Source organism: Saccharothrix xinjiangensis (assembly GCF_039527585.1).
Taxonomy (GTDB): Bacteria; Actinomycetota; Actinomycetes; order Mycobacteriales; family Pseudonocardiaceae; genus Actinosynnema; species Actinosynnema xinjiangensis.
Window position 1 is genome coordinate 57,672 of sequence record NZ_BAAAKE010000029.1, and the last position, 57,671, is coordinate 115,342.

The 57,671-nt window shown below is 70.0% G+C and carries 38 protein-coding genes, 3 pseudogenes and 3 CRISPR repeat arrays (2 of these 44 cut by a window edge); of the genes and pseudogenes, 7 read left to right on the forward strand and 34 right to left on the reverse strand.

Features of this window, described 5'->3' with window-relative positions:
• The 3 genes from ABD223_RS36560 to ABD223_RS36570 form a co-directional block, all read right to left on the reverse strand.
• Positions 1-483, reverse strand: partial view of a Crp/Fnr family transcriptional regulator gene (locus tag ABD223_RS36560; RefSeq protein WP_380646199.1) — the 5' portion only. 177 nt of this gene lie to the left of the window's left edge; the window shows 483 of its 660 coding nt (coding positions 1-483); the start codon lies at positions 481-483; its stop codon lies off the left edge, out of view.
• 206 nt (positions 484-689) lie between these two features.
• Positions 690-1,541 (reverse strand): hypothetical protein, encoded by an 852-nt coding sequence (locus tag ABD223_RS36565; protein WP_344041574.1) that lies wholly within the window; start codon positions 1,539-1,541, stop codon positions 690-692.
• 908 nt (positions 1,542-2,449) lie between these two features.
• Positions 2,450-3,493 (reverse strand): hypothetical protein, encoded by a 1,044-nt coding sequence (locus ABD223_RS36570; protein ID WP_344041576.1) that lies wholly within the window; start codon positions 3,491-3,493, stop codon positions 2,450-2,452.
• A gap of 289 nt (positions 3,494-3,782) precedes the next feature.
• Between ABD223_RS36570 and ABD223_RS36575 the strand changes: the two genes are divergently transcribed.
• Positions 3,783-3,983, forward strand: coding sequence for a hypothetical protein (locus ABD223_RS36575; protein WP_344041578.1), 201 nt, complete (start codon positions 3,783-3,785; stop codon positions 3,981-3,983).
• A gap of 100 nt (positions 3,984-4,083) precedes the next feature.
• Here ABD223_RS36575 and ABD223_RS36580 read toward each other — a convergent pair whose 3' ends face one another.
• The 6 genes from ABD223_RS36580 to ABD223_RS36605 all read right to left on the reverse strand — a co-directional run bounded on the left by ABD223_RS36580 (position 4,084) and on the right by ABD223_RS36605 (position 9,019).
• Positions 4,084-4,278 (reverse strand): recombinase, encoded by a 195-nt coding sequence (locus tag ABD223_RS36580; protein ID WP_344041580.1) that lies wholly within the window; start codon positions 4,276-4,278, stop codon positions 4,084-4,086.
• A gap of 8 nt (positions 4,279-4,286) precedes the next feature.
• A complete protein-coding gene (locus ABD223_RS36585; RefSeq protein WP_344041582.1) occupies positions 4,287-4,688 on the reverse strand; it encodes a tyrosine-type recombinase/integrase in 402 nt (133 codons plus the stop codon).
• Positions 4,689-4,856: 168 nt separating this feature from the next.
• The gene (locus tag ABD223_RS36590; protein WP_344041584.1) at positions 4,857-5,840 is read right to left on the reverse strand and encodes a DUF4192 domain-containing protein; all 984 of its coding nucleotides are present in this window, start codon (positions 5,838-5,840) and stop codon (positions 4,857-4,859) included.
• A gap of 44 nt (positions 5,841-5,884) precedes the next feature.
• On the reverse strand, positions 5,885-6,274 hold the full coding sequence (locus ABD223_RS36595) for a hypothetical protein (RefSeq protein ID WP_344041586.1): 390 nt from the start codon (positions 6,272-6,274) through the stop codon (positions 5,885-5,887).
• A 118-nt stretch (positions 6,275-6,392) separates the two neighbouring features.
• Complete coding sequence (locus tag ABD223_RS36600) at positions 6,393-8,240, reverse strand: ParB/RepB/Spo0J family partition protein (RefSeq protein WP_344041588.1); 1,848 nt, start codon at positions 8,238-8,240, stop codon at positions 6,393-6,395.
• 284 nt (positions 8,241-8,524) lie between these two features.
• A complete protein-coding gene (locus tag ABD223_RS36605; protein ID WP_344041590.1) occupies positions 8,525-9,019 on the reverse strand; it encodes a hypothetical protein in 495 nt (164 codons plus the stop codon).
• Positions 9,020-10,223: 1,204 nt separating this feature from the next.
• Here ABD223_RS36605 and ABD223_RS36610 point away from each other — a divergent pair.
• The 3 genes from ABD223_RS36610 to ABD223_RS36620 all read left to right on the forward strand — a co-directional run bounded on the left by ABD223_RS36610 (position 10,224) and on the right by ABD223_RS36620 (position 20,299).
• Positions 10,224-18,758 (forward strand): RHS repeat-associated core domain-containing protein, encoded by an 8,535-nt coding sequence (locus ABD223_RS36610; RefSeq protein ID WP_344041592.1) that lies wholly within the window; start codon positions 10,224-10,226, stop codon positions 18,756-18,758.
• Entirely contained in the window at positions 18,755-19,099 is a 345-nt protein-coding gene (locus ABD223_RS36615) for a DUF7668 domain-containing protein (protein ID WP_344041594.1), read from the forward strand. Before ABD223_RS36610 ends, ABD223_RS36615 begins: the two co-directional genes overlap by 4 nt.
• 183 nt (positions 19,100-19,282) lie before the next feature.
• Positions 19,283-20,299, forward strand: coding sequence for a Dyp-type peroxidase (locus tag ABD223_RS36620; protein ID WP_344041596.1), 1,017 nt, complete (start codon positions 19,283-19,285; stop codon positions 20,297-20,299).
• A gap of 1,370 nt (positions 20,300-21,669) precedes the next feature.
• Here ABD223_RS36620 and ABD223_RS36625 read toward each other — a convergent pair.
• From ABD223_RS36625 to ABD223_RS36665, 9 genes are all read right to left on the reverse strand, one after another.
• Complete coding sequence (locus tag ABD223_RS36625; RefSeq protein ID WP_344041598.1) at positions 21,670-22,032, reverse strand: hypothetical protein; 363 nt, start codon at positions 22,030-22,032, stop codon at positions 21,670-21,672.
• A gap of 1,352 nt (positions 22,033-23,384) precedes the next feature.
• A CRISPR array of direct repeats spans positions 23,385-25,243; the repeat unit is 28 nt; unit sequence GGACCATCCCCGCTCGCGCGGGGAGCAC.
• Positions 25,244-25,707: 464 nt separating this feature from the next.
• Entirely contained in the window at positions 25,708-27,102 is a 1,395-nt protein-coding gene (locus ABD223_RS36630; protein WP_344041600.1) for an NsdA family TPR-like regulatory protein, read from the reverse strand.
• A 257-nt stretch (positions 27,103-27,359) separates the two neighbouring features.
• A complete protein-coding gene (locus ABD223_RS43725; RefSeq protein WP_380646223.1) occupies positions 27,360-27,749 on the reverse strand; it encodes a lanthionine synthetase LanC family protein in 390 nt (129 codons plus the stop codon).
• 389 nt (positions 27,750-28,138) lie between these two features.
• Positions 28,139-28,975, reverse strand: coding sequence for an Imm1 family immunity protein (locus ABD223_RS36640; protein ID WP_344041604.1), 837 nt, complete (start codon positions 28,973-28,975; stop codon positions 28,139-28,141).
• A 32-nt stretch (positions 28,976-29,007) separates the two neighbouring features.
• Positions 29,008-29,808, reverse strand: a complete 801-nt coding sequence (locus tag ABD223_RS36645; RefSeq protein WP_344041606.1) for a DddA-like double-stranded DNA deaminase toxin — start codon at positions 29,806-29,808, stop codon at positions 29,008-29,010.
• 213 nt (positions 29,809-30,021) lie between these two features.
• The gene (gene fxlM / locus ABD223_RS36650) at positions 30,022-31,278 is read right to left on the reverse strand and encodes a methyltransferase, FxLD system (RefSeq protein ID WP_344041608.1); all 1,257 of its coding nucleotides are present in this window, start codon (positions 31,276-31,278) and stop codon (positions 30,022-30,024) included.
• Between the two features lie 322 nt (positions 31,279-31,600).
• A complete protein-coding gene (locus ABD223_RS36655) occupies positions 31,601-31,945 on the reverse strand; it encodes a hypothetical protein (RefSeq protein ID WP_344041610.1) in 345 nt (114 codons plus the stop codon).
• Positions 31,938-32,249: a hypothetical protein gene (locus ABD223_RS36660; RefSeq protein ID WP_344041612.1), complete on the reverse strand. Its 312-nt coding sequence runs from the start codon at positions 32,247-32,249 to the stop codon at positions 31,938-31,940. Before ABD223_RS36660 ends, ABD223_RS36655 begins: the two co-directional genes overlap by 8 nt.
• A 5-nt stretch (positions 32,250-32,254) precedes the next feature.
• Positions 32,255-32,794: a DUF4254 domain-containing protein gene (locus tag ABD223_RS36665; RefSeq protein WP_344041614.1), complete on the reverse strand. Its 540-nt coding sequence runs from the start codon at positions 32,792-32,794 to the stop codon at positions 32,255-32,257.
• 207 nt (positions 32,795-33,001) lie between these two features.
• On the opposite strand from ABD223_RS36665, the gene ABD223_RS43730 reads away from it, so the two are divergent.
• On the forward strand, positions 33,002-34,360 hold the full coding sequence (locus tag ABD223_RS43730; RefSeq protein ID WP_417750546.1) for an NsdA family TPR-like regulatory protein: 1,359 nt from the start codon (positions 33,002-33,004) through the stop codon (positions 34,358-34,360).
• Between the two features lie 55 nt (positions 34,361-34,415).
• Positions 34,416-35,300: a CRISPR direct-repeat array (repeat unit 28 nt; unit sequence GGACCACCCCCGCTCGCGCGGGGAGCAC).
• A gap of 635 nt (positions 35,301-35,935) precedes the next feature.
• Here ABD223_RS43730 and ABD223_RS36675 read toward each other — a convergent pair.
• The 9 genes and pseudogenes from ABD223_RS36675 to ABD223_RS36715 all read right to left on the reverse strand — a co-directional run bounded on the left by ABD223_RS36675 (position 35,936) and on the right by ABD223_RS36715 (position 45,033).
• On the reverse strand, positions 35,936-37,132 hold the full coding sequence (locus ABD223_RS36675; protein ID WP_344041618.1) for a winged helix-turn-helix domain-containing protein: 1,197 nt from the start codon (positions 37,130-37,132) through the stop codon (positions 35,936-35,938).
• An 18-nt stretch (positions 37,133-37,150) separates the two neighbouring features.
• Complete coding sequence (locus tag ABD223_RS36680) at positions 37,151-38,464, reverse strand: MFS transporter (protein ID WP_344041620.1); 1,314 nt, start codon at positions 38,462-38,464, stop codon at positions 37,151-37,153.
• A 54-nt stretch (positions 38,465-38,518) separates the two neighbouring features.
• Entirely contained in the window at positions 38,519-39,337 is an 819-nt protein-coding gene (locus ABD223_RS36685) for a hypothetical protein (RefSeq protein ID WP_344041622.1), read from the reverse strand.
• A 132-nt stretch (positions 39,338-39,469) separates the two neighbouring features.
• Positions 39,470-40,519, reverse strand: a complete 1,050-nt coding sequence (locus ABD223_RS36690) for a YncE family protein (RefSeq protein WP_344041624.1) — start codon at positions 40,517-40,519, stop codon at positions 39,470-39,472.
• A gap of 268 nt (positions 40,520-40,787) precedes the next feature.
• Positions 40,788-41,510, reverse strand: a complete 723-nt coding sequence (locus ABD223_RS36695; RefSeq protein WP_344041626.1) for a putative 2OG-Fe(II) oxygenase — start codon at positions 41,508-41,510, stop codon at positions 40,788-40,790.
• Positions 41,511-41,840: 330 nt separating this feature from the next.
• Positions 41,841-42,786: pseudogene (locus ABD223_RS43735) on the reverse strand (IS30 family transposase).
• A gap of 70 nt (positions 42,787-42,856) precedes the next feature.
• Positions 42,857-43,197: pseudogene (locus tag ABD223_RS36705) on the reverse strand (IS110 family transposase); the annotation flags it as partial.
• A gap of 48 nt (positions 43,198-43,245) precedes the next feature.
• Positions 43,246-43,791, reverse strand: a complete 546-nt coding sequence (locus ABD223_RS36710; protein WP_344041628.1) for a hypothetical protein — start codon at positions 43,789-43,791, stop codon at positions 43,246-43,248.
• A 174-nt stretch (positions 43,792-43,965) separates the two neighbouring features.
• On the reverse strand, positions 43,966-45,033 hold the full coding sequence (locus ABD223_RS36715) for a terpene synthase family protein (protein WP_344041630.1): 1,068 nt from the start codon (positions 45,031-45,033) through the stop codon (positions 43,966-43,968).
• Positions 45,034-45,139: 106 nt separating this feature from the next.
• Here ABD223_RS36715 and ABD223_RS36720 point away from each other — a divergent pair.
• Positions 45,140-45,472, forward strand: a pseudogene (locus ABD223_RS36720) (transposase); the annotation flags it as partial.
• Between the two features lie 207 nt (positions 45,473-45,679).
• Here ABD223_RS36720 and ABD223_RS36725 read toward each other — a convergent pair.
• On the reverse strand, positions 45,680-46,885 hold the full coding sequence (locus ABD223_RS36725) for a tetratricopeptide repeat protein (protein ID WP_344041634.1): 1,206 nt from the start codon (positions 46,883-46,885) through the stop codon (positions 45,680-45,682).
• A 151-nt stretch (positions 46,886-47,036) separates the two neighbouring features.
• Between ABD223_RS36725 and ABD223_RS36730 the strand changes: the two genes are divergently transcribed.
• Positions 47,037-48,365, forward strand: coding sequence for an autotransporter outer membrane beta-barrel domain-containing protein (locus ABD223_RS36730; RefSeq protein ID WP_344041636.1), 1,329 nt, complete (start codon positions 47,037-47,039; stop codon positions 48,363-48,365).
• Between the two features lie 1,026 nt (positions 48,366-49,391).
• On the opposite strand, the gene ABD223_RS36735 is transcribed toward ABD223_RS36730, so the two are convergent.
• From ABD223_RS36735 to ABD223_RS36760, 6 genes are all read right to left on the reverse strand, one after another.
• Complete coding sequence (locus ABD223_RS36735) at positions 49,392-50,360, reverse strand: hypothetical protein (RefSeq protein WP_344041638.1); 969 nt, start codon at positions 50,358-50,360, stop codon at positions 49,392-49,394.
• A 510-nt stretch (positions 50,361-50,870) separates the two neighbouring features.
• Entirely contained in the window at positions 50,871-52,106 is a 1,236-nt protein-coding gene (locus ABD223_RS36740) for a TniQ family protein (RefSeq protein WP_344041640.1), read from the reverse strand.
• Positions 52,106-53,206: an AAA family ATPase gene (locus tag ABD223_RS36745; protein ID WP_344041642.1), complete on the reverse strand. Its 1,101-nt coding sequence runs from the start codon at positions 53,204-53,206 to the stop codon at positions 52,106-52,108. The genes ABD223_RS36740 and ABD223_RS36745 overlap by 1 nt, the downstream gene beginning before the upstream one ends.
• Positions 53,203-55,233, reverse strand: a complete 2,031-nt coding sequence (locus ABD223_RS36750) for a Mu transposase C-terminal domain-containing protein (protein ID WP_344041644.1) — start codon at positions 55,231-55,233, stop codon at positions 53,203-53,205. The genes ABD223_RS36745 and ABD223_RS36750 overlap by 4 nt, the downstream gene beginning before the upstream one ends.
• Positions 55,230-55,970: a TnsA-like heteromeric transposase endonuclease subunit gene (locus ABD223_RS36755; protein WP_344041646.1), complete on the reverse strand. Its 741-nt coding sequence runs from the start codon at positions 55,968-55,970 to the stop codon at positions 55,230-55,232. Before ABD223_RS36755 ends, ABD223_RS36750 begins: the two co-directional genes overlap by 4 nt.
• A 21-nt stretch (positions 55,971-55,991) precedes the next feature.
• Positions 55,992-57,275, reverse strand: a complete 1,284-nt coding sequence (locus tag ABD223_RS36760) for an NB-ARC domain-containing protein (protein ID WP_344041648.1) — start codon at positions 57,273-57,275, stop codon at positions 55,992-55,994.
• 259 nt (positions 57,276-57,534) lie between these two features.
• A CRISPR array of direct repeats spans positions 57,535-57,671; the repeat unit is 28 nt; unit sequence GGACCACCCCCGCTCGCGCGGGGAGCAC; it runs 1,479 nt beyond the window's last position.

Below are 57,671 nucleotides of genomic sequence, written 5' to 3' on the forward strand. Positions count from 1 at the left end.
GCCTTCCTGGCTGCCGAACCGCAGTGCGAACTGCAACAGCGCCTGGGCCAGCCGGCCGGGTACGTCGTTGAGGGTCACCTCGGTCAGCATCGAGTTGGTCCGGCGCAGTCTGCGCGCCAGCAGGCGCAGCAACTCGTCGGCCAACTCCGGCCGCCGGCCGATCCACTCTCGGAGCGCGGTGCGGTCGACGCTCAGCGCGTGCACCTGGGTCACCGTGGTGGCGGTGGAGGCGCGCGGGCCCTGGTCGTAGAGCGAGACCTCGCCGAACAGGTCCGACGGGCCGAGCAGGGCCAGCAGGTGTTCCCGGCCGTCGGACGTGGCGCGGCTGATCTTGACCTTGCCGGACCGGATGACGTAGAGCCGGTCGCCCGGCTCGCCTTGGGTGAAGATCACGTGGTTGCGGGGGAATTCCAAGGTCTCGCCGACGGCATCGAGGGCGGACAGGATCGGGCCGTCGCCCGACTGGCGGCTGGCGGACATCATCGTGCGACTCCTGGTACTCGGTCGGATGTGGGTGGGGGCCTGGGAGAGCGGCACGGCCGTGGAGTTCGGCGGTGCCACCCGCCCACGGCGTGATCGGTTGGAGGTGGTGCGTTTGCTCGGGGTCGAAGGTCGTGTGCGGAGCCCTGATAGGCGGTGATCCGGCGCCGGATTCGAGGGGGCTGTTGCGGCGAAGCCTCACCTGGTGCTCAGCTGGTCGTCGTCGTGGGGAAGGCCAGGTCGAAGGCTTGGTCGGCGCGCCGGGACGCCGTGCGGACCCGTGCGGCCAGCGCCCGGTGCTCCAGGCTCGCGGCGTCGGCGGGCAGGATTGCCCAGCGGTCCACCGCCGTGTCGGACACCGAGAGGGTGTGGCTCGACGGGGTGTTGTCGAGCGTGTGCAGCTGCAAGGGCTTGCGGGGCCGGACCAGCAGAAGGGCCGGTGTCGGGTGACGCGTGGTGAGGTCGGCGATCGGGATGGCGAACTGCTCGTCGCTGTTGCCCAGGCCGAGCTCGAGGTATTGCACCGGGCCGGTCACCTGCACCACGCGCTCGACGGGGTGGTCGAGGACCGCGGAGTGCGGGTAGCAGAAGGCGATGACCTGCCCAGTGGTGACGTGGCGCAGCAGCTGGCGTTCGGTGGCGGCGGGGGAGAACAGCTCGGCGATCAGCAGCGCGCCGTGCAGCAGCGACGTCACCCGCTCGACCGGCGTGTAGAGGCCCTGTTCCCGGTGCAGCAGCGCGGCGTGTGTGCGCAGCGCGTCCACTGCCCGGCGCGGCCGGCCGCCGAAGGCGGCCAGCGCGGCAAGGATCACCACTTCGGCGGTGCGGACATCGCTGTGGCGGATCTCCGGTGGGCGAGGGTCGGTGCGGTGTCGGCGGCGGCCGCCGTTGAGTTGGAGCAGCAACAGGTGTAGGTGCTCGGCGGCCGGGGACGGGTTGCGGTCGTGCACCGGTGGCAGCGGCCCGTCCAGCAGACCGACCACCACCTCCTGCACGACTGCGCTCGTGGCCTCGTGCACCGGGTCGGCGGCCATGGCGTGCAGCACCGCTGCGCGGTGCAACTCCCGCAACCCTTCCCCGTGTCGGTGACGGGCCTGTCCCGGGTCATCGGCGCCGCTATCGGTGTTGTGGGTGAGTGAGTCGCTCGATGGCGTCGACGTAGTCCAGGATCGCGTTCCGGGACAGGTCCAACTCGGCTCCCTTCGGTGCCGTGCTGTCCTCCAGGCGGAAGACGTCCAGCCGGGTCAGGTGCGCCCCCGGTCGCCACATGCACCACGTACCAGCGCAGCGGACGGTTGCGGTGCACGCGGGAGCGGAAGACGACGAAGTGCCCGGCAGGGGACAGCAGCACCACCTCGGCGGAACGGACCAGGCCGAGGGGTGGCGGTGATGCCGTCGCGCCACGTCCGCTCGCTCAGACCGGTGACCGGCGCGGTGGCCTGACCCAGGGCGTGCACAGCATCGTCGACGGTGCGCCAGTCGGCGGCGGGTAAGCAGCGGCCTCAGCCCGCCGCGGCGGGAGTGTGCGACTGCGACGTGCAGTTCGCCGGGACCGCTGTACTTCGGGTCGACCTCGCGCAGACAGCGGCGGCACACCACCCCGGTGCTCGATCCGGCGCCTTTGCCGTCGGCGTGGCAGCAGGAGGTCAGGGCCATGCTGACTGAACTAAAGGATGTGTTCTTGCAGCTCAGAAGAGGTTTCTGTTAGTTTCCGCCGCCATGCGTGATTCCGATGATCGGCAGAACCTGGCCGCCTTGGTACTGCCTGTGGTGGGGCGATTGGTCGAGACCGCTGAGGAGTGGGAGCCGTACCGGTTGCTCGACGCCGAGGGCGTGGCGGTTAGGCTGGTGATGGAGTACTTCGCCGAGTTGCAGGCTGGTAGAGCGTCGGAGTTGATGTTGCGCTCATACGGCAACGAGCTGTTGCGGTGGTGGCGGTTCCTTCTCTGCACTTGTCAAGCCAGATGGCTTATCTGTGATGCTGTTCGGACAACTTCAGTAGTTCCGCTGCGTGCACGGTGCCATCAAGCGCAAGGAGCAACTCCACTCCACCGTCCGATCGCAGCAGGCGTCCACGTCGCATAGCCTCGCTCATGGCACGCGCGACAAAGGCTGGGATCGAGGCGTGCACGTTGGCATCGGACAGGCGCAATAGCGCTATCTGGGTCAGCAAGGCAGCTCCCGACCGGAGCCACCGACAGTCATGCAGGAAGAACAAAGTCGACGGGACGATGGATTCTGGCCGGCTGGGAGCTACCTTCCTTGGTTCCCTGAGTAAGAAGCGTAATGCGGTGTTCGAACAAATATTCACGATGGATTGAAGGAACTGGTCGTCTGGGTTCTGGAGCACCAAATCACGCACGTTGGCAATTAGCATGCTGACAGCGCCGCCAATAGCGCGCGCCCTGTTGAGTTGACAGAAGCATGCAGAGTTCAGGATCTCGCGCTGCCCGACTCGGGAAGTAGGCATGCTCGTAGTTCGCGATGCACAAGTGTCGCATGGCCGCTGGGCGAAGATCCGTGCGTCGAGTGGGACGTGACCGTTATGCCAAATTTCCTCGAAGTCGCGCTCTCCATCCGAGCGATCCCATTCGGGCGGCCTGAGTCCGACAGCGCTTAGCAGGGCCTGCTCGTGCTCACTCCGCAGTTCGTCACGGTTGCGTGGCTTGAATCCCCCTAGATGGGCGGTCAGGTGCTCCAGGTGGACCCTGTTTCGGGAGAGACGGTGCTTGACGGCCGCAGCGGCCTGCGCAAAGGCGTCGTCCGCTGCATCCTCCGGATTGTTAGTGGGGTTTTCGACAATCGAAGAAATCTGGTCCCTTGCTTGGTCGCCTTCGTCGATCTCCTTCTGAAAGGCAGCACGGACGGCAGCTTTGTATGTCTTCATCAGGGGATCGTTGACTGGGTAGTCCGTCGGTTGGAGTGCGCCCGCCATGAATAAGGCCAGTATCGCCCGATGCATGGAGCGACCTCGGCTTGTCTGAGACTCCAGTGCCTCCACATAGTCGATCAAGCCTGGAGCGGTCTCGGATCGCGAGCCAGCGCCGCGCCCGAGTCCGTGTCGGCTGTTGCGCGGCAAGTAGCCGCCTGCGCGCCATCGCTCCAGTTGGGTCGGAGTGACCAACACCCCTCGAGTGGCCAGCGCTGCAACAAGCGCCTGATCAGCGTGGCTCGGCCCAGTCCGTGGCATGTACTCAGGTTAGAACCCCGCGATGTTGTCGGGACTTGCAGGGTAGTAGATGAGGATCCTGAGGTCAGGCGCCAGTCACGGCGCCTGACCTCAGGACAAGGAAGCTGAGAGAATGATGGACAACCATACGGTCGTTAAAGTCCTCCTGATTGCCCTGGCTATGCTGATCGGTGTAGTTGTCGGAGTATTCTCCGGCATCTTGTCCCGAGTCAGCGGTGCCCACCTGGCCGTCGCGATCCGGCATGGTGGTATCGCCTTCGGCGGAACTGTAACGCTGGCCATCGTGATCATCACTGCCCTGGAGTTGGGCTAGCGATTGGAGATGCGCCTCAAGGCAAATTCGTGGCTTTCTTTACAAGACGGCAGGCTCAGCCACCGCAGGGAAGGCTGGGCCTGCTGTCTTGTGCGTCCGATCACCGGTTCTTGAAAGAGGGCAGGTCGATGTCGACCAGGGCAATGCGGGTAAGGCGTTGGGTCTCTATGCGCTTGGTGCGGAGGATCTGGAGCGTAAGGTCGATGCCCTCGCCCTTGCCAAGCCAATTCTTGCGGTCGGCCCGAGCGCGGCGAGCTAGTAGGTCGTCCTCGATCTCGTTGAGGAATGGCGGCATTTTCGGGTTTACGGCGAGGTCGGGTAGTCAAACAAGAATGCTCGTGCTGGCAAGGGGGTTTCGTAGGGTCGCGTGCAGCCATCCAATTCAACCTTGCACTTGTCGAAGTGCTTCTCAAACTCGACCCATTCTTGTTCGGTGACGTCCCGGTGCTCGTCATCAGGGCGGCCGCTGCGGAATCGACCAAGGAAATCTTGGTAGTGGCGGACGACATCCTCGTCGAACACTGCGATGTAGCCCCGTGTGGTCTGAAGATGCGAATGGTCGAGCAGGGCTGCGTCGATGTGGATCGGCAGTCCGTTGTTCACAGGCTCCGTCGCGAACAATCTCCGAAAATCATGCGAAGTGAAACGGGTCGTGCGGAAGCCGGGGTGGCACTCGGCAAGCTCCTCGCACCGACGTCGCAGCATGTTCACCACGGTCGTGGGACGAGCAGATCACCGTCGGTGTCGATGCCGCGGACCCGGTCCGTGATCGTCGCGGGCGCGCGGACGTGGCGGCCGTTGGCCAGGACGAGGTCGGCGGGGTCGAGGGGGTGGGAGGGGGCGACGGCCGTGCAGGAGGTGGTGGTGCCGGGGTCAGGCCAGGAAGGCCGCTTCGACGACGCGGCGGAGCCGGTCGGGATGCATGCCCGTCTGCAGGGCATTGAGGATCAGGACGGCGAGGTTGTGTCCCGGGTAGGCGCGCAAGGCATCGGCGGCGGCGAGACGGGCGAGCACACCGTCGCCGCGCAGGTAGACCGCGAAGGCGTAGACGGATTCGGCATGCGCCCGCCACCGGCCCGGCAGTCCGCGGACCAGGGCCAGAGCCAGGCGTTCGACCGCGGCAGGGTGGTCGCCGACGCACCGCTTGAGCCACCGGTCGCGTGTCGCTGGCGTGGCCAGCGTGGTGGCGAGCAGGACGACTTCCTCGTCCGTCGCGGGCAGCACGCCGGTCTCCGCGTTGCGGATGACCGAGTCGATCGCGTCCGGGTTCGGCGGGGCGGTGGGAGCGGCCGCGAGCATCCCGGCCCGCCGATCGAGAACCTCGGACGGCACGTCGGGTCCGAGGATCTCGGCGATCTGTTCCCGGCTGCCGTGGGTCACCGCGCCGAGCAGGACCCGCTCGACCGCAAGCACGCTGGAGGCCGGGTCGGGCATGGTGCCGTGGTCGTCGGCGTCGTCGTAGGAGCACCACCGCGCACCGGGTGACAGCTCGGCCACCCACATCCGGTACTTGACCGGGATCCCGTGGCCGGTCGGGGTCGTGGTCAGCAGAGTGAGCAGCCTCCTGGCGGGGAGCGGTCGCGGCGGCTGCCCGGTGTCGGGCCGGTCGACGACGACCAGGAACGCGGCTGCGGCCCGGTTGTCGGTTGCGATACCGAGCAAGTGGTCCACCAGCATCGCCTGGTCGTCGTCGGCGGGCAGGTCGGCTCGTACGACCACGCCGATCCTGGTGGGTGTCCGGCTCGTCATGGTGATCATGACGAGGGAGCCCGTGGAGGGGTAGTAGCCGAGCAGGTGCGGGATGGTGGCCGCCAACTCGCTCGGAGTGGTGATCAGCGCACGCGAGTAGCTGGACATGACTTCCTCTGGAGAACAACGTTGTGGTGCACAGGGGCGGTGGATCAGGACGGACCGGTCGGCCCGTGGCCGGTGTCCGCGCTGGCGGCGTGGTCCCGCAGGGCGGCGCGGGCCTGGTGGAGCTGGTGGGTCAGGCGGCGGACGCGGTCGTCGAGGCGGGTTATCACCGCGAGGTGGGCGTCCTCGCCGTGGTCGGCGATCCACGCGCGTGCGGTGAGGCTGTCGAGGCGGTCGAGCAGCCGTTGGGCGCCCACGACGTAGCCACCGCGGGCCATGCTGTCCAACACCAGCGGGGTGACCTGGTCGACCGGGTCGTCGAGGGTCCAACCCAGGCGCTGGGCGACGAACGCGGCGATCACGACATCGACACGCGGGTCGGTGCTGCGGATCGAGGTGATGATGTCGGGCCCGGTCATGGACTGGTCATCGGGCACGGCTTCCTCCTTCGTCGTCTGCGCCGTGGTCGCGACCGCCACGGTGGAGGCATGGGCGAACAGGTCCTGGGTCGCGCCGATTTCCGGCGCGACCCAGGCCTGGCATCGGCAGCGGCGGTCACGCCGGAGGCTGGTCGGCCGCCGGCTCGTCGCTCGTCTGTTCGTCGGCGGGGGTGAGGTGGGGCCACTTCTCGTGGTCGAGGGCGGGGTTGTTGACCAGCTGCTCGACGTGGGAGAGCGGGTAGCCCAGGGCCTGGAGCAGTTCGAGGTAGAAGCGGGTGTCGTCGCTGGGGGAGCGCCAGCTGGCGTCGGCGTTGTCGGTGTACTTGGCGTTCCAGTGCGCCTCGCAGGCGCCGATGACCTGGGCCAGGCGGATGAGGATGGCCTGGGTGTCGGTGGTGGTCTTGCGTCGCAGGAGCACCGCGATCGGGTTGTTGGTGCGGTGGTGGTCCTGGGGTTCGGCGAGCTTGAGCAGGGCGCAGGCGTGGGCGTGTGCGTGCGCGGCCTCGGCGAGGTGGTCGTAGGCCAGGACCGGGGCGAGCGCGAGCCAGTGCTGCAGGCGTGTCGGCAGTTCGGAGGCCTTGCGCTTGCGCCAGCCGGTGAAGTACTGGGTCAGCCACTTGCGGCGGTCGATCTTGGCGTTGCGCCACAGCTTGTTGTTCGTGCTCGCGCGCTTGCGTTCACCGGCTTGGTAGGCGGCGTCGCGCTCGGGCTCGGGCTGCGCCGTCGACGCGAAGCGCCGGACGTGGCCGTGTGCGCGGTAGTCGGTGCAGACGTAGCCGATGTCCGTGGTCGACCGGAACGGGACGTCGATGACGTAGGCGGCGTGGCCGGGGCAGCCGGCGTGGTCCTCGGCGGTGAGGGGGTCCCTGGCCTGCTCGTGGGCGAGCAGCTGGGACAGGTGGATCACGCCCTCGGTGTCCGGGTCGACGATCGGCACGCCCTCGGCGCGCAGCCGCTCCTGGGTCTGGGCGATGCGCACCGAGGCCAGGGTGCGGTGGCCGTGTGCGGTGTAGTCGCGGCAGAAGTGGAGGACTTCGACCTCCAGGTCGCGGTCGACCCATACCGAGACCGCGCGTCCCGGGCAGTCGGCGTGCCCGGCGGGGTCCAGCGGGACGTCGTCGTCGACGGCGCACAGCCCGTCCAGGCGTTCGGCCCCGTCGGGCAGGTCGTCCTCGTCGTCGACGAGTGCGTAGCCCAGGTCGGTGAACCGCTGCGTCTCCCGGGCCAGCAGATCCTGTTGTTTCCGCTCGTCGCGTAGCCGGTCGAGCGTCCACTGGAACTGGTGGGGGCGGTGGGCCAGGACGTCGACCAGCGTCCGGTGGGCGTCCTCGTCGTCACCGAACTCGGCCAACTGGGACAGCAGGAACAGGTCGGCGGTGGGCAGGGTCTTGCCGGCGGCCCGGGTGCGGGCACTGGCGGCGACGGTCAGACCTGCCTGGACGTGCTCGTCGGGCACGACCAACTTCTGGGCGATCGTCTCCACGTCCAGCCCTTCGAGGGCGAGCTGTTCGAACAGGCCCGCCTCCTCGACCGTGGTGTAGCCCACGCGCTGCATGTTCTCCAGGCCCTGGGCCACCAGCACGTCCAGGCGGGTGCCGGGCGCGTGCACCAGCACGTCGACGGTGAGGTCGGGGTTCTCCTGTTCCTTGACCGCGACCGCGGCGGCGGTGCGGTGGTGTCCCACGAGCACCCGCAGGACACCGTCGGGGTCCGGTGCGACGTTGATGATCGAGATTTTCGGGTCCATGCCGTGTTCGGCGATCGAGGCCACCAGCTCGGGTCGGGTCTGGCGGATGTCGCCGACCTCGCGGCTGTTGCCCTGCGCCCGCAGCGTCCGCGGGTCGACACCGGGCAGGATGTAGGGGTAGGCGGTCCGGCTGTCGGTGCCGTCCTGGTCGGACACCGTGTCCGAGCCGGGGGCGTCGGTGTCGGCGGTGTCGGCGGTGTCGGGGGTGGTGGTCATCGTGATGGCCTCGTTCCGGGTGTTGCGGGCATGGCGCTGCCCTGAGGTGACTACGGAAATCTGTTGGCGTGAAAAGGAAAACGGTGTCATGGTCGGGCGGCCGTGGCGCCGGTCCGGTGGTGCGCCCGCCGCGAGGCTCTGCCGGAGGTGGGGGGCGTCCGGCGCTTTTTGCTGGACGCGCCCACCCCCGGCAGAGCACGCTGGGCGGCGCACACCGGGCCGGCGGCGCGCTCCACCCACCTTCCACTCAGGCGGGGAGGTGGCACCAGGGGCGAGCGCAGGGGCTATCCCGTGTCCGTGTCCACGACGCCAGGGCCGGCGAGGTCGACGGGGCGGTCGAGATCGGCGGTGGCGACGGCGTATGTCGGTGCCCACCGGTGGTCGTCCTGGTTGCGGTAGACGCGCAGCATCCCGGCGTTGAAGAGGTAGAGCCACCGGTGGCGCGGGTCGGGGCGGTCGGACAGACGGCCGGTGACCGGGTGGAGGGCCGACTCGGCGAGGTGGTAGCCGACGCCGCGGTGGGGCTCGACGTCCTCGGCGGTGCCCAGCGTGCGCAGTCCGGTGTCCAGACAGTGGCCCGCCGACCACGGGTTGATCGACTCCCAGTCGTGGCGCAGGATCGCCGCCACCAGGAGCTCGACGTCCCCGTGGTGGTAGCCGTGTAGGGCCTTGCCCAACTCGGGCACCTGGACCACGGGGTCGCCGGCCCTGTTGCACGGTCGGGCGGTGTAGGTCTCGCCGTCGGCGTCGAGTGCACCGATCAGGGATGGAGGTGACATGGTCGTTTCTTTCGCTCGGTCTCGGTGTGACACAGGTGGCGTGTTCGACTTCGCTCATGCCTCCGGTGAGCACGGCTCCAGACGGGTCGGTACCTGAACCGTGCCGGTGACGCGACGTCGCGCAGCAGGACGTCGTGGCTGTGCCGTCGATCAGATCGTCGGCGCAGACTGGACGAGCCAAGTAGGGCCAGGGCAGGACGGCGACGGTCTCGGTGACGGGTTTGGTATTGCGTCCAGGGGTGTGGAGGTCCGGCCTGGCGCGGTGATGCGTTCGCCTGGGGCTGTGTCGGGGGTGGGGTGTCCAGCGTTTTCTGCTGGACACCCCACCCCCGACAGAGCACGCTGGACGACGCACACCGAGGTTCGGGCGGTATACACACTGGTCGGGTCCGGCAGCGGACACCCTTTCCCGGCGTGTGGTCAGACAGAGATGGTCGCCGTGGGACCGGCATGTTGTCTTCGGGTTGTCTCGCCGACTGGTTACATCCCAAGCGGGGAGTGACCAGGCGTTCGCACATCTGTGCTGACACAGTCCCGGAGAGCGTCAGATCCTGGCACTCGTGAGTGCAGCTCCGCCGTGTGCGACTCCTCGTCGCGCGGAGTTTCCGAACACTCTCATGGCGGCTTCGGTGCAACCCGAGGCGTACCTGTCCGCAATTTGGCGGCTACCGTAGGGGTTCCTTTGTTCAAGCAGGCCGCGCAGCGGCCTCCGGTCGGATGCGCCCATGAGCCTGCTGGTGGGGAGTGCCGGGTGTCTGAACTGTGCATATCCCGTTCACCCGGAATAGCGTCGTGATCAAGAAACGCCGTCGGTTCGGTCCGGTCGCCGCCTTATTTTGCATTGGAAGTTCGTGGCAGCCGCCACTGTGGTGGCCGATTGACGCAGTACGAGGCGGGTGCTACCCGGATCCGGCGGGTTGTGCAATGGTCATGTCCGGTTCATGTCAATCGCGATATCTATGAGCGGTGTGCCCTTTTGCGTCTTGACCGCACCCGAACGCCGTGGCCATACTCGGCGATGGCAAGGTCGCATCGACCCGGTGCGCTGGTAGGTGAACTATTCCGGCCGACTCCGCTTGGCTTTCGATTCTCCGGAAAGGCAACGCCGATGCGTCCTTGGTTTGCCCGTCGTGCTCAAAGACGTGCAATCGTATTCGTCCTCTGCGGTGCGCTCGTCGCGGCGTTGCTGTGGGCGCTGCAGGGTGTGAAGACCGCTTCGCCGCCCCAGGCCAGGTCATGGCCCGAGGTCGTCGCCGATCTCGTCGAGGCTCGGGCGACCGCGGCCTTGGCGGGCAAGCGGGTGGAGGCGTCGGCCGAACGGACGGAATCGACTACGACGTTCGCCAATCCCGACGGCAGTTACACCACCGAGGTGAACACCGCGCCGGTGAGGGTGCGTCGGGACGGCCAGTGGTTGCCGGTGGAGCTGACCCTCGAACAGGGCGCCGACGGCGGGGTGCGGGCCAAGAACCATCCCCGTGACCTGGTGCTGGCCGGAAAGACGGATACGGGTGGTGTGCACGATGTCGCCGTCGTGCACCACGGTGAGGCGATCGTGGCGTTGCGCTGGGAGGGGACGTTGCCCCAGCCGCGGTTGGACGGCGCGGACGCGACCTATTCCGATGTCCGGCCGGGTGTGGACCTGGTCGTGCGCGCGACTCGCACCGGTTTCGAGTCGTTCTTCGTCCTGCGTGAACGCCCGCGGGAGGCCGAGCGTTTCGAGATGCGATTGAGGTTGTCCAACGTGGTGCTGCGCCACGGCGAACACGGCAATGCCGAGTTGGTCGACGGCAACGGGTCCGTGGTCGGTGCGATCCCCGCGGCGGACATGTGGGATGCGCGCGGGTCGCAGAACCGGGTTCGGGTGGAGAACCAGTCGTGGACGGTGGGAGCCGACGGCGAGGCCCGGTTGGGGCTGGAACCGGCCCCTGGGTTCTTCGCCGATCCTTCCGTGCGCTACCCCGTCACGATCGATCCTGCGGTGTCCCTGGATACCTCCTTCGACACCTTCACCCGCAGTGACATCACCTCTGTGGACCAGTCCGCCCGGACGGAGCTGAGGATCGGCAGCCCCGATGCCGGTGTGACGAAGGCGCGTTCGTACCTGAACTTCGACGTGGCGCGCTTCCAAGGCAAGCGGATCATCGATGCCAAGCTCTCCCTGTACGCGATCCATTCGGCCGGTTGTACCGAGCGGAACTGGGAGGTGTGGGACTCGCCGCCGGTCAGCACCTCCACCCGCTGGTCCAACCAGCCCAATCCGACCTGGCGGGTCGCGACGTCGAGCAGTACCAAGGGCGGCGGCGCGGGATGTCCGGCCGCCTGGGTGGACGCCGGAGTGAAGTCGCTGGTGCAGGAGTGGGCCGCCGACCGGCTTTCCACCGGAGCCGTCATGCTGAAGGCGGCGTCGGAGACGGACTCTGCGGGGTACAAGGAGTTCAGTTCCGCCGAAGGCGCCCACGTGCCGCACTTGGACGTCACGTACAACACCACCCCCGGTGCGACCAGTGATCACGCCATCTCCGACCGCTCCGACATCGGCGGCACCGTGGTCACCCGCAGTCTGACGCCGACGTTGGCGGTGAGGCCCAACGACGTCGACGGTGACGAACAGGCGGCGGTGTTCTACGTGTACGAGGGGAACACGATCATCGCCTCCAAGGTCGTCGACGACGTGCCGGCGGGTGAGATGGCCCGGTGGACGGTTCCCAGCGGGGTCCTAATCGACGGGCGCAGCTACCGGTTCCGCGCCACCAGTTACGACGGCTTTGACATCGCGGACGACAGCTGGATGGTCGTCCGCTCGCAGCACAGTCCCGACATGGTGGCCCAGGCCGAGGACTGCGGTTACGACAACAACATCCAGATGGAGGTGGCGCAGGCCAACGGCAGCCGCTGCCAACAGTACTTCCCGTGGCCCACAGGTGACGGCCACCACCTGCTGAGAGCCAGGCACTCCCACAGGGTGATCCACAACGTCCGCTGCGGCACCGCCGAGGGCAACGACGTGCACCAGTACGACATCGAGCACACCGACTGCCAGAAGTGGCGAATGGACCGCCAGTCCGACGGTGTGTACGAATTCACCGTCAAGAACGTCGACAAGGTGATGAGCCACGAGTGCGACCTCGACGAGGGCTCCGAACTCGCCATCCGGCAACGAGGGGAGGACACCTGTGGCCGGTGGCTGTTGGACCCGACCCCGGCCAACGGAGCCGAGGTCCGGTGGTTTCCGTTCAAGGTCGACACCTCGGCCCCGGCCCCGGTGGACCCCGGAAAGGTGCAGTACGCCTACGACGGCGCCGGCCGGTTGGTCGGTGTCAGCGACCGGAACGGTGAGAGCGCTCGTTTCGGTTACGACGAGGTCGGCAACACGCGGTCGATCCAGCCCTTCCCGAGCCAGCACGTCAGCGTGTTCAGCGTGGTCCCGGAGCGCGCCGCCCCCGGCGCCACGGTGACGGTGACCGGCACCGGATTCAGCCCGACCGCAGCCGACAACACCGTGCGCTTCGGCACCGCCACCGCCACCGTCACCGGGGCGACCGCGACCCAGTTGGCGGTGGTCGTTCCCGCAGGCGCCGCGAGCGGTCCCCTCGCGGTGACCACATCCGGCGGCACGGCGAACAGCCCCCGACCTTTCACCGTGACGGTGCACCCCGGCGCGCCGACGATCAGCGCAGTCAGCCCTGCCCATGCCGCAACCGGCGACACGGTTACCATCACCGGCACCGGCTTCGACCCGGTTCCCGAGCGCAACACCGTCGTGATCAACCGGACACGGGCACGCGTGACGGCGGCCACCGCGACCACGCTGACCGTGACGGTGCCCCCGGCGACGGGTTCGGGACCGGTCGCGGTGCGCACCGGGGCCGAAACCGCAACCTCGGCGGCCGACCTGATCGTCGTTCCACGCCCGTACAGCGCGGTCGACCTGGGCAACTCCGTCGACCTCGTCGTGGACGGACCCGGCAAGTCCGTCACGATCCCGGCGGGCAAGATCGCGTTGCTGCGATTCTCCGGAGTCAAGGGCCAGCGACTGAACCTGGGCCTGACCGGGTCGACCATCTCCACCGTCTTCGACATCGCGGGCTTCTCCGCCTACGGTGCGCCGTTCGCGCGCGACCAGTACTCGCGCCCGTGGAACTCGAACAACTTCGCGGGCGGACTGCGGATGCCGGTGCTGCCCACCGACGGCACCTACCAGATCGCCATCGACCCGAGGGACGCGGGCACGGGCGCGATTACCGCCACCCTGTCCACGCCCGTGACCGGAAACCTCCAGCTCGGCGGAACCCCGACCGCGGTGACGTTCGACCGTGAGGGCAGACACGCCGAGTTGACCTTCACCGCCACCGCCGGACAGCGCTTGGGCATCGGGTTGACCGACATGTCCGTGCCCGGCGACGCGGTCACCGCGGCCCTCTTCGGCCCCGAGGGAACCCCGGTGCTGTGGGACGAGCCCGCCTACGACAGGCTCGTCGCCCCGAAGGGCGCCGACATCGACTACGTCGCACAACGCACCGGAACCCACACGCTGGTGCTGAACTCCACCAGCGGCCGCACCGGATCGGTGAAGGTCACCGGATCGCTGCCTGCAGAGGTGGGCTCGTTGACGGTCGGCAGCGCGAAGACCGTCGCGATCGACCGGGCCGGGCAGGACGCCGTGGCCACCTTCGCCGGCACGGCGGGCCAGCGACTCGGCCTGACGATCACCGACTACACGTTCCAGTACGCGCTGCGAGTGCGTGTGCTGCGACCGGACGGCCGGGAGCTGGTCGACGTCGAGCGGTCCACGGCCTTCGTCGACTTCGATCCACTTCCCGAGACCGGGACCTACCAGGTGGTGCTCAGCCCCAACTCCTCGACCGGCTCGGCTCGCATCCGGCTGGCCGAGCGCTCCAACGCGGGGTCGATCACCGTGGGCGGCAGCGCCAAGAACGTCTCGATCGGCACCACGGGAGGCTCGGTGGAGACGTCCTTCACCGCCTCGGCGGGGCAGCGGATCTCGCTGGGTGTCACCAACTCCACCTTCGGTGACAACGGCATTCGGGTCACGGTCACCAACCCCGAAGGGGTGGTGGTCAGCAACCGGACCGTGCCCACCGGTGGCAGCACGGACTTCGCCACCGCCACGGCCGGCACCTACCGGATGATCGTCTCGCCGCTGTCGTTCGGGACCGGCTCCGCCACGCTGACCCTCTCCGAACAGATCAACGCCGGTACCTTGACCCGGAACACCGACAAGACGGTGACGATCGGGCGAGTCGGGCAGAGCGTGCGAATGACCTACGCGGGCACCGCGGGGCAGAACCTCGCCATCACCTCCTCCAACGTGACCTTCGCCTACAAACCGCGGGTGACCGTCTACACCCCCGACGGCACGGTGCTGATCGACGCCCACAACACCAACACGGTGGCCATCCCGACACTGCCGGCCACCGGCGCCTACGAATTCGTGATCAGCCCGTTCTCCAGCTCGGGATCGGCGACGTTCCGACTGACCACGCGCACCACTACCAGCAGCAGCGACACCCAGGCGGTGGCACCTGCGGCGGAAGGCCGAGGAGGTCCGGTCACCGCCCTCGGCGGACAACCCCACACCTCCCCCCACCCCACCGTTGCGTCCGCGCAGCCCGTCGGACGGGAAGCCGAAGCGTGGACACCTTCGCCGGAGAACCTCTCGGGTGCCGGGTGGTCCACCGATCGTCCTGCGGCGACCGATTCCCCCGCCGCACCGTCGGCACCCGAAGGGACCACGGCGGTCAGCGCCAGGGTCTTGACCCTGGACGGGCGGGGCCTGCCCGGCGTGAGCGTCTCGATCGGGGATCACCGGGCCCGCACCGGCCGGGACGGGTGGTTCCTCCTGGCGGACGTGCCGGCCGGCCGGCAGGTGCTCCGCGTCGACGGCAGCACCGCGGGCTCGTCGGACCGGCGCTTCGGACTGCACGACATCGGCATCGACGTGGCCGACGGGAAAACCACCGCACTGCCCTTCCCGGTCTGGCTCAGCAGGCTCGACACCCGTCACGCCGTGGCGTTCCCGTCACCGACGACCGACGACGTGGTGATCACCACGCCGGCGATCCCCGGCCTGGAGGTCCACCTGCCGCCGGGCGCGGTGGTTCGCGACGCCGACGGCGACGTGGTCACCGAACTGGGCATCACCGCGATCCCCGTCGACCGCCCGCCGTTCCCGCTGCCGCAGTCGAACGTGCCGGTCTACTTCACCGTGCAGCCGGGCAGCGCCTACCTGTTCCCCACAGGGGCGCGGATCGTCTACCCGAACTACACCCACGAGGCACCCGGCGCGGTGATGAACTTCTGGCACTACGAACCCGAAGGTCGAGGCTGGTTCGTCTACGGCACCGGCAAGGTCTCCGACGACGGCACCAAGGTGGTGCCCGACCCGGGGGTGGAGGTCTACCGCTTCACCGGCGCCATGCTGATCACACCAGGCATCCCCGCACCACCCGAGCGCGCACCGGCCCCCGGTTCCACCAGCCGGGGCGGCGACCCGGTCGACCTGGCCACCGGTCTGCTCGTGGACGAGCAGACCGACCTCGTCCTCGACGACGTCATGCCGATCGGACTGACCCGCACCTACCGACAGGGCGACCCGGGCAGTCGCGCCTTCGGCATCGGCGCCAACTTCGAGTACGGCGCCTACCTGACCTCCCGGCAGTACTGGACCGAGGCCGACCTGGTGCTGCCCGACGGGGGCCAGGTGCACTACCGGCGCATCTCACCCGGAGGGACGGGGCGCGACGAGTTCAAAAGCGGCGTGTTCCAGGCCGATCCCACACCGACGAGGTTCAACGGCTCCGTGATGGCCTGGAACGGCAACGGCTGGGACCTGCGGCTGCGAGACGGCACCGTGTGGGTGTTCGGCGACGAGGCGCCGTTGCAGGAAATCCGCGATCGCCACGGCAACACCACCACCTTCACCCGCGCACCCGCCCCCGCCGACTCCGACGGCGTCGTGCGAGACCGCGGCCCGATCACCCAGATCACCTCGCCGAACGGAAAGTGGATCAAACTGGGCTACGACTCGGCCAACCGGGTCACCAGCGCGGAGGACATCCTCGGCCGCACGGTGCGTTACACCTATCACGCGTCCGGGCACCTGGCGACGGTCACCGACCCGGCGGGCGGGGTCACCGCCTACACCTACGCCGACGGCAACCTGCACACGATCACAGACGCCCGCGGCACCACCTACCTCACCAACGAGTACGACGAGGAAGGACGCGTCGCCAAGCAGACCCTCGCCGACGGCGGCACCTACATCTTCGCCTACACCGCCGCGGCCGACGGAACCGTCAGTCAGACGCGGCTGACCGACCCCCGGGGCCACGTCCGCAGGGTCACCTTCAACGACAAGGGCTACGCCACCAGCGAGACCCAGGCCCAGGGCACACCCGCCGAGCGCACCTGGTCGATCGAGCGCGACCAGCGGACGAACCAGGTCACCGCCTACGTCGACCCTCTTGGGCGGCGCACCGCGCTCGCCTACGACGCCAACGGCGCACTGGCCTCACGCACCGAGATGGCCGGCACCCCGACGGCACGGACCACGGCCTACGCCCACGACGGCCCGTATGACCAGCTGCGGCGACTGACCGACCCGCTGGGCAACACCTTGGCCCTGGACTACGACTCCACCGGCACGTTGACGAAGGTGACAGATCCGGAAGGAAGAACGGTCGAGTTCCGGCACAACACTGCCGGACAAGTGACTTCTCGTGTCGACGCGGCGGGCCACACCACCTCCTACGGCTACTCCTTGGGAGAGCAGGTCTCCGACACCGACCCGCTCGGGCGGATCGGCCGGCGGAGCATCGACCCCGCCGGGCGGACGATCGCCGTGACCGATCCCCAGGGCAACCGGACAATGGTCGTCTACGACCCGGTCGACCGCATCCGATCGGTCACGGACCCGCTCGGCCACGTCACCACCTACGGCTACGACGCCAACGGCAACCTGACCGGGCTCACCGACGCCCGCAACAACACGGTCTCGTTCGGCTACGACGACGCCGACCGCCTGCGCATCAGGACGGACGCACTCGGCCGGAGCGAGACGCTGTCCTATGACCTCAACGGCAACGTGGTCTCCGAGACCAGCCGCGCCGGTCGGGTCACCACCTACGCCTACGACGAGCTGGACCGCCGAACCACGACCCGGTTCGGTGTTACGGGAGACCAGGCCGAGAGCACTGTCACCCAGGGGTACGACACGGGCGACCGGGTTACCACGATCCGGGACAGCGCCGCCGGCACCATCACGATGACCCCGGACGCCTTCGACCAGATCCTGCGGGTCGACAGCCCGCAGGGTCGCGTCGACTACACCTACGACGCCGCCGGTCGCCGTACGAGCATGACCGTCGAAGGAGGACCGGAGGTCACCTACACCTACAACCGCGCAGGACAGCTGACCCGTGCGGGCGAGGTGACCCTGGGCTACGACCGGCTCGGCCGCCAGGACTCGGTGACGATGCCGGGAGAGCTCCGCCAGAGCTACACCTACGACGCGGCCGACCAGATCACCGACATCGCCTACCGGCACGGCTCCACGGTGCTGGGCAACCTCGCCTACACCTACGACGCGGCCGGCCGCACGACCACCGTCGGTGGCTCCTTCGCCAGGACCGACATCCCGGACCCGCTGGGTCCGGTCACCTACGACGCCGCCAACCGGATCAGCGGCGGCCACAGCTACGACCCGGACGGCAACCTGACCGCCGACGGCACCCACGTCTACAGCTGGAATGCCCGCGGACAGCTGCTCAGCGTCACCGGACCCGACACCACGGCCACGTTCGCCTACGACGGACAAGGTAGGCGCACGACACGCACGGTGGGCACAACTGCGACCACCTACCTTCATGACGGCGCGAACCCGGTCCGGGAAAGCACTTCCGGGCGCACAACCGAGCTGACGACCGGCGGACTGGACCGGTACTTCACCCGCGACACCGGCACCGATCGACGCGTGATCCTGACCGACCGGCTCGGCAGCACCGTCGCCTTGGCCGACACCACGGGCCGGATCACTGCCGAGTACACCTACCAGCCGTTCGGGAAGACCAGCGTCACCGGCGACGACCAGGGCAACTCCCACCGGTTCACCGGCCGTGAAGACGACGGCACCGGGCTCTACGCCTACCGGGCACGCTATTACGACCCCGATACCGCCCGTTTTCTCAGCGAAGATCCCCTCGGACACGCCTCTGGCGAGGCCAACCTCTACGCCTACGTGTCCAACGCCCCCACCATGCTGGTCGATCCCATGGGCACCAAGCCGCGTAATCCGGGTGGTGGCGGCACGGCGGTCGGCGATTGTGTTCCCGACCCCAAGGGCGGCGGCAATTACACGACGTACTCGCAGTTGCGGAGGGCGCAAGCCCGCGACGCCCACCACATCATCCAGGACGCCGCCGTGAAGGGGATCGAGGGTTACAGCCGCTACCGGGCGCCTGCGATCCAGCTGCAAGGTCCTTCCAATCTCGCGGGCACGCCACATCAGAAGGCGACCGCGGTGCAGAAGCTGCCGGGTGGCGGAACCTATGGCGCGGAACGCGACATCGCCTACCGGGCGTTGCGCGAGGCCGGTCTGTCGGAAGACGACGCCATGCGTGCCGTCGAGGGCGCCGACGAGTACTTCATGGGTAACCTCTGCCTGGGCTTGGACTCCCCGACGAACATCCCCGGGGATCGCGCCAAGGGGGACAAATGATGGATCCGGTCGTCAAGCAGAACGTGGAGGAGATCGTCCACCTCCTCGTCCGGGGCGAGTACGAGGCGTTGAGCGCGTCGACCGGCAACGATCGGCTCGACGCCGCCCAGCTGCGGAAGGCGGTCGAGGACTACGGACGCACCCTGGTCCCGCTGACCGCGGACTGGGCCGACGAAGCCGTCGTCATCCCCGTGGACGATCCCGACCGCACAATGCTGGCCATCACCGTCGACCTGCGCACCGTGGAAGAGGGCCTCTCCGACCTCTCCCTGGAACTGACTTTGACCCGGGTCGCCCCCGACCAGTGGAAGGTGGGCATTGACAATCTCCACGTTCTCTGAACCGCCACTGCGGCTCCGTGTCGACCGGACGAGGCTCGGCGCCGCGGTATCGCGGTGGCCGGTGACGCGGGGATGCGACGCCTCGAACGAACAACCGGAGCAGGCCGTCCACCGGGGTGTGGTCATCGGCCACACCCCGGTCGGCAGGGAGCAGGTGACCGGGTGACCGTCTCCAGGAGGACCGTGCTGGCCACGCTCGGCTTGGCCGGACTCACCGGGTGCGCCGCGGAACCGGACCGGGAGGCGCCGCAGCCGTCGGCCGGTCAGCGGGGCGTGCTGGAACCGGCCGCGGCGCACACCGAACTGGTCGCGTTCGACGTGACCGCTCACGGCACCGACGCGCTGACCGAGGTGATCAGGACGCTGGGGGCACCTGCGGCTGGTGTGACGACGACCGTCGCCGTGGGCGCCTCCTTGTTCGACGGTAGGTTCGATCTCGAACGCCCACGTGGGCTTACCTTGATGCCGTCATTCCGCAACGACGTCCTCGACCCCCGCTGGTGTCATGGCGACCTCCTCGTCCAGGCGAGCGCCGCTACGAGGGGGCCCATCGACGCCACGTTCGCCCGCACGGTGTCGGGGGTCACCACGCGGTGGCGCATCGCGGGCTTCCACCCCAGTGGCTCCCGGAACCTCTTCGGCTTTCGCGAGGGAAGCGGGAACCCCGACCCCGCCGACGTCGAATTGATGGACAGGCACGTGTGGGTCCAAACCGGCGACGACGAACCCACCTGGTGCGCGGGAGGCACCTACCAGGTCGTCCGCCTCATCCGACTCGCCACCCCCACCTGGGACGACGAGCCGACCGAGGTGCAGGAACGGGTGTTCGGCAGGCACAAGGACACCAACGCACCCCTCGGACACTCCACCGAGCACGCCGAACCCGACTACACCGACGACCCGCACGGCCGCCTCATTCCGCTCGACGCACACATCCGCCGGGCCAACCCCCGCACCCCCGACAGCCAGGCTCACCGGATACTCCGACGCAGCCACTCCTTCCGCGACGAATCCGGCAGCGGCCAGATCTTCACCTGCTTCCAGCGCGACATCGAACGGGGGTTCGCCACCGTGCAGAAGCGCCTGGCTGGCGAAGCTCTCGAGCGCTACCTGCTGCCCTTCGGCGGCGGATACTACTTCGTGCTCCCGGACACGACCACTCCTGGCGCGGACCGTATTGGTCGAAGGGCGCACGGCTGAACTGGAAGCCGTATCGACCTGGAGGGTTAGACTACGAACCAGATCCAGGAGTTCGTCCGCCTCGTCGGCCAACTCCTGACACCGCCCGACCGGCAGGTCGAGCACCCGGCGGCGCTGACCTCAAAGCTCGGTGCTGCTTACCTGGTACTGCAGGGTCACAACCTTTCTCAGGTCTTCGCGGCCGACTTGTTGGGTGTCTCCCACTTCAGCGTCTTGCAGGTGTTCCGCCGCTATGCGCAGCTCGGGCTCGTCCAGGGTGGCCGTCGATGGGTCGGCTCTGCTGCGCAGTTCCAGCAGGATCGGCGCGCCCTCGCGCGGTCGGACGACTGCGGTGGTGGTCTCCTGCTGGACGTCGCTGCGCCCGGTACACGGTCTGCAGTGCGAGCCGTTCGTCGACAGGGGTGCCGAGGGAGTGTCTGAGCGGGGCGAGCAGATCGACCGTCATGTCCGACCACCTGCGCTGCCGCCGTGGCCGGTGCCGTGCTCGGCGTCGCGGACGTCCGCGGAGTCCGGGTGCGGCCGGTCGTCGCAGGTGCGTTGCGAGTGGTGGCAGGGCACCGTCGGCTGCCCCGACAGAATGCGGTCGAACGTCATGTCTGCGGCCACGCGTGACGCGGCGGACCCGCCGGCCATCTTCGACGACCTCCCGGCCGACCGCGCCGCGCGGTCGTTCATGCGCTGGGCGCGGTCGGCTTCCTGCTGATCGATCGACGGTATTGCCTCGTGGATCTCGTGGGTGGGGCGTGCGAGCGGGCTTGATCAGAGTCCGTTCGATCAGGGTGATGGGGCCGTGTTGAGGGCGACGGTGTCGCGACGAGTGCAGCAGCCACGTGCCGGCGTGGCGGGACCAGATCCGGGAGCGGGTGGCCCTGATCGCCTGATCGGCGGGGTCGTTCTTCTCGGTGCCGACCACGATGGTGCTGCTGTCGTAGCCGTGTCGGGTGATCGGGGCGCCGCGCGCGACTGCGGCCCGGGTGGGCGTGTCGGTGTTGGTGGTGGTCGTGCTCATGGATGGAAGGCCTTTTCGTGCTTGATGTCGTGGGCGGGTAGCGCGAAGGCCCGACCCCGGTTCGGCATGAATCGGGATCGGGCCTTCGGATGTGGCGAAGTGTCGGGGGAAGCGGAGGCTGGGGATGCGGTCAGTGGAGGCCGCCGCGCCGAGTGTGGCAGGAGCCGAGGTGGAAACCGGTGACGGTCCTGCGGTCACCGCGACGGCCCTCGACCGCTGTCCTGTGGGCGGGGTGGCTGTCGACGTGGACGGCAACCGGCAGGCTGGCCACCGTGCGGGAGCAGCCACGGACACCGACGGGGGTGCAGTCCGCGGGGCGGCTCGGGCTGTGTGACGGTGAGGGTCGGCCCTCCGGGTCGGTTCAGGCGGGCACGATCAGCGATGCCTGGCCGGCCAGTGTGTCGGCGAGGCGTCGTAGCGTGTCGAAGCCGGGCTCGGAGTGGGTGCCGGTGCCCTTGTCGCCGTGCAGCGAGGTGCTGTCGTGCCAGTGGGACGGGTCGTGGTCCACGACCGGTGACCATTCGCGGGTGGCGGTGAGCACCTCGGCCACGGCGAAGGACTGCCGCTGGTAGCTGTTGCGCTCGATGCGCACCCGGAAGGTGTGTTCGCCGCGGCGGTAGAAGCGGACCAGGGTGTAGCTGCCTCGTCCCGGATCGGCGCCTGCGGTCTCGTGGAGCGTGACGAGGTCGTCGGGTGTGTCGAGCCAGTCGCGGAGGGCGGTCAACGCGTCGAGGAGGTGGCCGGACGGGACGTTCGGTCCTGCCCTTGGTGATCGAGTTGTTGGGTGTGCAGGTTGTGGTCGACGACTGGGGTGATGGAGGCGACGATCTCGGGTGAGGCGGTCCTGGTGGAGCGGCGGGTGTGTGACATGGGTGTTCTCCGGGGTGAGGTGAATAGGGAATACCCCGTTGACGTGATTCGGCGGAGTACGACCGCTGACCCGGAGGGCCGGATGATCGACGTTCCCCGAACTGTTCGGTGTCGACCTCGCGTGGACGGGCTGGTGGGCGAAGCCGCCTTGTCGGTGGGGCGCACTCGCCGGGCGGTGCCGTCGGTGTGGTGGGGCAAGCCACATCTTTTCGTGGCTTGCCCCACCACCCCGCGGTACCGCAGAGTGCGCACGCCCCACCGACGAGGCGGTCGGCCGAATTCGTGTTCCGCACCTGCGGCCTTTATTTGGGCGGCTGAGCCTGCTGGTGACCGGCCGAAATCCGTTCCCTGAAGGTTATTCCTGACTGTGGAGTGCCCGCCATCGTGTCGCCAGGGCTGTTGCCGCCAGGACACCGACTGCTCCGGCTGCGCCGATGACCAGGTGCGGGGCGAGGCGTTCGGCGACCAGTCCGCCGAGGGCGAGGCCTGCGTCTTGGGCGGCCTGCATGGCGGTGATGGTGAAGCCGATGGTTGGCCCCGGTGGGCGTCGGGGGCGCGCAGCACGAAGCCGGGGTTGGCCACGATGTGGTAGGCGGAGGCGGCGTGGGACAGGGCGACAGTGCCATGACCACCGGCAGCGGCGGGTCGGCCAGGCAGCCGAGCAGGGGCACGCCGGTTCCGATGGCCAGCAGCGGCATTACCCGGTGCTGGACGGGCTCGGGCAGGGCGGCGACGAGGAGGGAGGCCGCGGCGCAGCCGGCGGAGTAGGCGGAGTAGGTGGCGAACAGCATGTCGACCACGACCGGGCCGCCGCCGAGGTGGGCCGCGTAGGAGTAGCGAGGGCTTCGCCGACGATGTAGGTGCCGGACAGGGCAGCGTAGCCGACAAGGAACAGCAGGTGCCGGTCGTGCCATACCACGCCCGCGCCAGTGCGGATCACTTCCGCCACCTGCGGTGGGAGAGGCTGCGGCGACGACCGGCGGCACGAACACCGTAAGGTGCGACTTCTCCGTAATGCCGCCTGATGCCTGCTCGCGTGGAGAGCATGCCTTGTCAGGCAACGACTCGAACTGGCCGGACGGACCATCCCCGCCTGCATGGGAAGCACTGACGAGGAGGCTTCACCTCTATGAGTACGGACCATCCCCGCTCGCCCGCTCGCGCGGGGAATACTCTGCTGTTCGGCCCGGACGCCCTGACTGAAGGGGACCATCCCCGCTCGCGCGGGGAGCATACGACGAACTGCCGCCGGCCCGGCAGCTCGACCGGACCATCTCCGCTCGCGCGGGGAGCACGCCGAGCAGCCCGACGAGCAGCTGGAGCACGCCGGACCATCCCCGCTCGCGCGGGGAGCACATCGTCGCCATCCGCACCCGCCGCATCCCCGTCGGACCATCCCCGCTCGCGCGGGGAGCACCACTTCGGCAACCACGCCACCGCCGGCGACGTGGGACCATCCCCGCTCGCGCGGGGAGCACGCCCGGGACCTCCAGCCGCAGCTCGCGGAAGCCGGACCATCCCCGCTCGCGCGGGGAGCACGCGTTCGCCGCCGGTGCGCTCACCGGCCGTCACGGACCATCCCCGCTCGCGCGGGGAGCACTGCGGTTCAGTCGCACCGGAACCTGATCGGCGCGGACCATCCCCGCTCGCGCGGGGAGCACTTCGCGTCAACAACTGCGGCCAGGTGGTCGAGGGGACCATCCCCGCTCGCGCGGGGAGCACCACAGGCGCAGCACCAGCGGCGTGGTGCCGCCGGGACCATCCCCGCTCGCGCGGGGAGCACTCGCACTGCAACAACGTCTGGATCTTGTCGGCCGGACCATCCCCGCTCGCGCGGGGAGCACCCGCCGGGGTGGGCGCCGCGGTCGACGGTCGCCGGACCATCCCCGCTCGCGCGGGGAGCACTACGGGGATGGGGGTCAGGACTGGTCGGGCGGGGGACCATCCCCGCTCGCGCGGGGAGCACTCAACGAAGTGCGACCGCCGGTACTGCTCGCAGGGACCATCCCCGCTCGCGCGGGGAGCACTGAGCGTCAAGGCTCGTCGCCACGTCAACCCTCGGACCATCCCCGCTCGCGCGGGGAGCACCTCACCACGGGGGTCTCGCCGTCGAACCACACGGGACCATCCCCGCTCGCGCGGGGAGCACCAGCTCGGTCCGCAGTTCGCGGACGCTCTTGTCGGACCATCCCCGCTCGCGCGGGGAGCACCGTGCCAAGCAGGCCGCCGAAGGCGTCCGCCAGGGACCATCCCCGCTCGCGCGGGGAGCACGGCCGGGTCACGACGTTCTCCGACGCCGGGACCGGACCATCCCCGCTCGCGCGGGGAGCACCGAGACCTGTGGGAGACCAACGTCGGCCAGGTGGGACCATCCCCGCTCGCGCGGGGAGCACGACCACATCCTCGGCGATGTTCCGCCAGGCCTCGGACCATCCCCGCTCGCGCGGGGAGCACTCGCAGAAGCTCTGGTCCGTGGTCGAGCGGGAGGGACCATCCCCGCTCGCGCGGGGAGCACCCGGGCAGCCCCGAGACGAAGCTGACGACCGAGGGACCATCCCCGCTCGCGCGGGGAGCACCGCGCGGTCGGCGTGACGACCGCGCTCAACGCCGGACCATCCCCGCTCGCGCGGGGAGCACGTCGCGGCGTCGCCGTAGCTGGTGTTCATCGCGGGACCATCCCCGCTCGCGCGGGGAGCACCAGATGCGCCACCGCAACGAGGGGCCGGTGAGCGGACCATCCCCGCTCGCGCGGGGAGCACCCGATGACCGCGCGGCCGATCGGCGCGGCCACCCGGACCATCCCCGCTCGCGCGGGGAGCACCACCACCACGGTGATCCGGTCCTGGGTGTTCCTGGACCATCCCCGCTCGCGCGGGGAGCACAGCGGCGTGATGGCCAGCGCGGTCTCGGTCAGCGGACCATCCCCGCTCGCGCGGGGAGCACAGCCCGAGCGACGCGAGGTGCAGCGCGAGCGCCGGACCATCCCCGCTCGCGCGGGGAGCACGCGCCCATTTTGAACGTGCATGAGGCCGACGCCGGACCATTCCCGCTCGCGCGGGGAGCACACTTCTTGACCAGGGACTTTACAGGCGGTGGTGTGTGTTTTCATTCGGTTCGTTCCAGTCTCGTATATTCGGTGGCCGTTTGTGGGGTGACGGCGTGCGAAACGACGACCACGGGGTTGGGGCTCGACCGACGATGAAGCCGTCAACCGGGTCACCCACAGCGCATCTAGTGCGATAAGAGCCCTGGAGTGACGTTGGCTGCCGACGTCTGTGGGGGTGTTGTACCTGGTTACCGGCTTGAGATGCCTCATTAGGCATGTGGCCGGGCACCTGCTTGCGTGGGAACACTTGCCGGTCCAGTCGACCCACGCCGTTAACACCGGGCCGTCCCTGTTCGCATGGGGGCACACTCGCACCGCCGCATGCCGTTGTCGTCTGAAGAACCTGCGATTCGACGTTCCTGGGCGGGTTGGCGTTCGGCAAGTACCGTTCGCCGGTCTGATGACCTTGGTGGCCAACCAGCGTCAGGCTGAGATGGCCTGGTGAAGTTCCCGTACGGCGGGTCGGGTCTTCCACGGCGTCAGGGTGGTGACGACGTTGTCGAGTGTGTGCAGCGTGCGCAGTGAGTGGGTGGCTTTGGCGGCGTGGACTGCCTTGAGTGCGGTGACGGCCGCTTCGTCCGGTTCGCCGCTGCGCGCCAGTGCCAGGGCCCAGCGCGTGTGGTGCAGGCTTGCGTTGCGCTTGGTCAGCCGGACGTTGCCCAGTATGTGGGCGTAGAGGGTCGCAGCCCGCTTGGGTGTTCCTGCCTCGCTGAGGCAGTTGGCGTTGCGCAGACGCAGGGTGTGCTCGGTGAAGTACACCCCCAGGGTGCTGTTCGACTCACTGTCACCCGCTTGGGTGAAGAACTGTTCGGCTTGACCGATTCGGCGCTCGATCTCGACCGTTGGTTCACCGATCATGGCCATGCCCAGCGCTTCCTGCTGTGCAACCTCGGCGCGGACCTTGGCGGGCAGATGGTAGGGCCCTTCGGCGGCGGCCGAGGCCAGGGTGAGCACACGGGAGGCATCCCGGTCGTCATAGGCCATCTGCGACTTCTTCAACAGCAGGTAGCCCTGCATGGCCGTGTCGCCGGCCTCCTGTGCCCACTCCATGCCGCGGTCGAGCCACCTGTACCCGGCGGTCGGTTGGTGCAGTTCGCGGTACAGCCAGCCGCACAGCTCGGCCCCTTGGGCGCCGACGGCGAGCAGTTTGCGGCGCAGGGTCGGTTTCACGTCGTGGGCGCTGCGCTCGACGGCGTGGACGATGCCGAGCACGACCGGCAGTGTCTCGCGGGCGCCGACCGCGTGGTCCTGGGCCATGGCCGACTCGATCTGTCTGCGGAAATAGCCGACCACGTCATCGTCGAGATAGCGACGGGCGTCCGCCAAGGCCCGGGCCACGTGGTGTTCTTCGTCGAGGCCGAGGGCGGGCAACGTCGCGGCGGCGATCCCGTGGATGATCACCGAACGGCGACTCAGAGGGCTCATACCGTCTCCATCCGCAGGGGTGGCCAAGTCCGGTTCCGGGTCCGGGAACGCCTGACGATCCAGCGGCAGAAGCACCGGCGTCCCGTTGATCAGGACCGGAAGCAGTAGTGGAGTTGACCTGTTTTGACGGACAGGACCGACCGTCTGTGTTCCCATTGCCGATGGGACACCCTCCGTCCGGGTGATCGGCAGTCCGTCGAGGAGCCGGTCGAGCTGGTCGAGGTCGAGGTGAAGGGCGTCGGCGAGGGGTTGGCGGTGTTCGGGGTAGGGAGCTCGGGTGCCTGCTTCCCAGTTTCGTACGGTGCGTGGGCTGACACGGAGCAGCGCGGCGAGGCTCTCCTGGGTGAACCCGCGCTTCTTGCGTCGTTGCTGGAGCGTCTCGCGCTTCGGCATCCTTGCGTGCCCCTTCCGTGCCTGGGGCGAGACGGTAGTGGAATCGGCTGGGAAACAGCAGGTCAGGAAGCCGCAGTGTCGGTATATCACCCATTCGGTGGATGATCGTTGCCGTAACTGTGCCGCAAGTTTTCCGCTTCCGTGCCGCGATCGCCGATGGGCCAGGTGCCTTGTGTCGCCGGTGGATCGGTGTGCCTGTACCGGGTGGCACCATCGCCGGTCCACGCGTATGTCCTGCGGTCGCAGGTGGTGTCGCTTCAGGGATTCGCGAGGGCGCAGAGCCGGCGCGAGGCCGGTGATGCCGTCGAGAAGTTCTTGGGACGTCTCGGCTGTGCGGCCCTGGAGATGTGGCGTGCCAGGTAGGCGGCGAGGGCGTGAACCAGGCGGTGGGTGGCGTCGTCGGCCGCGCGTCGGAAGCCGCCGAGGCCGTGGCACAGGTCGGCCTCGGCGATGCAGGTGGTCTGGGCGAGGTCGTGCAGGCAGTTCAGGAGTGCTGTTTCGGCGGGGTGCCGGCGTCGGGCGTCACTGGTGGCGATGGCGACCAGTTGTCGAGCACGGGCGATGCCAGGTGTGCCGTAGCACCAGGAGGGACGCTGTGGGCTCGGGCGGTGGAAACGGCCGGTGCGGTGTTCGGCGAAGGTAAGGATTTCGGGCCAGTAGTGGCCGGTGTGCCGTTATGGCACCAGGTGTCGAGCCAGGTGCTGATGCGGTGGATGGCGTCGAGGTGACGGTTGACGATGATGCTGTGGCGGACGGCGAGGTGAGCAGGGCCGGCGGGCCGGTGATGCCGTGGACCATGCCAAGGTTGGCGTGGCCGTCGGGGTGCTGCTTGGCTGTCGGCGGTCAGGGCTGGAGTCGGTGCCCGCGCCGACTACATGCCCATGATCGGCGCGGCCTCGCCCGCCAGCGCATCGGCGACGCGTGTCGAGGCTGAACTCGGATGGGCACCGGTGTCGTTGTCGTCGTATAGCGCAGTGCTGTCGCACCTTTCCATAACTACTCGATCGAGTGAGGCGCTTCGCTGGTGGGTGGCGGGTTACAGGGTCGAGGGCTGTGTTTGGCGCCAGGTCACGCAGGTAGGGCGCTCCTGGGTGTCCAGGAATTCGGTGATCGCCTCGATCAGGGTCGGTACCGCGACGCCGCTGCCCGCCGGGAAGCGATGCCCGCCGGGTGTCGTCCATGCCGCTGAGGCCGGGTCGCCGTCGAGTCTTGCGGTGTGCCCCTCGGTGCTGAAGAGCAGGAACCCGAAGCGCTCGTGAACGGCGGTGACCACCTCGTGGTCGGGGTGCAGGCGTGCGGACAGACCGGTGCTGGAGTGGGGGTTTTTGACTTCGATCAGGGCCATCGGCCTGCCGTGGTGGAGCAGCATGACATCGACCGACGGTGGGATGTCCGCGGTGATCAGCCTGGCCACATCCTCGGGCGTGGCCAGTTCGCGGTCCTGGGGATGGCCGTGCAGGGTCCAGGACGCCGTGACGGTGAGGTCGTGGTCGCGCTGCGGTCGCCAGTGCACGCTGGTCGGCCGTTGTCCGGTGCGGGCGAATTCCTCCACCGCCGTGAACACCCGGTTCAGGGGCAGTTCGGCGCCGGGAGGCATGCCCTGGTCGTGGCCGCCCTGGACGCTGTACTCGGCCCAGTCCTGGTTGAGCCCGTCGACGGGCACGAACCGGCCGGTGCCGCCTGAGTCGAAGTCGATCCATTCCAGCGCGCCGATGTCGCCGCGCATCCCGACTGCGAGTGTGGGGGCGTCGGGGTCGGTGCCGTGGCGGAGGAACCAGACCCAGCCGGCCGGTGAGCCGGGTTCGACGTTGGCGGCGGCGAGCATGGCCGTCAGTTGTCCGGGATCGGTGATCCGCTGCAGGTCCACGTCCACCCTGCCCAGCAGGGAGTCGTGGTCGGGGGAGGTCATGCCGGTGCTTCTCCCTCGTAGGTCTCGGAGAACGGTTCGCCGTCCTGGGTGGTGCCGTGCACGGTCAGCGTCGTGCCGCGCCGAAGATATCGTGGCAGGATCTGGTGGCAGCCGTTGTCGGTCATCGGCAGGGGTGGTGAGCCGCAGGGCGAGTGGTTGATCACGACCTCGCCGTGGGTGGCGCCGGTCTGCACCATCATCTGGGCGACTTTCATCTCCACGTGCCGGTCGAGCTTGATCGCGGTGCGGATGCCGAGTGCGGTCATGCGTCGGCGGATCGCGGGGCTCCAGGTGCCGTCGTTGCCCGAGGACAGCGCGCCCAACTCCCGGTCGTTGATCATGACCTGTCCGACGGTGACTTCGCCGGGTTGGCCTGACCGGACGCGACGGGGCAGAAGATCGACCGCCCACGCGGCCGAGACCGGGTAGTGGGAGCCGTCGCGGCCTGTCACCGTCGTGAGGGTGGCGGCAGGCGGGGACGGTGGTGGGGGCGCGAGTTGGCGTGGGACGGGCGGGGACGGTGCGGCTTCATCCGATCGGCGTGTCGGCGCCGGGTGGGGTGGAACGGTGGCGGAGCGGGAATCGGTACCGGTCGGGGTTGCGATCTGTGCGCGTAGGCGTTCGACTCGGCCGCGCAGCGCGTGGAACAGCTTCGTGGTCTGTTCGTGGACGGCGGTCAGGGTGGCGGCGTGGTTGTGGTGGCTGCCGGTCAACGCACCCGTCAGCAGGTCATGGCAGTCGATCCACAACTGCTCGGCGGCGTGGAGGGCTTCGAGGGCCTGGTCCAGCTTGTCCACGACCTGCGCGAGCGGATCCTCGGGGTTCACCGGCGGTGCCCCGGCTCGGCTGGACGGCCGGGTGGGTGCGGGCGCACCCGAACAGCGGCGCCCGAGGAGTGGCGCTTCACGGCGGGTACCGGGCCGGGTAAGGCCTTGATGCGGAGGTGGAACAGGTTGTCAGCGGCTGGGGGAGCCGGTTCGGGTGTGGCCGTCATGCGGTGCCTGTTGTCGTCAACCGCATGGGGCGGCGGTGTGGCCGTCGCCGGTGGGCCAGGTGACGATCACGCGGGTGTGGCGGCGGTTCATGACGAATCCGGTGGGCAGTGCCTGGGCCGGTGTCGCGGCGGGGACGACGGTGATGTGCGCCCGCTGCCTGCTGCGGCGGTGGCGGCGGTCCCAGGTGCGGATGTCGGCCACGGCCTGCCCGGCCGATGCCTGGGCGTCGGGACCGTGGGCGAAGGCGCCGACCTCGGCGCGGCCGGTGTCGGGGACGCGGCGGGTGGTGCGGTAGGCGAAGCCGGTGTCGTTGTAGTAGGTGGGCGCACTCCACCGCGCCCAGGCGCTGACCAGCTTGGCCTCGACAGCCGCGGGGAGTGCCTGGAGCAGTCCGGACCGGCCGGGTTGGGTGGCCAGGAACAGGTCCAGGTCGTCGAAGGGCTCCGTGCCGCCGACCTCGACGCCCGACCACGCCTCGGTGCGGGGGCCGCGTAGCGCCTGGGCCAGCGCTTGCGGGTCGGTGTCGGCCGGGCTGTCGATGCGCAGGACCACCTGCTCGTCCTCGGTAATGGGCAGGAAGGTCTCCCCGCGCGCGCCCAGACCCTGCATGGCGACGAACCCGGCCCACTGGTGGTCGCGGTCGACCAGACGCCCTCCGGTCTTCTCCAGCGCCACGGTGCGGGTGGTGCCGCGCATCAGCAGTGGCACCACGATCCGCCCGCTCTCGACCAGTTGGTCCCACCAGGCGGGCGGCAGGTCCCAGTCGCCGACGGTGACGATGATGCGGTCGAACGGTGCCTCGCCGGGGATTCGGTGTTCGGCGTCGCCGTGCACCACCCGCCCCCGCGGGTAGCCGGCCTCGGCGAGCAGGCGCCGGGCACGCTCGACGATGTCGCCGTCGCCGTCGACCGACACCCCGTGCCCGGTTGGGCCTACGAGGTGGGAGAGCAGGGCGGCGTTGTAGCCGCCGGAGCCGATCTCCAGCACCTGCATGCCGGGACCCAGGTCGGCCTGCTCCAGTATCGCCGCCTGGATCGAGGGCGCGGAGACGCTGCTGAGCGCCGCCCCGTCGGGTCCGCGTTTGGTGATCACGGCCGTGTCGACCGCATATGCCTGCTCCGGGGTGGCTTCCGGGGCGAACAGGTGGCGGGGGACCGCGGCGAACGCCTCGGCCACCGTCTGGGTGCGCAACGCCGTGAGCGTCCACAGGTCGTCGAGCATCCGCCGTCGCAGCTCGTCCGCATTCGCGGCGGTGTAGTCGGCCGTGGTCATCGGCCCACCGTCTGCGGGTCGTCGGTCCGCCTCGTCACCGTGGACGAGGCCCGCAGTGTCGTCAGGCGGGTGATCGTGCGGGCCTTCATCGGCTGGCACTCCTTGCCGGTTCGACGGTCCTGGTCGGCGGATCGGTGTGCTGCGGAGCGATTCGAGCCGCTGGTGGTCGCACCGTACCTCTGTGGTTACTGTCCGCAATCATGCGGTGCTGGTGACGGTGGTTGGCCTACCGGAGCCCTCGCTGTCGGCGCGGGCCTCTTCCGCGATCGATGTGCGCCGTGGTCCGGGAGGTGGGGAAACGCTGCGGAACGTTCCCCCACCTCTAGCAGCCCGCCGACGGGGCGCCTGCGGTGTGGTCGACGGGAGTGGCGTGTCGGGCCGCGCCGGTCGGGGGCGCGGCGGGCTCGAGGGCGATCAGCTGTCGGTGGGCGGTGGCCCAGACCCGGTAGCTCGGGGTGCGACCGCGTCGCCACCGGGGACGGCAGAGGGGACACCGACCTCGTGCGTCGGGCTGGTGGTCCTTGATCAGGTCACGCAGGGGCGCGGTCAGCCGGGTGTCCAGGACCATCGTCCGGGTGGTGTCGTCGCCGTGGGCGGCCAGGCGGTCGAGATAGTCCAGGCGTTCGACGAGGCCGCTGTGCAGGCCGGCGGCCAGGACGTCATCCATCGGGGGCTCCCGGCGTGTCGGTGGTGCGGGGATCGGGAGGTGGCGTGGAGGTGGGTGGCCACAGAACCGGGTGCAGCTCCAGTGGCACGAGGTAGCCGACGGGGATGCCCAGTGCCGCGAGGTCGCGGGCCGCGGCGTTGAACAGGTGGCAGGGCCATGCCCGGTCCGGGCACAGGGCGCACCGTGTCCGGCTGTCGTGTGGTGGCAGGTGGGCGGTCACGGTGGCCACCGGGTCGGCGGCCCGGCCCAGCGGGCTGTCCGCGGTCACCGGCAGGACCACGACCGTACGCCACTGCTCGGTCATGACGACTACAGGTCGACGATCCCCGGCACCGTGGTGGGCAGTCGTCGCCGTCTGCTGCCCAGGTCGACCAGCAGGTCGTTGTAGGCGTTGGCCAGGGTCGCGACCTCGTCCATCGCCGCTTGCGCCTCGTGTCCGGTCGGCGCACGGCGGAACGCGGGTACCCGCTGCTGCAGTTGCTGCCAGTGGGCCCAGGTCATGGCCATGCGGTCCACCAGCCGGCCCAGGGTCTCGGTGTGCAGCAGGGCCACGGTCGACGGTTCGGGCACCGTCTCGGCCGCCCAGTGGTCGATCTGCTCGACCAGCGTCACGCGGGCTTGCGCGCAGTTGATCAGGATCCGGGTGCAGGATGCGAGCACGGAGTCGTCGGCCTGCGCCTCCCGGGCCGTCTGGAGCGCTTCGGCTCGCTCCCGGTGGCGGCGGGCCAGCAACATGACCACCACCAGCATGGGATGGTCGTCGGTCGGGTGTTCGGCGGCGAAGGCCCGCAGGATGTCGTGCCCGGTGGGCAGCAGCACGTCGTTCGGGTCCAGTGTCGCGGTGACCACGGCGTCCACCTCCGAGGTGAAGGACCAGAGCAGGTCAAGCGGTAGGTCCTCGACGGTGCCGCACGTCCGCGGCCACGAGGAAGCCGTCGAGCTGTCGCGCATCGCTGGTCGGCGACTGATCAGTGCGGCTGATCAGCTTGGCTGATCACGGCGGTGCATCGGTGCCGGGTCCCGCTACCGTGATGGTGGAGGAGTTGCGGAGGGTTCATGAACGTCACCGACGGCGACCGGCCGATCGACCCGATCGTGTGGCACGGCCCGATGATGCGCGAAGCGCTGGCCCGGCGTGACATCGGCCGGGTCTACCAGCTCCTGCAGCGCTGCGGGGTGCCCCAGCGGCAGATCGCCGCCCGCACGGGACAGGGCCAGTCGGAGGTCTCGGCGATCGTCAACGGGCGCCAGGTCCAGGCCTATGACGTGCTCGAGCGCATCGCCGACGGCCTGGACATCCCCCGGGGCTACCTGGGTTTGGCCTACAGCGACGACGCGGTCGCGCGTGCCTTGTCATCTGGTTCGCACGGTGCGGAGGACGACTTCATGCAACGGCGCGGCTTTCTCGGCCTGATCAGCAAGATCGTCATGGGGGCGGCGCTCACGCAACCCGAGTTGGACCTGCTCGCCGTGGGCCCGGCCACGACCCCGATTCCCGCACACCTGGGCGCGACCGACGTCGACCAGGTACGGGCCCTGACCGCGGCACTGCGTTCCTACGACGCCGCCCACGGCGGCGGTTCCTGCCGCGATGCCATCCTCGCCCACACCCACTGGACGCAGTCGTTGCTGCACGCCTCGGCCACCGACGACGTCCGGACCAGGCTGCTGTCGGCGATCGCGGAGGCCAAGACGCTGGCGGGGTGGACCGCCCACGACCTCGGCCTGCAAAGTGACGCCCGCCGTTGGCTCGGCCAAGCCGTCCGCGACACCCGGGAGGCGGGCGGCCCGGTCCACACCGCCATCGTGCTCTACCACCTGGGACGTGTCCCTCTGGACAACGACGATCCGGCCGAAGCGCTCAAGCTGTTCCAACTCGGCCAGATCGCAGCCCAGGACTCCCATTCCTCGCTGGCGGTCTCCCTGCTGCTCACCCACGAAGCGCTGGCCTACGCCCACCTCGGGGACACCCGGCAGGCCATGACCGCCCTGCGCCGTGCCGAGGACGAATATGCTCACGCCACCGACGACCAGCACCAGGAGCTCCTGCGGTTCTTCGACCACGCCGCCCTGCAGACCAGCGCGGCCCGCATCCACAGCCACCTCGGGCTCACCGACGCCGCGCACCGCGCCACCGCCATGGAACGTCTCCGGCGAGCACTCGACCAAGCACCTGTCGACCGCGTACGCCAGCGCGCGTTCAACCTCACGTGGATGGCGGTATGCACCCTCGCCGAAGGCGACCTCGCCGGCGGGGTCGCCCTCGGCAACCAAGCCCTCGACGCCGTGCGCGCCGTGCAGTCGACCAGGCTGCTCGACCACCTCAAGCCGCTGCAGGAGCAGGCCGGACGGCACAGCGGCAGCGATGTGCAGCAACTCCACCATGAGGTACGACTTCTGCGTACTGCTGCCTGATCCCCGCTCACGCGGGGAGCACAACCCACAGTTCATCTACACCTCGTCGCCGCCGGGACCACCCCCGCTCGCGCGGGGAGCACGTCGGTGACGGCAGCCGCGGTGGTGGAGTGACCGGACCACCCCCGCTCGCGCGGGGAACACGCCATGCGATTGCTGCCGTTCTTCTGGGGCCTGGGACCACCCCCGCTCGCGCGGGGAGCACTACCTGATCGACTGTGGCGACTGCTTCGAAGGCGGACCACCCCCGCTCGCGCGGGGAGCACCGCCCCAGGGGGACCAGGGCGGGCACGGTGGTGGGACCACCCCCGCTCGCGCGGGGAGCACACCATGCCCCAGCCAGGACAGCGCACCATCGTCGGACCACCCCCGCTCGCGCGGGGAGCACGCCCAGGTCCACGGCGGCACCCGCGTGATCGAGGGACCACCCCCGCTCGCGCGGGGAGCACTCAGCGCACGCACGGCGACCCCGGTCATCGCAGGGACCACCCCCGCTCGCGCGGGGAGCACGCCGCCGGTCCAGCCGATGGCGTCGAGGACGTGGGGACCACCCCCGCTCGCGCGGGGAGCACGCGATGTCCTGCGCACTGGCGTTGGCCTGGTAGTGGACCACCCCCGCTCGCGCGGGGAGCACCGCGCAGGCGGCCAGCTGGTACGCCGTGCGCAGGGACCACCCCCGCTCGCGCGGGGAGCACCCGCCCAGCCACGCCACCGCGACCAGTTCGGTGGGACCACCCCCGCTCGCGCGGGGAGCACGTAGCGGTAGCGGCCCGCCTCCATGTGGGACACCGGACCACCCCCGCTCGCGCGGGGAGCACATCCACATCTCCGCCATGGCCTCCCGGGCGGTCGGACCACCCCCGCTCGCGCGGGGAGCACGGCGCCGAGGACGAGGCGGTGATCGAGGTGGCGGGACCACCCCCGCTCGCGCGGGGAGCACTCTTCTTGACCAGGTACTTTACAGGTCGAAGTGTGTGTTTTCATTCGGTTCGTTTCGGTCTCGTATACCGAGGTTGTAGCCGGTGAAGGTACGTGGGGTGCCGTCCGCGTTGAGCTCTTGGTTGCTGACGGAGGGCGGGTACTCGTCACAGCTGAGCCCCGAGGTGCCGAGGGTGTCGCCGCAGGCCAGGTTGCGGTTGGTGTCCTGTACCGCTTGGTTGGTCGTGCGCGTCAGCGGCGAGGGTGGCGCAGGGAAGGTCCGGAGGCTTGCCTCTGTTCGATGTGAGGGGTCGGTGACGGGTGGGAGCTATGGGTGTGGATGACCGCGGCCGCGAGTTCGCGTAGGGCAGCGCCTCCTGATGGCCGTGGTTCAGTTTTCCGGCGACGCTCCGGTTCGATTCGACCGAGGGCGTCCGGGCATATCTGAAGATCGATACCGTGCCAACTTCACCGGCTCTCGTGTCGGCAGGTTGTTATCCGATCAGGGTGTCGACGGACGACGACCGCACCAGGTGCGTGCCTGCGTTCGTTTCGCGCTGTCTGCTTCTGTTGGTGCCGACAAGCACGGATGTCGGCCACTGGTTGTGTCGGACGAGAGACGGCCGAGCGCCGGCATGTCGTTCGGGTTGTGGCCGGTCAGGTCATGGGGGCGTGGTCGGCGGTGGTGTCCACGGCGTCGACCATGGCCTTTCTGGTGGCTGGGTCGGCGGCTTGGGGGGTGATGACGATGTCCTGGCTTCCGACGGCGCGGGCTGTGGCGTGGCAGGCGCGGGCGAATCCGGTGAGTGTCTGCTCGGTGAGGGTGTCGAGGCCGGCTTTGAGCACTGTCAGGGTGCTGCCGCGGCGGGCGATGTCGGCGCGGCCGACGAGGCGGTCGCCTACCAGCAGTGGGCAGACGTAGTAGCCGTGGACGCGCCGGGCGGCAGGTTTGTAGGCCTCGAGGGTGTGGGCGAAGTCGAACAGTCGTTGGACGCGTGGTCGGTACCAGATGAGGTTGTCGAAGGGGTTGAGCAGCACCGCCCGGTCGGCCTGGCCCTGAGCGGTGTCGAGGCCGTCCAGGCTGGCGGGGTGGGCCCAGGTGGGTGTGGGCCAGCCGTGCACGGAAACCGGTACGAGTGTCGTGTCGGGCAGCACTCGGTGGGCCAACGGTTTGGGGATGCGGATGTAGTCGGCGAGGTCGTCGACGGTGGCCACGCCCAGCGCCGATCCGGCGTGTTCGAGCAGCCGCAGGTGGCACTCGTGGTCGTCGGCTATGTCGGTGAGGTGACGGGCGGGGATCACGCGGTGGGGCAGGTCGAAGACGCGGTGCCAGTCGGTGCGGCGGGTGCAGGCCAGTTCGCCTGCCCAGACCAGGAATTCCACGGCGGTCTTGGTGGGCCCCCAGTCCCAGCCGTTGCCGCGTTCCTCGTTGCCGCGCAGCTGTTTCAGCGTCAGTGGCCCGTCGTGTTCGACACGCTTGAGCAGCGCGCGGGCGGTGTCGGGATCGGGGTAGTCGGGGCGTCGGCGGGTGGCGCGGCGGCGGAAGGCCCACAGCGGCCAGTGGTGCAGGGGCACCAGGGAGAGGGCGTGGGCGGGGTGGTCGAAGGCGATCGGCGCGGGGCCTTCCCACAGCGCCCGGTCGACATCGGTCGTGCCCAGGTGCGCGCCGCGGGCGGTGAAGGTCAGCTGGTGGGCGCGGGCGACGGCGTTGATCGAGTCGAGTTGGACCACGCCCAGCGCGTCCAGGGTGGTCGCGGGGGCCGCGTCGGCGGCCGATGCCAGGCCTGTGCCTGCGACGGCGAGGGCTCGGGCCTGGGCGGGGGAGAGTTCGGTATCGGCGGTGCCGGGAGCCATGACGACGGTGGGGGCCTTCTATGGAGTGGTGTGGGAGGGCTGCGACTGTGCGGGTTGTGGTGCCGGCCCGGTGGCGGCAGGGGTGCCCGGCTGGTCGTGCGCGGCACCTCGGCGGGCGAGGTATCCCCAGATCAACGCGATGGCCAGGCCGACTGCGGCACAGCTGCTCAACACCGTCAGGGCGGAGTTGAAATCGGCCTTGGCGACCAGGGCGCCGATCACGATGGCGATGATGCCGTTGGCCACGTCGGTGCTGGCGCCGACCCAGATGTTGGCCTCGTGCCGCATGCCCTCGTCGATGGTGTGGTCCACCAGCAGGAAGGCGTTGATGAACACGGGGGTGACGAACAGCCCGGACAGGACCAGCAGCAGTGCCAGCAGCCACAGCGGTCGTGCGGTGAACAGCAGGCAGGCCGGCAAGGCGAATCCGATTGCCAGGATGCGGTACTTGGACCACAGATCGCTGTTCCAGCGCAACGTGCCGTAGACGATGCCGCCGACGACACCGCCGATGCTGATCATGGCCAGCAGGGGGCCCATCCAGGACATCGCAGACAGGTGCTGGGTGTAGGCGGGAACGAGGATGCCGATACCGCCGAACACGCATCCCATCACCAGAAGCGGTGCGATGATCATCAGCATGGCGGGTTCGGACAGGGGCCCCAGCCAGCGCTGTCGACGTCGTGACGCCGACGGGGGCCGTGCCGACTCCTCGGTGGCCGGTGAGGGCTTCTCGCCCAGACCGTGCCGTTTGGCGATGATCAGGTACGCGGTGATGACGAGCACGTAGACCGCCACGCACAGCTCGTAGGCGTGTCGTGGTGGCAGCGCCACCAGCGCCAGCCCGGCGGCCAGGGGAGCCAGGACGAATCCGATCTCCTCGAGCACCGAGTCGGCCGAGTGCACCAGCTTGAGTTGCTGCTCGCCCTGCACCACGCGTCTCCAGGAGGTGCGCAGCGCGGCGTTGAGCGGCGGGCTGGTCAACGCCGCGGCGATGACCAGCAGCAGCGAACTCCACCACGGCCAGCGGGCCGCGACACTGACGGCCACCAGCGACATCAGCGTCATCGCGGCGATGCCCATGACCACCAGGGCCCGTCGTTGCCCGACCCGGTCGAGCACGCGTCCCCGCAGGGGACCCAGCACCGCCAGCACCAGCACCATCGTGCCGTTGATCACCGCGGCGCGGCCGTAGCCGTAGGGCTGGGCGAGGCTGACCAGCAGGGTGATCGGCAGGACCGCCACGACGGTCCGGCTGACCAGGGCTATGGCGAGCAGGGTGAGCACGCGCGGGGTCGCCAGTACCCGCGCCGCGCTGCTGTCTGCCGGCATGGGAATCGTGTGCCTCCACGAATGGGGGATGGCGGTAGGGCGGACGTGCGGCGGTCAGGATGCCGGCGCGGCGATGCCCTCCGGCGTCGGGGGTGTCGGCGTGTCCGATTCCCGCGCCGTCGGCGCCGGTGTCCGGATAGCGGCATCCTGGCTGTCGCCGTCCTCGCTGCCGTTGTCGTCGCTGCCGTTGTCGTGGCTGGGGTCGTCGGCCGCCTGCGTGTGGGAGCGGGCCTGCAGGGAGTCGGGGTGCAGCAGCACGAGCCGGGCGACCGGGTCGCCGCGCTGCACGGTGGTGGGCGCGGTGGGGTGGATGGCGAGGCTGAACCCGCCGCGTTCGCCCATGGCGTTGACCACCTTCGCGGGCAGCACACCCAACGGGACGTCGAGACCTGGATGGCCTGCGCCCAGAACCAGCATCAGATAGCGCTCGGGGATGCGCGCCTCCCATCCCAGCCGCCACTCCACGGTGCCCGCCCCGTTGGGCAGGAACATGCCTTCCCAACCCTGGCGGCCGCGGAAGTCGAACTCGCGTATCCAGGCGGCGCCGCGAATGGCGATGACCGCGCCGTCGCGGCGCCACAGCTCGGCGGTGCCCACCTTGCGGGCCACGTCGGCCGCCTGTTCCCCGTCGGGCACGGCCAGCTCGCTGTCGAGCACCGGGCCGGGGCTGAAGGTGATCGGCGAGCGGACCAGCCACCCCAACTCCTGCCCCATCACCCACGGCGGGCAATCCACCGGCAGCCTGGCTACCCGCCGATACCGGAAGTGCTCGGCATACAGGTCGCGCTCCTGCCGGGCTGTCCGACGGTCGACCTTCGGCGCCTCGGGCACCAGGGCCCACGGCTGCGACGCTGTGAAAACGACCTGTGTCACGGATGCTGCCGCTCCTTCACGGGCGTGGTGCGCCCACCCCTGCGCGGGGTGGGCGCACCACGGGCTCGTCCTCGATCCGATCGGACCGCCCCGTCCGCGTTCGACAACTACGCACGGGGCGGCGACGGGCCGTTAGTCGGCGTCGACGTACTCCACGCGGCGGGCCCGCTCGTCGGCGGGGATGGTGTCCAGGTCGAACATCACCACGCTGCACGGGCCGAACCCGACGGTGACCTCCTCGTAGCGGAAGGAGCCCTCCTGCCGGTCCAGCGGGGCGGAGTCGAGGTCGACCATGGTCAGCGAGTTCGGACCGAACTGCGGGCCGGACTCCATCCACGCCCCGGTGCTGCGGGAGAAGTTGGTGACGTAGAGGGTGTTGTCCTCCTTGTCCAGCACCAGACCGCGCGGCCCGGCGCCGACCGGAAAGTGACGCAGCACGTCCAGCGTCTCCACGTCCACCACGTAGACACGCGACTGCGCCTCCACCGTGATCAGCGCCGAGGCGCCGTCGGCGGAGAAGGTGACCGCACGACCGCCGATGCCGCCCAGTTCGACGTTGTGCACCTCGTCGGTGTCCACGTCGATCACCGTCAGGTAGGTGGCCTGCGTGTTGGCCACGAACACCCGCCGGCCGTCCGGGGAGATGTTGAGGCTGTAGGGGTGCGCCTCGCGGTCGATGTCGATGCGCGCCACCTCCGCGACGTCCTCGGCCTCACCGTGGGCCAGCGCGGAGATGTCGAGCTTGCTGATGTATCCGGCGCCCCACACGCACACGTAGGCCCACCGGCCGTCCGAGGAGATGCCCATGTGGCGCGGGTCCCGGCCCGTGGGCACCTGCCGCAGTTCGACCGACAGTTCCAGGTCCACGATCGAGACGCTGTCGGAGCCGGAGTTGCTCACCAACAGGAACTTCTCGCCCGGCACGATGGCCATGCCGCGCGGGCCGTGGCCGACCTCGATGCGACGCACCTCGGTCAACGCCACCGCGTCGATTTCCGAGAGCGTGTTCTGGCTGGTGTTGCACACGAAACCCCGGCCGGTCGAGGTGAACTTCACCCCGCCGCGCGGGGCGTTGCCGACCGGGATCTGCTTGATCAACCGATGCTCGCCGGGACCGGTCTTGGCGACCACCGACACCACACCGTCGTCGGTGTCGGTCGAGAACAGCTGTACGTTGCGCACTGCGTCCACCCCTTCGTCCGTGTCGGAACTTGCTGCTTGCAGGCGGCGACGTGCCCGCCGGCAACGGCCGTGAGGACCGCCGCGGGCACGGCAAGGCATGGCTGTCTGTTCGACGAGTCGTAGGACCGGCCGTGACCTGTCGCGCGATCGCCACGGGCGCGTGAAGCACACCTCGTGCCCGGATGGCCTTGGACGGCCGAACCGCACCCGCACCGATTCCATTTCCGTCCACAGGGCGGCGGCGCGCTGTCGAAGACCGCCCTGTACGTCAGTCGGCGTCGTGGGCCATGGTCGAGTAGACCAGGTTCCACGACAAGGAAATCCTCACGCCCTCGCCGTCGAATGGCGGGACCGAGTGCTTCAACCACCCCGGGAACAGCACCAGTTCGCCCGGCGAGCAGCGCAGCCTGACGTTCTGTCCCTCCCCGGCGAACAACACGCCGGGATCGAAGTAGTCCACGTTGGCCCGGGGGTCGATCAGGTCGAGCTCGCAGGCGTCGGGCCCGTGCACGTAGTAGATGGCCGAGATGGCGGTGTTGGGGTGAAAGTGTGCCGGATGCCGGTCACTACGGCGGTACACGCTCGCCCAGCTCCGACCCGCCGCTACTGCGACCCGCGGGGGCCGGGTGTCGGAATGCGGACCGGCCGGGCTGTTGAACGTGCCCATGTCCCTGGCTTGTCCGGCGGCGAACGCCTGGTCCAGGGAGCGTCCGCTGACGGTCTCCACGAACTGGCGCGCGGTGCGCAGCACCCAGCCGGTCAGACTGTCCACCACCGGCTCGCCCCAGGATGTCATGTCCGCCGAGGTCTCTGCCTTGTAGTCGAACTTGTTGTCCACCTGGCCGAGCCGGGCCAGCACCAGGTCGGTCAATGCGCCGTTGAGCTGCTCGCCGAAGGGACACCCCATCCGGGCCACCGGCGTGGCGAACACTTGCGTGATGGTGCCCGTCGACTGTCCCGCAGCCGTGCGCTGGTCGTCCACTGTCGTCACGAGTCCCCCTCGCCGGTCGGTGATCAGCCCGCCCCCGAGCCTTGGATCACCGACACCTCCCTACGTGGTCGACGCCCGACTGTAGGCACTTCATTCGTGCCTGTCACGGCTCCCCAAACGCTCACGGACGCCCACGGTGCGCATCCATCGGCCACACTTCCGGGTGCCATCCGACCTCAACCAGGCATAACGAGGCAAGGATGCACACTCCGACCAAAGATCTATACGTCAACGATTCACCCGAACAGAGCCCACGACCAAGCTCCCTGTGATGTCGCACGCGATCCGTCGAAGCGACATGGAATATCCGGTCGGCAGAAGTTGGTGAGTTCAGACGGTGGAAGCATCTGCTCGGAGAAGTTCGGTGAATACCTCGCTGGGTTTTCTCCAGTCGTGGATCTTACGGGGTCGGTCGTTGATCTCGGCGGCGAGGTGGCGCGGGTCGGAGGGAATCTCGACGCCCTTGGGTGGGAACTCGCGCACGATCCGGTTGAGGGTTTCGTTGCCGCCACGTTCCCGGGGTGAGCGCGGGTGGGCGAAGAACACCGGCAGGCCGGTGGCGGTCACCTGCTGGTGCAGGGCCATCTCGGAGCCGCAGTCCCAGGTCGGGGAGCGTGTGACCGATGGAGGGAGGCCGCCGACGGCGGCGATGATCGCGTCGGTGACGGTGAGCGAGTCGCGTCCGCGCAGCGGGACCAGGAAGCGGCTGGTGCGCTCGACCAGGGTGGCCACCGCGCTGCGACCGCCCTCGCCGGTCACAGGATCCCCTTCCCGGTGACCGGGCACGGCGCGGTCGTCGGCCTCGACGGGGCGTTCGTCGAGGTAGCGGGGTTCGCGGATGCGCGGCGCGGGAGCCGGACGCGGTCCGCGACGACCGGTCCGCAGCGCGATCCGCTCCCGGTTCAGCGTAGCGACAGGTCGGGCGTGGACCCACTGGGCGGACGGCCTCGTGGCTCACCCGCACAGCGTCCCCGCCGTCTTCGCCCCGTGCCAACCGGCCCGCGATCGACGCCGGTGACCAGCCCTCGCGCAGCTGTTCGACCACCCGTACCCGAACAGCCGGGTCCCGGTCCACCGCCAACGGTTTCGGCCTCGACCGGGCCGGGCCCGCGGCCTGTTCGGCCACCACGGCCCGATAACCCCCGCGACCGCCGTGACGACCCACCTCACGGGAGACCACCGAGGCGTCACGACCGATCCGAACCGCGATCTCCTTGTACTCCAACGACTCGGCCAGTCCTCGGGAGATCTCCTCCCGATCGGCCAAGGTCAGCATCCGACGCACGGTGGGCGATCCTTCCCCACCGAACACCACGATCAGATGCTACGACCGCCTGAACCTGCCCGACGACAGTCTGCTCTACCAGGGCGGCCAGATCGCCTCGACCAGTTTGTCGCCCATCCTCGGTGCGTAGGCGGTGGTGATCGCGGCGAGTTTGCGGGGGCCGGCCTTGGCGATGCCGGTGGGGTCGCCGCAGCGGTACAGGATCTCCAGCACCGCCGGGTGGGCGATGCGGGGGCTGATGGCGCGTTCGAGGGCGGGGTGGGCGCCGGTGAGCGGGCCGTGGATGCGGTTGGCGATGCGAGTGGCCTCGCCGGTCAGGTCGTCGTCGAAGCCGACCAGCACATCCAACTCGGCTAGGGCCTCGTCGCCGATGTCGACCGGGCGCAGCGTTGGGGAGGTCGTTACCCGCTACGTCCGACGGGGTCGGCGTCGGGCTTCGTCGGGTACGGGTCAGAGAAAGGTGGTCAGTGCGACCGGAACGGCCAGGCCGGACAGTCCGTTGAGCAGGCAGTCGAGGTTGGGGTTGGCCACGCCGACCGTCTGCGAGGTGGTGCCGGCCAGGGTGCCGCCGGTCTGCCAGGTGGTCAGCTGCACGGTGCCGTCGAGCACGTTGGTGCGGACGGTGAAGTCGAACGTGGTCTGCTCGTTGCCCGGTGACCACTCGATGACGCCAGAGCCGGTGAGGGTGAGCAGCAGGTTGCACGGCACACCGCCGAGGCTGGTCGCGACGCCGGTGACGGGGGTGGCCACGCCGCCCGCCAGTTGCGGATGGGAACCGTTGGGCGAGACGCAGTTCGACAAGCTGGCGACGGCCACCACCGACGCCGTGGTCTGCACGGCGGTCAGCGCCGGGCTGAAGCTGAGCTGCACGTTGATGGTGCAGGCCAGGTCGGCGACCGCGGCTCCGGCGGGCGCCGCGACCGCGGTGGCGGAACCCAGCGCGACGACGGACGCGGCGGTCACCGCCCAGGCCCTGAACCGGTTCCGCTTGGTCATCCCGAGACCTCTTGACATGTGCACCTGCTTCCAAGCGGCCACTGCACTGAGAGTGAACAGTCTGAACACGCATCGTGATCGACAGCAAGCGGCCGAAAGAGTAGCGGTCACCCGAAGCGGGCTCCGAGCAGTGAGTTCATGACGGTCAGGCGCCGGTGCGGCAGGAAGGCGATGTCACGAACCATCCGCGGCGTCGAGAGACGGACCGACCGTCCGGGGGCGCCCGACGAGGTCGTCGAGGTAGCCGGGCAGGGTTCCGGGGCGGGCATCGTCGGCCGAGAAGCGCGAGCTCCGCCGTTGCCAGTCGTAGTTGCCGCGCACCACCGACATCAGGGCCGTGCGCACGTAGCGGTCGACCAGGTCGCACTGCTCGGCGGTGAGGTCGAGTGCCGCACACGTCCGGGAGGTGCGGTCGCGCAGTCGCCGGAAGGCGGCGAGGCGGTCTTCGACCATCCGCCGGACGCGCGCGACAGCCTGTTCACGCTCCGACCCGTGGCGCTGTTCGAGGAAGAGCACGGCGTTGAGGGTGTCACCGCGGGCGTTCTCCTTGACCGTGGAGGCCACGTCGTTGCACAGGATGACCACCTCGGTGGCCAGGTCCCTCAGTGCCTGGACGTGGTGGCTGTCCAGGACCTCGTCCGGGACCTCGAAGTGCTGGGTGCGTTCGCACAGGTCGTACACGGGCGTGGTGCCGATGGTCAGCGCGCGCAGCCGGAGGTAGCCCTCCACGGACTCGCCGGGCACGTCCTCCCGTGCGACGGACTCCTCCAGGTTCCCGATGAAGTACCGCCGCCATTCGCGGGCCGCCCTGACCCGCCACGCCGGCGACATCCCCCGGCAGGAACGCTCCCAGAGATCCGCCCACGCCGTGACCGCCGGGCCGGTCCCCGCGGGTGCGGGGCCGGGGGGCAGGGATGTCAGGCGCAGCAACTCCTTGCTGACCGCGACCACCTCGGCCCGCAGGCCGTCGGGGTGGTCGAACTGGTCGTCGAACAGAAAGAAGAACCCCATGACGTCCGCACCCAGGCGCAGGTCCTCGCCACGGGCGTCAGGGAAGAAGCGACCGGCCAGTTCGGTGAGCCGCCATCCTTCCAACCGCCGTGCCGCCGCGTCGCTTCCGAGCATCCCGTGTCGGCGCAGCCACGCCATCGAGTCCGGGTGCACCGCGGACACATCGGGGCTGACCGCAGGGGGGAACGGGATGTGGAACGCCGTCTCCTGCGGTATGGCCGATCCGTCCACCCGCTCCACCTTCCTCTGGTCGACATGGTCAGGATCACCGAGAAGGGCCGAGGAAGGCAACGGCCGACGAGGTGTCCTATCACGCGACTGCGAATCAAATGGTCTGATCATCTCCGTTGTCGGCTCGCCGCCCGCCTCGATCACACGGTCGTCGACCTGGGACTGCGGCGAGGGGATGGCCCTGCACAAGGATGTCGCCGCCACCGGCCTGCCGGTGTTCCTCGCCTATCCGCGCTCACCCTGGGACCGCGGCGGCAACGAAAATCTCAACCGGATCGTGCGCGAGTTCCTGCCCAAGGGCGTCGAGATCCCCTCCGACCTGCGCCACCTCGCCGCCATCGCCGCCGAGATCAACAACCGGCCCCGTAAGATCCACAACTGGAGGAAACCCAGCGAGGTATTCACCGAACCCCGCACAGCAGATGCTTCCACCGCCTGAACCTGCCGAGTCCTGGTCGAACGATCCGACGAGGAAGCCGCCTGAAGAAATTGATCCACAGGCCTTGACGATAGCTCCTTCGCGGATTCCCTGAAGCCTCGCTGTCATTGCTTCGAAAGTGTTCGCTTGCCTGCACCTAAAGCCGCTGACCAGCGGGTTCGCCGTCGAGATGAAGGCGCCGCACACTTTCGTCTCAATACCTACTGGTCACCCTCCACGACACACCGACCGTTCCAAGACCACCGACAGAGTCAAGCTAGGGCGGCCAACAGCCGCTGTACCTCTTGTGGCGGTGGTGCGTTGTTGGTCCCGGTACAGCTCGATTGCGCGCGTCCAGACCAGGCGGGCGTCCTCGGTATGCCCGAGGGCGGCGTGGGTGTGGCCGAGGCGGTCCAGGGTGTTGGCTTCCTTATAGGCGTGGCCCAGGGCCTGGAACAGTGTGAGGGAGTCCCGATAGTGCTCCAGTGCCGAGGTGTGGTCGCCGGTCAGTCCGGCCAGGTGTCCCATCGTGTCCAGGGTCGACGCCTCGCCGTCGCGGTCGCCGCCTGCCCGGTACAGGGCCAGGGCTCGGGCGCAGGAGGCGCGGGCCGTGTCGTGGTCGCCCAGTTTGGTCGAGTACCAGGCGATCTGGTTTTCGGCGTCGGCTTGGCGCGGTCGGTCGTCCAGGGCGTAGAACAGTCGCAGGGCGGCGCGGGCGTGGTCGCGTGCCCGGTGGTCGTCGCCCTGCCGCCACCACGTCAGTGCCAGCATGCGGTGGGTGTGGGCTTGCTGGGGTCGGTCGGTCAGGGCGTCGGCGTTCGCGAGGGCGCGGTGCAGGTGGTTGAGCGCTTCGGTTGAGCGGCCGGTTCTGGCGCAGGCGTGGCCGAGGTGGCGGCGGGCGGTGATCGCGGCGGGGCCTGGGCCCAGTCGGTCGGTCGCCGCCGCGGCCAGTTGCCAGGTCGACACGTCGTCGTGCAGGCGCCCGCGTCGGTAGTGGAAGGTGGTCAGGGTCCACGCCAGTTGCCACGTCCGGTTCCACCAGCCGCGGTCGAACGCTGTGCGTTGCACGGCCAGCAGCGCTTGGTGTTCGGTGTCGAACCACGTCAGGGCCGTGGCGGCGTTCGGTGGCACCAGGGGGCGGCTGCCGGGTTCGGGCGCGGGCAGGTCCAGTGCCTCGGTGTGCGGGTCGAGCAGGCCTCTGGCCGCGTGGGCGGTGTGCAGGTTGTCCGTTCCGCTTGAACCTTGCGAGTGGGTCGTGGGCTGACCTGCGACACGAAGACTAGGTCCGGACAGTGCGATCTCGTGTTGTTCGGGGCAACCTTGCGGATTCGGTGGTCGTCGGCGTTCGGGGCCCGGCCCGGGAGTCATCGGCCGACACCGGGAACCCCGGCGGCGACTGATCCCGACCGGAGAGGGACGCTGCGTGATCCACACGGGTTTCACCCAGGTGACCCGCGCTTCCCGTTCGTCGTCGTGCGGGTCACCCGGACGTGGTCGGGTCCGGTTCGGTGCTTGAGACCGGCAGGCTTCATTGATCGAGTGGTCGGGGTTCCGGGTTGAACCCCACCGACTGTGATCACCGGGGGTGAGGGTCTTCCGGGCGCCGTCGGCACCGGCGCCGGGTCGGGGTGCGACAGCGCCTCACACCCTTCCCGATAGGCCGTTCGGTGTAGGAGTTCTGCGCTTTCGTGTGAATCTTTCGGGTGTAGCAGAGTTCACCCGAACGCGACATCGCGTTGCGCTGCGCGGCGACACATCCTTCGCTCAGGTGATGCGCATCACTCCCCGGTGGACCCCGGTCCACCACCCCACCCGCGGCACCGGCACCCCCGACCCGACCCTCGCACCCCGAGGGCCGACCGGGGCCGGATCGCGACCCGACGCGTGCTTCGCCGGCGCCGGGCCGCGATCCGGCGCCGGGCCACCGAAGGAATCGGAGCGCGTCATGAGAGCAACCCGTCCGGCCCTGGTGATCTGCGGGGCCACCACGGCCCTTCTGGCCCTGGCCCTGGTCGTCGTCCCGCCCGCGTCGGCGGCCACGGCCAGCACCTGCACCATCGCCCCGGTCACCGACCCGACCGACATCACCACCGTCACCTCCACCACCATCGACGGCACCCCCGGCCCCGACCTGATCGTCTGCGCGTTCGGTGTGCACGAGGGCACCACCGTCAACGGCGACGACGGCGACGACGTCTTCGCCGTCACCATCGACCCCACCGTCAGCGACGCTGTGCAAAGCCCCAACCTCGGCACCCTCGACGGCGGACCCGGCAACGACGCCATCACCTCCACCGACCCCCGGGACGGGACCGCCCGCGGCAACTCGGGCACCATGCTCGGCGGCGAGGGCGACGACATCCTCACCGCCGAAGCCCCCCTCGCAAGCGGCAACGGGGCCGGCGGCACGATGGACGGCGGTGCCGGCAACGACGCGATCTCCGCCACCGGCCTCTTCACCGGTAACTTCGTCGGCACCATGCTCGGCGGCGAGGGCGACGACATCGTCCTCGCGGTCGGCGCATTTCCGCGGGCAACCACAGGCAATTCCGGCTCGATCGACGCCGGCGCGGGCAACGACCTCGTGACCCTCGAGGGCGGTACCTTCGGCAACCGCCAGACCGTCGAACTCGGCGACGGCAACGACACCCTGGTCATGACCGCCGTCGACCCCCTCAACGGCGTGGGCAACGGCTCGGGCGCCGCGGCCCGCGGTGGTGACGGCGACGACACCATCAACGCCGACGGTGTCCGCGTGGGCAACGCGGGGCAACTGCTCGGCGAGGCCGGCGAGGACACCATCCTCGCCGCCGGCGTCACCGCCAACAACTCCACCGGCCTCATCGACGGCGGCCCGGACGACGACACCTGCGCGCTGGGAGGCGTCAACCAAGGCACGGTGCAGAACTGCTGAACCCCGCACCACATCGCCGGCCCCGGCGGGCACCGACCGTGCCCGGCGGGACCGGCGGCCCACAGGACAAACCCCGGGCCGACGAGACCCGGATCCCGGCCGGGACCGGAATGAACCGCGGGTTGCCGCCACGTTGCCCGGCGGTCAGGACGATCGACTACGGCTTCCGCCCTTCGTCGAAGTGGTGCGCCCACGCGGCATCCGCGGTACCGGCGCGGGGATGCCGCCGCCGGGAAACGGCACGCGCCCGGCACGGATTTGGGCGGGTGACCGGTTGCTGCCGCGGCGGGGGCAGGTCCGGCGCCCACCCGGTCGCCGAAGCGGCGGATGCGGTGGGTGGTGTACGGGGTGACGGTGGCCAGGTCGTCGGGGTCGAGCGCCGTCTTCCAGACTGCCGGAACCCCACCTTCCCTAGTGGGTCAACGGCGTTAGTTCACAGAAATCGGCAGATTCTGGCCTACATCCGGCTGGACACCCCGGACCTGCACCACATCGGGTCGGTGGGGCTCCACCTGGCCCGCCGCGGCGTCCTGGTCGCCTGGAGCGCCCGTACGCTGGCCGTCGCGCTGCCGGGCAACTGAGGTTGGCGGTGCTTTCGGCGACCTCGGTGTCGAAGGCGTCGTACCAGAGGATCGTCCACCGGGGGACGTTGATCGTCACGGCGCCGGGGGTGCCCACGGCGGTGCCGGTCCTGGGTTGCACCCTGCCCGGCACGATCGAGGGGACCTCCACCGAGCCGCAGCCGTGGAAGATGCTGGTGGCCACGATGGCTTTGCCGGAGGTGAAACCGGCGCTGATCTGGTTGTCGGCGTCCTCTCACGCCAGGGCGGACCCGGTCGGGTCGGCGTGGGCCGCGGCGGCGGCTGGCGACAGCGCGCAGGCGGTCATCACTGAAGTGGACAATGCGGCGACACGTACTCGTCGTGGACTCCTCCGCTCCCCATCCACAGGGGGAAATCGTGGTGTGGGCCGACGGCCCCCGCGGGCACGGTCGGTGCCCGCCGGGGCCGGCGATGTGGGGCGGGTTCAGCAGTTCTGCACCGTGCCCATGTTGACGCCCCCCAGCACGCAGGTGTCGTCGTCCGGGCCGCCGTCGATGAGGGCGAAGCGAGTATTGGCGGTGATGCCGGCGGCGAGGATGGTGTCTTCGCCGGCCTCGCCGAGCAGTTGTCCCGCGTTGCCCCGGCTGGGGGAGTCGGCGGTGATGGTGTCGTCGCCGTCACCGCCGCGGACCACACCGGTCCGGGCGTTGGCCTCGCCTCCGACGGGGCGGAGGGCGGTGGCGACCAGGGTGTCGTTGCCGTCGCCGAGTTCGACCAGGCGGCCGTTGCCGACCGCACCGCCCTCGATGGTCAGCAGGTCGTTGCCCGCGCCGGCGTCGATCGAGCCGTCATTGCCCAGGCTCAACAGCGGCTGTGCGGCGACTGCGAGGACGGTGTCGTCGCCGTCGCCGCCGAGGATGGTTGCGCCGAGGTCGTTACCGGCCCCGAAGCCGGTGGCGGAGATCGCGTCGTTGCCGGCACCGCCGTCCATCGTGCCCCGGTTGCCGCGTCCGCCGGCGATGGGGGCTTCGGCGGTGAGGATGTCGTCGCCCTCGCCGCCGAGCATGGTGCCCTCGTTGCCGGAGCGTACGGTCCGGGTCTCGGTGGAGGTGATGGTGTCGTTGCCGGGTCCGCCGTCGAGGATGCCTAGATTGGCGCTCAGCACAGCGTCGCTGACGGTGGGGTCGATGGTGACGGCGAAGACGTCGTCGCCGTCGTCGCCGTTGACGGTGGTGCCCTCGTGCACACCGAACGCGCAGACGATCAGGTCGGGGCCGGGGGTGCCGTCGATGGTGGTGGAGGTGACGGTGGTGATGTCGGTCGGGTCGGTGACCGGGGCGATGGTGCAGGTGCTGGCCGTGGCCGCCGACGCGGGCGGGACGACGACCAGGGCCAGGGCCAGAAGGGCCGTGGTGGCCCCGCAGATCGTCAAAGCCGGACGGGTTGTTCTCATGACGCGCTCCGATTCCTTCGGTGGCCCGACGCCGGATCGCGGCCCGACGCCGGTGAAGCACACGTCGGGTCGCGATCGGCCCCCGTCCGCCCTCGGGGTGCGAGGGCCAGCCGGGGTGTCCGTGCCGCGGGTGGGGTGGTGGACCGGGGTCCACCGGGGAGTGATGCGCATCACCTGAACGAAGGATGTGCCGCCGCGCAGCGCAACGCGATGTCGCGTTCGGGTGAACCCGGCCACACCCGAAAGATTCACACGAAAGCGCAGAATCTCTAGACCGAACGGCCTATCGGGAGGGGATGTGGGCCACTGTCACGATGCGGAGCCAACACCGGCGGCGTCCGAAGACCCGCACTCCTGGTGATCGCAGCCGGTGGGGTCCGGCCCGGAACACCGACCACCCGGTCAACGAAGCCCGCCGGTCTCAACCCCCTTGACCTGCTGCGTGGAGGCTGGGTCCGGTTAACTTCGGAACGGGTTGTCCGGGCCTGGTTTTCGGATCGTGGGGTTGGATCAGCCGCCGGGGAAGTAGGGGTGGTCGCGGTAGGAGTGCCGGGGACCGGTCTGGTTGGTCCAGGGCAGGGGTTCGGTGGCGGTGTCCAGCCAGGTCGTGGGTGTCGGTTCGGGCCGGAGGTGGCCGGCTTCGAGCGGGCTTCGCGTTCCGTGCTGCCTGGTGTACGACGGGGTGATGTCGAGTTCGGTGAGGGTGTCGCTGGTGGCCAGTGCGCGGGTGAGACCGAACAGCGGGGCCATCGTGCGGTGGAACAGGATCATCGCGCCGCCGCGGCGGTGTTCGGCGAAGGCGGCGGCGGTGTTGCGGCGGGTTTGCTCGGCGGTGGCGACGGGTTTGCGGTAGGTCTTGCCGCCGAAGGTGCGTTCGCGCCGGTAGGAGCTGTGCGGCAGGACCGGGGGCTGCCAGCAGCGCTGGTCGATCCAGTGCGCGATGGCGTCGCCCGAGCGGAGGGGCCGGTAGTCGGTCAGGCCGAGGCGGCGGGCGATCTCGGCGGCGAAGCGGCGCTGGTCGTCGGGGCCGCCGGCGGCCAGGCGGCGCCCGTGCAGTGGTCCCAGCAGCCCGGCCAGGGCGACGGCTTCGGGGTAGGTGGCGGCGAACAACCGTGACGGGCTGAAGGTGGCGGTCTCGGTGCCCGGTGGGATGAGCAGCCGGGCGCGGCGGTCCCACCGGTGGTGGGCGTCGCCGGGGCCGGTGGGGTCGTGGTGTTGCCAGCGGTGGGCGCAGAGGAAGAAGCCGGTGAGCACGGCGTCGTAGGTCGCGGCCGGGCCGAGGCGGCGCAGCAGCCGCCGGTGGGCGTGCTGGGCGGTGACGACCTCGGGCAGGCCGTGCAGGTCGGGTTGGGGGTGCTCGGCCTGGTCGGGTGGGCCGATCCAGATCCGGTGGCGGGTGCAGAGGTAGTCGTGGTGGCCCAGCAGCCGCAGCGGGGTGCCGCCAGGGTGGGCGGCGTCGCAGCGGTGGCAGCCGCGTTGGGGTTCGTGGCGCAGCGACCACCAGTCCGGGCGGGGCCGGCGCAGCTCGACCACCGCGCGGTCCAGACGTGCGCGGGGCTGGTTGACCACCTCGGTGAACAGGGTGGTGTCCAGCATCCGGCCCGCGCCGTAGGCGCGGCGGCGGGCGCTGACCTGGTCCCAGAGTTCGCGCATCGGCATGGCGTGCAGGGCGGCGAGCCGGGCCAGGTAGGACATGGCGATCTCGTTGGCCGCGGGCCGGACCGCGATCGGCAACCGGGAGCCCATCAGGTGCCCGCCTTGCGCGCGGTGGGCCTGGTCCGGGACGCGCGGCCGGCGGTGGTGCGGCTGCTCGCGCGGTCGGCGGCGTGGTCGACCGGGACCAGGTCCAGCAGCTCGCGGGTCAGGCGTTCCTCGCCGTCGACGGCCAGCAGCGCCCCGCCCCGGACGAGCTGCGAGAGGCTGCCGATCATGCCGCCGGTGCGGTGGTAGAGGTAGTCGGCGAGCCCGACCAGCGTGCCGGGGACGTGGCGGCGCAGGCGCAGCGTGGACTCCAGCGTGGCGACCAGGGCCTGCCAGTCCCCGCGTTGGGCGGTGGTGCCGTGGTCGAACGGCGCGGAGCCGATCAGGGTGAACCGCCCGGCGATCTGCCGCCCGCGGACCCCGGCGAACAGGCCCCCCGACTCCAGCTCGATCCCGGCGTAGGCGAAGGTCGCGGGCAGCCGTTCGGCGAAGTATTTGAGCTGGTCGGAGACCTCCGCGCCGGAGCGGGTGGCCAGGTTGAGGTTGTGCAGCTCGTCGACCAGGACCAGCTCGACCCCCGCCCTGGTGGCGGTGGTGCAGACCGCGTTGACGATCTCGGGCAGGTTCGCCCGCGCCCGGAACTCCAGGCCCAGGAACCGCGCGAACTCCCCCGCGAGCATCTTCGGCGTCGCGGCCGGAGGGACGGTGACGTAGATGACCGGCAGCCTGTGCGCCCCGGCGGCGGCCGGGAGACGACGTCGGGCGGCGCGTTCGTGCGTGCGCCCCAGCAGGGTCAACGCGGTGGTCTTGCCCGTCCCCGACGCACCGGACAGGATCAGCCCGCGCCGCGCGGAGACCTGGCCGCGGTTGAGCTGGACCAGCAGCCGGCCGGTCGCCAGGACCTCCCGGATGGTCGGGGTGTTCACCAGCGGCAGCCGCGCGTGGTAGTCCCGCCGCGCCTCGACCAGGGCGTCGCGCTGCTCTCCGGTCAGCGCCGCCGGCGCGGCCGGACCGGGCTCGGGCGGGGCCTCGATCTGGTCGGCGACGAACCGCGACCAGCCCTCCTTGGTGGTCAACGGCTCCTCGACCACCTGCCCTGCGGGGTCGTCGCCGGACTCGGCGGGACGGTCGTGCAGGCCGGTCATGGCCACCTTTCGGCTTCGGCGTCGGCGTCGAACACGCCGAACGGGATCACCCGCGCGGTCTGCGCGGGCGTCGGGTCCGCCGCGACCGCGACCGTGGCGGGCGAGTCGACGGACGGACGGGCGAAGGTTTCGGCCGCCGCGCGGGTGCGGGCCGCGACCCGCGCCCCGGCCTTGTCGGGGCCGTGTTCGGCGCGGGTGAGCAGCGCGTCCAGGGCGCGGGCGATCTCGGCTTCGGTGACCTGGCGGCCGGACTCGGCGACCAGGCGGCGCGCGTGCCGCCAGGTGAAGTCGGCGAACGGCGCGGTGACCAGCCCCCGGTGCATCCAGGGCGCGGTGACCCAGCCCTCGGGGGTGCGGACGAATACCTGCGACAGGTCATAGGGGTCGTAATGGACCTCCCATCGCCCGTTCTTGCCCGCCAGCCCGGAGTGCTGCCGCCGCCAGGGGCCCAGCTCGGCGCAGTCGTAGGTGCGCAGGTCCAGGCTGATGCCGTAGTCGTTGATCACCCGCCACTTCGCCGGCAGCAGCTCCAGGTAGTCGGTGCCCGAGAGCGTGACCGGCAGGTAGCCGGCGACGGCGACCAGCCCGGCGTAGCGCTCGTTCGGGGTCAGCACCTGGCGTGGCGCGTGCGGGTCGCGCAGCGCCTCGTGCGGCCGGTGCTGCCAGCCGACGATCAGCCACTCGTCCAGCAGGTCCTGCAACTCCCCGACCGTCCAGACCGCCGCGACGTCCCGCCCGCGAAGTGTCGGGTCGGAGCCCTTGAACCCGGCGACGTGTTGCGCGAACAGCGTCTTGATCGCGTCGAACGTCGCCTCGACCACCGACTTGTCTGTCGGCGTGCCCTTGCGCGCCGGCTGGATCGAGATCCCCAACCGCTCGCAGGCCCGGCTGAAGGTCTCCGAGACGAACACCCTGCCGTGGTCGATGACCACCTGGTCCGGGACGATCACCGGCCGCGCCGCCGCCTCGCGCATCCGCGCGTCCACCGCCAGCAGCCGCTCGTGCGGCAGCACCGACCCCGCCATCCCCAGCGCCGGCGACCAGCCCGGCCGCATCGGCTCCGGGACCAGCATCCTCGCCAGCAGCAACGCCGCGTCCACCGCCTTCGTGCCGACCGGGCGCAGCACCGCGGCGCAGATCGTGCGCGTGGCGACGTCGACGGCGATGGTCAGGTCCGCCCTGACCGGGACGCCGTCGGCTGCCAGCACCAGCACGTCGATCGGCGTGGAGTCGATCTGGACCTGCTCCCCGGGCCGCGTCGCCAGCGTCACGGTGAACTCCCCGTCGGGCCGGTTCGCCGTCTGCCGCCGCGTCACCGCCGACCCGAACGTGTGCCGCCCGACCGACAACCGCTCGACCAGCGCGTAGAACGCGGTCTTGCCCGGCAGCGGCACCACCCCCGGCCCGTGCAGCTCCTCCACCCGCTTGACCGCGCGCCGGATCAGCCGCGACCGCGTGCCCGTGGAGGCGTTCGCCTCCGCCGCGATCAGTTCCCGCAGCACCGCCACCACCCTGGCGTCGGCCTGCCCCGCGACGTCGAACCGGCGCGTCGCCCGCTGGTCGACCAGACCCCACAACCCCTGCGCCGCGTAGCGCGCCCGCTTCACCTCCAGCGTGCGGACCGTGACCCCCAACTCGGCCGCCTTGACCCGCTGCCGGTCGGTCAACGACGTCGCAGCCGGGTCGTAGCCGGGTCGCGGCGCGGCGCCTTCCGCCCCCGGCGGCAGGCTGGTCTCGACCTCCACGACATGCGCGCGCCAGCACCGCGCGGCCTCGACCACCTCCGCGGGCAACGCCTCCAACAGCCCGAACGGCTCGACCGCCGGCGTCGGTGCGGGCTGCCCGGCGGCGTCCAGGACCGCGAAGTCCGCCGCCGCCATCAGGTGCCCGGCCAGCACCACCTGCTCCGCCCCGGACTCCTCCCGCAACCGCACCGACGTGCCCGCCAACCCGACGACCAGGTGCTCCCCGCCGTCGAAAGCGACCGTGTCCCCCACCCGCAGCACCGGCCGCGCCAGGCCCGTCACCAGCTCACCACCGCCCCGGTGTGCAGCGGCGTCGACAGCTCGACACGCAGCTCCCGACGCCACAGCAGGTGAAACAACACCGGCAACACCGCGATCGGATCACCCACCGCCCCCGCGCCCTCCAGCAGCCCGGCAGGCTCGGCGAACACCTCCCGCAGCGCGCCCGCGACCGCCGCCAGGTCGTGGCGCGGGTGCCGGTAGGCGGCCAACCATCGCACGTTGCCCATCAGCACCGGCGCCGCCGCGTCGACCACCTCGTAACGCCAACCCAGCACCGCGCACGCCCGCGCGGTCACCTCGAACGCCACCCGGTCCCGCGGCTTGATCCGGGCTGTCGGGCGGCAGTCCAGCACCAGCGCCGACCCGTCGACCAGCCGCGCGAAGTAGTCCGGCGCGTGCGAACGCCGCTTGCCCTCGGCGGTGGTGAAGAACAACCAGAACGGCTGCGAGGCGATCCCCACCACCGCAGGGTCGAAGTCCAGCAGGATCAACCGGTCCCGCTCCAGCCACGACTCGAACCCCACCAACGTCTCCGTCGTGGCGGTCCACCAGCGGCCCACGTGGTGCCGCTGCCCCTTGAACGACGGGAACCCCCGCACCGGCCGACACGACTCCAACGGCACCGACCACGCCTCGGTCAACCCCACCCGCTGCTCGCCGAACTCGTCCGCGAAGACCAGCTCGAACCCCTCGGACGCCGGCGGGGCGCCCCCTGGCAGCACACCCAGCTCCGGCACACGGCGCATTCTCCAGGCCGATCACCACCGCCCCACAGCGACCCGAACGGTAGGCCCGAACACCCGAAGCGTGGCCCGAAAGGTAGGTCCGGAATCCGAAGAGTCGGAGCGGTCCGGACACAGGTAGTGGTCGACCAGTCGCCGCAGTGCCGGTGCTACCCGGTCGGGCAGGTCGCGGACCGCGCGGTCGGCGGCGTGCAGGCGCACCAGGTCGTGCAGGCGGTAGCGGCCGGGCGAGGGTTGTTGCGTCAGGGAGGCGCGCTCCAGCGCGCGCAGCAGCACGGCCGTCCCGGTGGGGTTGAGTCCTGTGGTGGTGGCGGCGCTCTCCGGGCCGAAGCCGGTGCCGGGTGCGATTCCCAGCAGGGCGAACGCCTCGGCTCGGTCCGGCGGTAGTGCCGCGTGCGACCACGAGAGCACGGCGGTGAGGTTGGCCGGGGAGTCCTCCTCGTCCAGGGCGGTGAGGCGGGTGGTGACGTCGCGCAGTTCGGCGGCAAGCACCGCCAGGGGCAGGTCCGGGTGCGCGAGCGCTCGGCCCGCGACGATGCCCAGGGCCAGGGGCAGTCCGGCGCAGCAGGTCAGCAGTTCGGCGGTGGCCTCCGGTTCGGCGGCGAGCCGGTCGGGGCCGAGGCGGCGTTCGAGGAGGCGGCGGGCCTCGGTGTCGGACAATTCGGTCAGCACGAGTGCGTGGGCGCCGTGGCCGGTGAGCAGGCCGGGCAGGTGGTGGCGGCTGGTCACGAGGACCGCGCAGGAGGTGCTGCCGGGCAGCAGTGGGGCCACTTGGCCGGTGTCGGCGGCGTTGTCCAGCACGACCAGCACCCGCCGGTCCGCCACCAGGCTCCGGTACAGTCCGACCTGGGCCCCCGGTTCGGGCGGTACGCGGTCGGGTGCCACGCCAAGGCCCGTCAGAAAGCCGCGCATCGCGGCCTCCGCGGACAGCGGTGCGCCGTCGGATGCGAAGCCCCGCAGGTCGACGAAGAGCTGGCCGTCGGGGAAGCGGTCGGCGTTGCGGTGCGCCCAGTGCAGGGCGAGCCAGGTCTTGCCGATGCCGCCGACGCCGGACAGGGCCGAGATGAGCACGGTGCCGCCGCGGTCGGCCGCGTCGTCGAGGAGTTCGGTCAGCCTGGTCAGCTCGTGGCGGCGTCCGGTGAACCCGGCGGGTGGGGCGGGGAGCTGGCGCGGCACGGGGGTGACGTGCGGGGTGACGTGCACGCCGCCGGTGATGGTCCCGGCCTGGACGAGCGGGGCGAGCACGGGACCGGTCACGACGTTGTGGACGCGGTCGCGGTTTTGGTCATGTCCCGGCATGGCGCGGCCCCTGTCGAAGGTCCTCCGACAGGGAGTATCGGCCGGGATCACCCAGTGGCGCTTTAGCCGAACGTGGGACAGGTGACGGTGGCCAGAACCGCCGGTCGGTGCCGCCGCTCACGCCCTCGGCGTCGCGGAGGTGGAACAGGGAGGCGTGGGCCGCGATGAGGGCCGCCCTGGTCGCGTCGACGTCGCCGGCCACCGCGTGGGTGAAGGCGTTGCCCAGATCCGCGACAACGGCTCGTTCGTGATCCACACGGGACCACCCCCGCTCGCGCGGGGAGCACACGACAAGCCACAGCGCGTGAGGGGTCGCAGCCGGACCACCCCCGCTCGCGCGGGGAGCACCAGACGCACACGAGCCATGTGGATCACTCCCGTGGACCACCCCCGCTC

Excerpts from the sequence above, each read along its gene's own strand:
- ABD223_RS36575 (WP_344041578.1), top strand. The coding sequence starts at position 3,783 with ATGATGGACAACCATACGGTCGTTAAAGTCCTCCTGATTGCCCTGGCT.
- ABD223_RS36580 (WP_344041580.1), bottom strand. The coding sequence starts at position 4,278 with ATGCCGCCATTCCTCAACGAGATCGAGGACGACCTACTAGCTCGCCGC.
- ABD223_RS36585 (WP_344041582.1), bottom strand. The coding sequence starts at position 4,688 with ATGCTGCGACGTCGGTGCGAGGAGCTTGCCGAGTGCCACCCCGGCTTC.
- ABD223_RS36590 (WP_344041584.1), bottom strand. The coding sequence starts at position 5,840 with ATGTCCAGCTACTCGCGTGCGCTGATCACCACTCCGAGCGAGTTGGCG.
- ABD223_RS36600 (WP_344041588.1), bottom strand. The coding sequence starts at position 8,240 with ATGACCACCACCCCCGACACCGCCGACACCGCCGACACCGACGCCCCC.
- ABD223_RS36605 (WP_344041590.1), bottom strand. The coding sequence starts at position 9,019 with ATGTCACCTCCATCCCTGATCGGTGCACTCGACGCCGACGGCGAGACC.
- ABD223_RS36615 (WP_344041594.1), top strand. The coding sequence starts at position 18,755 with ATGATGGATCCGGTCGTCAAGCAGAACGTGGAGGAGATCGTCCACCTC.
- ABD223_RS36630 (WP_344041600.1), bottom strand. The coding sequence starts at position 27,102 with ATGCCGAAGCGCGAGACGCTCCAGCAACGACGCAAGAAGCGCGGGTTC.
- fxlM (WP_344041608.1), bottom strand. The coding sequence starts at position 31,278 with ATGACCACGGCCGACTACACCGCCGCGAATGCGGACGAGCTGCGACGG.
- ABD223_RS36655 (WP_344041610.1), bottom strand. The coding sequence starts at position 31,945 with ATGGATGACGTCCTGGCCGCCGGCCTGCACAGCGGCCTCGTCGAACGC.
- ABD223_RS36660 (WP_344041612.1), bottom strand. The coding sequence starts at position 32,249 with ATGACCGAGCAGTGGCGTACGGTCGTGGTCCTGCCGGTGACCGCGGAC.
- ABD223_RS43730 (WP_417750546.1), top strand. The coding sequence starts at position 33,002 with ATGAACGTCACCGACGGCGACCGGCCGATCGACCCGATCGTGTGGCAC.
- ABD223_RS36675 (WP_344041618.1), bottom strand. The coding sequence starts at position 37,132 with ATGGCTCCCGGCACCGCCGATACCGAACTCTCCCCCGCCCAGGCCCGA.
- ABD223_RS36680 (WP_344041620.1), bottom strand. The coding sequence starts at position 38,464 with ATGCCGGCAGACAGCAGCGCGGCGCGGGTACTGGCGACCCCGCGCGTG.
- ABD223_RS36710 (WP_344041628.1), bottom strand. The coding sequence starts at position 43,791 with ATGACCAAGCGGAACCGGTTCAGGGCCTGGGCGGTGACCGCCGCGTCC.
- ABD223_RS36735 (WP_344041638.1), bottom strand. The coding sequence starts at position 50,360 with ATGAGAACAACCCGTCCGGCTTTGACGATCTGCGGGGCCACCACGGCC.
- ABD223_RS36740 (WP_344041640.1), bottom strand. The coding sequence starts at position 52,106 with ATGGGCTCCCGGTTGCCGATCGCGGTCCGGCCCGCGGCCAACGAGATC.
- ABD223_RS36745 (WP_344041642.1), bottom strand. The coding sequence starts at position 53,206 with ATGACCGGCCTGCACGACCGTCCCGCCGAGTCCGGCGACGACCCCGCA.
- ABD223_RS36760 (WP_344041648.1), bottom strand. The coding sequence starts at position 57,275 with ATGCCGGGACATGACCAAAACCGCGACCGCGTCCACAACGTCGTGACC.